This window comes from Marinobacter antarcticus (assembly GCF_900142385.1).
GTDB lineage: Bacteria > Pseudomonadota > Gammaproteobacteria > Pseudomonadales > Oleiphilaceae > Marinobacter > Marinobacter antarcticus.
This window is the reverse complement of record NZ_FRAQ01000002.1, coordinates 517,242-569,418: the sequence shown is the minus strand read 5'-3', so window position 1 is coordinate 569,418 and position 52,177 is coordinate 517,242. Positions and strand designations below refer to the sequence as shown.

General features: G+C 52.6%; 46 protein-coding genes (1 of these 46 running past the window's edge). 19 read left to right on the top strand and 27 right to left on the bottom strand.

What is annotated here, in order from left to right:
- Positions 1 to 103: 103 nt before the first annotated feature.
- The 4 genes from BUA49_RS13990 to BUA49_RS13975 all read right to left on the bottom strand — a co-directional run bounded on the left by BUA49_RS13990 (position 104) and on the right by BUA49_RS13975 (position 2,630).
- Complete coding sequence (locus tag BUA49_RS13990) at positions 104 to 331, bottom strand: hypothetical protein (RefSeq protein ID WP_072798638.1); 228 nt, start codon at positions 329 to 331, stop codon at positions 104 to 106.
- Between the two features lie 3 nt (positions 332 to 334).
- A complete protein-coding gene (locus BUA49_RS18085) occupies positions 335 to 595 on the bottom strand; it encodes a helix-turn-helix transcriptional regulator (protein WP_228704499.1) in 261 nt (86 codons plus the stop codon).
- A gap of 95 nt (positions 596 to 690) precedes the next feature.
- Entirely contained in the window at positions 691 to 1,329 is a 639-nt protein-coding gene (locus BUA49_RS13980; protein WP_072798636.1) for a hypothetical protein, read from the bottom strand.
- Positions 1,326 to 2,630, bottom strand: coding sequence for an integrase family protein (locus BUA49_RS13975; protein ID WP_072798635.1), 1,305 nt, complete (start codon positions 2,628 to 2,630; stop codon positions 1,326 to 1,328). Before BUA49_RS13975 ends, BUA49_RS13980 begins: the two co-directional genes overlap by 4 nt.
- A gap of 766 nt (positions 2,631 to 3,396) precedes the next feature.
- Between BUA49_RS13975 and BUA49_RS13970 the strand changes: the two genes are divergently transcribed.
- The 3 genes from BUA49_RS13970 to BUA49_RS13960 all read left to right on the top strand — a co-directional run bounded on the left by BUA49_RS13970 (position 3,397) and on the right by BUA49_RS13960 (position 6,248).
- The gene (locus tag BUA49_RS13970) at positions 3,397 to 3,693 is read left to right on the top strand and encodes a hypothetical protein (protein ID WP_139248790.1); all 297 of its coding nucleotides are present in this window, start codon (positions 3,397 to 3,399) and stop codon (positions 3,691 to 3,693) included.
- 130 nt (positions 3,694 to 3,823) lie between these two features.
- On the top strand, positions 3,824 to 5,002 hold the full coding sequence (locus tag BUA49_RS13965; RefSeq protein WP_072798631.1) for an HNH endonuclease: 1,179 nt from the start codon (positions 3,824 to 3,826) through the stop codon (positions 5,000 to 5,002).
- A gap of 40 nt (positions 5,003 to 5,042) precedes the next feature.
- A complete protein-coding gene (locus BUA49_RS13960) occupies positions 5,043 to 6,248 on the top strand; it encodes a DNA cytosine methyltransferase (RefSeq protein WP_072798629.1) in 1,206 nt (401 codons plus the stop codon).
- 267 nt (positions 6,249 to 6,515) lie between these two features.
- On the opposite strand, the gene BUA49_RS13955 is transcribed toward BUA49_RS13960, so the two are convergent.
- Both BUA49_RS13955 and BUA49_RS13950 read right to left on the bottom strand, forming a co-directional pair.
- The gene (locus tag BUA49_RS13955) at positions 6,516 to 8,315 is read right to left on the bottom strand and encodes a hypothetical protein (protein ID WP_072798627.1); all 1,800 of its coding nucleotides are present in this window, start codon (positions 8,313 to 8,315) and stop codon (positions 6,516 to 6,518) included.
- A gap of 336 nt (positions 8,316 to 8,651) precedes the next feature.
- Positions 8,652 to 8,855, bottom strand: a complete 204-nt coding sequence (locus tag BUA49_RS13950; protein WP_072798625.1) for a helix-turn-helix transcriptional regulator — start codon at positions 8,853 to 8,855, stop codon at positions 8,652 to 8,654.
- Positions 8,856 to 9,002: 147 nt separating this feature from the next.
- Here BUA49_RS13950 and BUA49_RS13945 point away from each other — a divergent pair, with 147 nt between their 5' ends.
- Positions 9,003 to 9,911, top strand: a complete 909-nt coding sequence (locus BUA49_RS13945; protein ID WP_072798623.1) for a hypothetical protein — start codon at positions 9,003 to 9,005, stop codon at positions 9,909 to 9,911.
- On the opposite strand, the gene BUA49_RS13940 is transcribed toward BUA49_RS13945, so the two are convergent.
- The 5 genes from BUA49_RS13940 to BUA49_RS17810 all read right to left on the bottom strand — a co-directional run bounded on the left by BUA49_RS13940 (position 9,905) and on the right by BUA49_RS17810 (position 14,080).
- The gene (locus tag BUA49_RS13940) at positions 9,905 to 10,681 is read right to left on the bottom strand and encodes a hypothetical protein (protein ID WP_072798621.1); all 777 of its coding nucleotides are present in this window, start codon (positions 10,679 to 10,681) and stop codon (positions 9,905 to 9,907) included. The two genes, BUA49_RS13945 and BUA49_RS13940, sit on opposite strands and share 7 nt — an antisense overlap.
- 57 nt (positions 10,682 to 10,738) lie before the next feature.
- Entirely contained in the window at positions 10,739 to 11,923 is a 1,185-nt protein-coding gene (locus tag BUA49_RS13935) for a tyrosine-type recombinase/integrase (protein WP_072798620.1), read from the bottom strand.
- A 250-nt stretch (positions 11,924 to 12,173) separates the two neighbouring features.
- Entirely contained in the window at positions 12,174 to 12,977 is an 804-nt protein-coding gene (locus BUA49_RS13930; protein WP_072798618.1) for an enoyl-CoA hydratase-related protein, read from the bottom strand.
- 52 nt (positions 12,978 to 13,029) lie between these two features.
- On the bottom strand, positions 13,030 to 13,908 hold the full coding sequence (locus BUA49_RS13925) for a DMT family transporter (protein WP_072798617.1): 879 nt from the start codon (positions 13,906 to 13,908) through the stop codon (positions 13,030 to 13,032).
- Between the two features lie 28 nt (positions 13,909 to 13,936).
- Positions 13,937 to 14,080, bottom strand: a complete 144-nt coding sequence (locus tag BUA49_RS17810) for a hypothetical protein (protein WP_175547592.1) — start codon at positions 14,078 to 14,080, stop codon at positions 13,937 to 13,939.
- A gap of 294 nt (positions 14,081 to 14,374) precedes the next feature.
- On the opposite strand from BUA49_RS17810, the gene BUA49_RS13920 reads away from it, so the two are divergent.
- On the top strand, positions 14,375 to 15,166 hold the full coding sequence (locus BUA49_RS13920; protein WP_072798615.1) for an enoyl-CoA hydratase: 792 nt from the start codon (positions 14,375 to 14,377) through the stop codon (positions 15,164 to 15,166).
- Here the strand turns inward: BUA49_RS13920 and BUA49_RS13915 are convergent.
- The 3 genes from BUA49_RS13915 to BUA49_RS13905 are packed head-to-tail and all read right to left on the bottom strand — an operon-like array spanning position 15,163 to position 17,366.
- Positions 15,163 to 15,696, bottom strand: a complete 534-nt coding sequence (locus BUA49_RS13915) for a DUF192 domain-containing protein (protein WP_228704498.1) — start codon at positions 15,694 to 15,696, stop codon at positions 15,163 to 15,165. The genes BUA49_RS13920 and BUA49_RS13915 overlap by 4 nt on opposite strands.
- Positions 15,660 to 16,421, bottom strand: a complete 762-nt coding sequence (locus BUA49_RS13910; protein WP_072798611.1) for an ABC transporter permease — start codon at positions 16,419 to 16,421, stop codon at positions 15,660 to 15,662. Before BUA49_RS13910 ends, BUA49_RS13915 begins: the two co-directional genes overlap by 37 nt.
- A gap of 12 nt (positions 16,422 to 16,433) precedes the next feature.
- Positions 16,434 to 17,366: an ABC transporter ATP-binding protein gene (locus BUA49_RS13905; protein ID WP_072798609.1), complete on the bottom strand. Its 933-nt coding sequence runs from the start codon at positions 17,364 to 17,366 to the stop codon at positions 16,434 to 16,436.
- A 104-nt stretch (positions 17,367 to 17,470) separates the two neighbouring features.
- Between BUA49_RS13905 and BUA49_RS13900 the strand changes: the two genes are divergently transcribed.
- The 3 genes from BUA49_RS13900 (at position 17,471) to cls (ending at position 19,816) form a co-directional block, all read left to right on the top strand.
- The gene (locus BUA49_RS13900; RefSeq protein WP_228704497.1) at positions 17,471 to 17,974 is read left to right on the top strand and encodes a hypothetical protein; all 504 of its coding nucleotides are present in this window, start codon (positions 17,471 to 17,473) and stop codon (positions 17,972 to 17,974) included.
- Between the two features lie 27 nt (positions 17,975 to 18,001).
- Positions 18,002 to 18,304, top strand: a complete 303-nt coding sequence (locus BUA49_RS13895; RefSeq protein WP_072798608.1) for a hypothetical protein — start codon at positions 18,002 to 18,004, stop codon at positions 18,302 to 18,304.
- An 81-nt stretch (positions 18,305 to 18,385) separates the two neighbouring features.
- Positions 18,386 to 19,816: a cardiolipin synthase gene (cls, locus tag BUA49_RS13890; RefSeq protein ID WP_072798606.1), complete on the top strand. Its 1,431-nt coding sequence runs from the start codon at positions 18,386 to 18,388 to the stop codon at positions 19,814 to 19,816.
- 31 nt (positions 19,817 to 19,847) lie between these two features.
- On the opposite strand, the gene BUA49_RS13885 is transcribed toward cls, so the two are convergent.
- The 3 genes from BUA49_RS13885 to BUA49_RS13875 are packed head-to-tail and all read right to left on the bottom strand — an operon-like array spanning position 19,848 to position 22,857.
- Complete coding sequence (locus BUA49_RS13885; protein WP_072798604.1) at positions 19,848 to 21,314, bottom strand: PhnE/PtxC family ABC transporter permease; 1,467 nt, start codon at positions 21,312 to 21,314, stop codon at positions 19,848 to 19,850.
- A 17-nt stretch (positions 21,315 to 21,331) separates the two neighbouring features.
- Positions 21,332 to 21,982, bottom strand: a complete 651-nt coding sequence (locus BUA49_RS13880; RefSeq protein WP_072798602.1) for a phosphonate ABC transporter ATP-binding protein — start codon at positions 21,980 to 21,982, stop codon at positions 21,332 to 21,334.
- On the bottom strand, positions 21,982 to 22,857 hold the full coding sequence (locus BUA49_RS13875; protein ID WP_072798600.1) for a putative selenate ABC transporter substrate-binding protein: 876 nt from the start codon (positions 22,855 to 22,857) through the stop codon (positions 21,982 to 21,984). Before BUA49_RS13875 ends, BUA49_RS13880 begins: the two co-directional genes overlap by 1 nt.
- Positions 22,858 to 23,100: 243 nt before the next feature.
- On the opposite strand from BUA49_RS13875, the gene senB reads away from it, so the two are divergent.
- The gene (gene senB, locus BUA49_RS13870; RefSeq protein ID WP_267283717.1) at positions 23,101 to 24,084 is read left to right on the top strand and encodes a selenoneine biosynthesis selenosugar synthase SenB; all 984 of its coding nucleotides are present in this window, start codon (positions 23,101 to 23,103) and stop codon (positions 24,082 to 24,084) included.
- On the opposite strand, the gene selD is transcribed toward senB, so the two are convergent.
- The 4 genes from selD to BUA49_RS13850 all read right to left on the bottom strand — a co-directional run bounded on the left by selD (position 24,073) and on the right by BUA49_RS13850 (position 29,082).
- Complete coding sequence (selD, locus tag BUA49_RS13865; protein ID WP_072798597.1) at positions 24,073 to 26,349, bottom strand: selenide, water dikinase SelD; 2,277 nt, start codon at positions 26,347 to 26,349, stop codon at positions 24,073 to 24,075. The two genes, senB and selD, sit on opposite strands and share 12 nt — an antisense overlap.
- On the bottom strand, positions 26,349 to 27,005 hold the full coding sequence (locus BUA49_RS13860; RefSeq protein ID WP_072798595.1) for a helix-hairpin-helix domain-containing protein: 657 nt from the start codon (positions 27,003 to 27,005) through the stop codon (positions 26,349 to 26,351). The genes selD and BUA49_RS13860 overlap by 1 nt, the downstream gene beginning before the upstream one ends.
- Before the next feature lie 41 nt (positions 27,006 to 27,046).
- Positions 27,047 to 27,445: a hypothetical protein gene (locus tag BUA49_RS13855; protein ID WP_072798593.1), complete on the bottom strand. Its 399-nt coding sequence runs from the start codon at positions 27,443 to 27,445 to the stop codon at positions 27,047 to 27,049.
- A gap of 116 nt (positions 27,446 to 27,561) precedes the next feature.
- Complete coding sequence (locus BUA49_RS13850; protein ID WP_072798592.1) at positions 27,562 to 29,082, bottom strand: bifunctional GNAT family N-acetyltransferase/carbon-nitrogen hydrolase family protein; 1,521 nt, start codon at positions 29,080 to 29,082, stop codon at positions 27,562 to 27,564.
- Between the two features lie 115 nt (positions 29,083 to 29,197).
- Between BUA49_RS13850 and BUA49_RS13845 the strand changes: the two genes are divergently transcribed.
- Positions 29,198 to 30,985 (top strand): methyl-accepting chemotaxis protein, encoded by a 1,788-nt coding sequence (locus BUA49_RS13845; RefSeq protein WP_072798706.1) that lies wholly within the window; start codon positions 29,198 to 29,200, stop codon positions 30,983 to 30,985.
- 1 nt (position 30,986) lies between these two features.
- Here the strand turns inward: BUA49_RS13845 and BUA49_RS13840 are convergent, their stop codons facing one another.
- The gene (locus BUA49_RS13840; RefSeq protein WP_072798705.1) at positions 30,987 to 31,892 is read right to left on the bottom strand and encodes a hypothetical protein; all 906 of its coding nucleotides are present in this window, start codon (positions 31,890 to 31,892) and stop codon (positions 30,987 to 30,989) included.
- Between the two features lie 246 nt (positions 31,893 to 32,138).
- Here BUA49_RS13840 and BUA49_RS13835 point away from each other — a divergent pair, with 246 nt between their 5' ends.
- Positions 32,139 to 32,693: a DUF4442 domain-containing protein gene (locus BUA49_RS13835; protein ID WP_072798590.1), complete on the top strand. Its 555-nt coding sequence runs from the start codon at positions 32,139 to 32,141 to the stop codon at positions 32,691 to 32,693.
- 21 nt (positions 32,694 to 32,714) lie between these two features.
- Here the strand turns inward: BUA49_RS13835 and recQ are convergent, their stop codons facing one another.
- A complete protein-coding gene (gene recQ, locus BUA49_RS13830; protein ID WP_072798588.1) occupies positions 32,715 to 34,583 on the bottom strand; it encodes a DNA helicase RecQ in 1,869 nt (622 codons plus the stop codon).
- Between the two features lie 187 nt (positions 34,584 to 34,770).
- Here recQ and BUA49_RS13825 point away from each other — a divergent pair, with 187 nt between their 5' ends.
- Both BUA49_RS13825 and BUA49_RS13820 read left to right on the top strand, forming a co-directional pair.
- Positions 34,771 to 35,964, top strand: coding sequence for a lysophospholipid acyltransferase family protein (locus tag BUA49_RS13825; RefSeq protein ID WP_072798586.1), 1,194 nt, complete (start codon positions 34,771 to 34,773; stop codon positions 35,962 to 35,964).
- A 35-nt stretch (positions 35,965 to 35,999) separates the two neighbouring features.
- Entirely contained in the window at positions 36,000 to 36,659 is a 660-nt protein-coding gene (locus BUA49_RS13820; protein WP_072798584.1) for an alpha/beta hydrolase, read from the top strand.
- Between the two features lie 17 nt (positions 36,660 to 36,676).
- On the opposite strand, the gene glgP (BUA49_RS13815) is transcribed toward BUA49_RS13820, so the two are convergent.
- From glgP (BUA49_RS13815) to glgB, 3 genes are read right to left on the bottom strand one after another with little or no spacing between them, the layout of a single operon-like run.
- Entirely contained in the window at positions 36,677 to 39,229 is a 2,553-nt protein-coding gene (gene glgP, locus BUA49_RS13815; protein WP_072798583.1) for an alpha-glucan family phosphorylase, read from the bottom strand.
- 45 nt (positions 39,230 to 39,274) lie between these two features.
- Entirely contained in the window at positions 39,275 to 40,738 is a 1,464-nt protein-coding gene (glgA, locus tag BUA49_RS13810) for a glycogen synthase GlgA (RefSeq protein ID WP_072798581.1), read from the bottom strand.
- The gene (glgB, locus tag BUA49_RS13805; RefSeq protein WP_072798579.1) at positions 40,735 to 42,648 is read right to left on the bottom strand and encodes a 1,4-alpha-glucan branching protein GlgB; all 1,914 of its coding nucleotides are present in this window, start codon (positions 42,646 to 42,648) and stop codon (positions 40,735 to 40,737) included. Before glgB ends, glgA begins: the two co-directional genes overlap by 4 nt.
- Positions 42,649 to 42,839: 191 nt before the next feature.
- On the opposite strand from glgB, the gene glgC reads away from it, so the two are divergent.
- The 5 genes from glgC (at position 42,840) to glgP (BUA49_RS13780) (ending at position 50,360) form a co-directional block, all read left to right on the top strand.
- On the top strand, positions 42,840 to 44,108 hold the full coding sequence (gene glgC / locus BUA49_RS13800) for a glucose-1-phosphate adenylyltransferase (RefSeq protein WP_072798578.1): 1,269 nt from the start codon (positions 42,840 to 42,842) through the stop codon (positions 44,106 to 44,108).
- Entirely contained in the window at positions 44,098 to 45,837 is a 1,740-nt protein-coding gene (locus BUA49_RS13795) for a glycoside hydrolase family 57 protein (RefSeq protein ID WP_072798576.1), read from the top strand. Before glgC ends, BUA49_RS13795 begins: the two co-directional genes overlap by 11 nt.
- The gene (gene malQ, locus BUA49_RS13790; protein ID WP_072798574.1) at positions 45,834 to 47,321 is read left to right on the top strand and encodes a 4-alpha-glucanotransferase; all 1,488 of its coding nucleotides are present in this window, start codon (positions 45,834 to 45,836) and stop codon (positions 47,319 to 47,321) included. Before BUA49_RS13795 ends, malQ begins: the two co-directional genes overlap by 4 nt.
- 105 nt (positions 47,322 to 47,426) lie before the next feature.
- Positions 47,427 to 47,783: a PilZ domain-containing protein gene (locus BUA49_RS13785; protein ID WP_072798573.1), complete on the top strand. Its 357-nt coding sequence runs from the start codon at positions 47,427 to 47,429 to the stop codon at positions 47,781 to 47,783.
- A 36-nt stretch (positions 47,784 to 47,819) separates the two neighbouring features.
- Positions 47,820 to 50,360 (top strand): alpha-glucan family phosphorylase, encoded by a 2,541-nt coding sequence (glgP, locus tag BUA49_RS13780; RefSeq protein ID WP_072798571.1) that lies wholly within the window; start codon positions 47,820 to 47,822, stop codon positions 50,358 to 50,360.
- Positions 50,361 to 50,384: 24 nt separating this feature from the next.
- On the opposite strand, the gene BUA49_RS13775 is transcribed toward glgP (BUA49_RS13780), so the two are convergent.
- Positions 50,385 to 51,797, bottom strand: coding sequence for a TrkH family potassium uptake protein (locus BUA49_RS13775; RefSeq protein ID WP_072798570.1), 1,413 nt, complete (start codon positions 51,795 to 51,797; stop codon positions 50,385 to 50,387).
- Positions 51,798 to 52,046: 249 nt separating this feature from the next.
- Between BUA49_RS13775 and BUA49_RS13770 the strand changes: the two genes are divergently transcribed.
- A protein-coding gene (locus BUA49_RS13770) for an acyl carrier protein phosphodiesterase (protein ID WP_072798568.1) crosses the window boundary here: on the top strand, positions 52,047 to 52,177 show its beginning. The gene runs 445 nt beyond the window's last position; the window shows 131 of its 576 coding nt (coding positions 1-131); it begins with the start codon at positions 52,047 to 52,049; its stop codon lies off the right edge, out of view.

Sequence of the window (52,177 nt, the reverse complement as noted above, 5' to 3'; positions counted from 1 at the left end):
ATACCCTTGCCCTCTAGGTACGGGTGCTGAGTAGTGTTATCATCACCCCGTACCTCATCGAATGCGCCCCCGCTTGCCTGCCCAGCTTCGGGGGTTTTTCGTTTTACGCCATCCATGATTTCCCCTCCCGCGTCATCAGCCGATGAATCAAATCTGTGTCCATTCCTACGCGCTGTGCAATTAGCGTCGTGGCCCTTCGTTGGTCGAACCAATGCGGCAAGGCGTTGGCTATCTTTGCCACATGGGTGATTTCTTCAACGGTGCTGAGCGGGCGTAACTCGACTACACCAGCGCGGGCTACAAAGTCTGGATAGCTGATAATTTGGCTCATGTTTCACGCCTCCCCTGAACAGGTGCGGGCGCTTTCTTCGATCCATGCCAGCACATCATCGGCGCGGTAACGAACATGACGGCCTAGCTTTACAAAACGGGGGCCATCACCAGCCCAGCGGGCGCGTTCACACCATGCGGTAGACTTGCCAAGGTATCCGGCCAGAACTTTCTGATCCCAGAGTTGGGGGAGCGTGACGGTGTGTGAAGCGGGTAGGGTGCCGCCGTTATGCTGAGCGGTTTGTAAGTACGTGGTGTTTTGCATGATATGGCCTCATTCGGGTTTGAATAAGACCATTTCAACCTATAAGTACCTGACTAATAAGGGAAAAAAAGAAATCCAAAATTTCCCCTAGCAAGCTAACGCCTTGCCCCTTGCTGCCATTCAGGCGCGTCAGGCAGTCGCTGAATTATCTCTAGCCATGTCTGTTGGGTTGTTTTGTCTTGCCACTTGTCCCAGCTTTCAAAATGCTGTTTTTCAATGTCAGTCTTTCTGACCTCTGCGGTGTACTGCTTTTCTAAACTTGAGACCTGTCTATAGTTGGTGCTGCCCTGATCTTTCATCCATCGCGCTGCTTTGCTGGCTGCCTTTGGGAGCGATAGCCCGTGATAAATAAGGTTCATCATTAGCGTATAGGTTTGCCACTTTTCGGACTCTTTTTTGATCTTGCCTGCGGTGCCTTTTGTTTCGCCGTTAAACCTTTCGCTTGCGGCCTCGCCCATAGCCTTCACCAGTGCAGGGGGTGGGGTGACGTTAGCTTCAACGCATAACATTGTAGCGAGATCCATATAATGCGGATTTCGGCTCGCCCGCCACTGGAATACTAGATTAGCTCCAGCCTTCGCTATCTCGTACGAGGCAACGAATTGAAGTTCTAGCTGTGCAGATTCGGCTAAATAAATGTCGTCATTCTCCATACCAGCATCGGTTGCCGCCTTATGCGCCCGATCTAGTAAATTGCGGTGACGTAGGTAATCTTCATCTTCCAGACCTTTCATGCGCTCGCCTCCCGGTTAAACGGGATAACCTTGGCTGTTGGCTCCGGCTGGCCTTCTACCATGCGTTGCAGCTTTTGCAGCGCGTCGAGTTTTTCCTCTAGGTAGTCGTCATGTTCATAATTTCGGGCCTGAACTCCACCTAATCCGTGACTGGCTAAATAGCCACGTATCCAGCGGGGGACTTTGTACGGATCTTTGCCCAGCCGGGTTTCAATGGTTGCCCGGATGGTGCCAGCGGTAAAGGTTCCTTTTTCCAGTTCCCCGGCCTTGTCCATATCTTTGCGGATTCGGTTCACCAGATCATTTAGGTAAAGATCATGGGCGGGCTTTATGCCACCGTCACAACTGAACACATATTCACCAGCGCCGGTTATGCGATCAATACAGGCGATCACCTCCGGCATTAGGGGGATTTTGTGCTGGTAAGGTGTGGTTCTGCGGCCCTTGTAGTCCTGTATGGTCATGGTCAAATCTTCCCGGTCTATGTCATTCAGGGTGACGCGGGATAGCTGCTTAATGCGTTGTCCGCCGGTCAGAACGTGAATCATGCCAAGGGAGCGGCCCGGCTCTGGCTGCTCTTTCAGGCGCTTCCAATACGCTTGGAACTCCGAAAGGGAAAGGGCGCGTGTTCTAGCCTGGCTGGAGCCTTCCACCTTCACCATATCGCGGGCGGGATTCATCTTGATATTCATATTCCGCAGCCTTTCCGGGGCGCGCACGTTACCGCGCGCTTTGATTGCCTCGGTAAAGGCTGAACGGATATAAGAGCGGATCTTGTCGGCTTGGCGTAGCTTGCCCTGGTCACTAATAGTCGCAACGATTTTTATACAGTCGTCTAGGTCTACGTCAGCAGCCCGCTTGTTCCAGATCTTCCGCTGCTTTTTCTCAACGTCTGCGGTTATCTGGTTTTGCACATTCCGGGCTGATTTCTTGCCTTTGGATTCCAGCAGATCCACATAGCCGGTCAGCATATCGCCAAACGTGGCGGCGTCTGCGGCCTTGCGTTCGGGGCGGGGGTCTATGCCGTTGGCTAAATCTGCGTTGATCTCTTTTGCACGTTTACGGCCTGCTTCGGCGCTGGCTGCTACGCCTGAATAGCGGCCAATGGTGACGCCGATAACTTCGCCCTTAAAACGGGCCTGAAAGAATAGGGTCTTTCCGCCGCCCGGCATGATGCGTACACCGTAGCCTTGTATTGCAGTGTCCCAGACAATGCGGCGCTTTCCGTCTGTAGCTTCCAGCTTGTCTAGGTTGGTTTTGTTCAGTGTGTATTTTTTGCCGGGCTTTTTTCTTTCGGTCATGTTATCCCCTCGTGCATCGCTGGTGCATCAGTGGTGCATCACTTCAATTCAAAATTACGTGATACACAATAGGGACTATTATGGCCTAAGCGATTGAAAATTCAAAGCTCTTAATGGTCAACGGGGATTGTTAAAACTCAAAAAAAAGGACTTAAAATCTCTCGATCTCACGGTCGTGCCGGTTCGATTCCGGCTCGGAGCACCATCAAAATCAATAGTTTACGAAATTTCTCTCGAAATCTCTCCACCGCCTTTTTTCTCATGTAGACGTTATGTAGACAGATGAATGTACAGCTTCTCTACGCAAAACTATATTCTCGATGCATAGTAGTCTTGGTCAGCAAATCAGCTCGCCATATATCACTTAAATGAAAAACCTTTCAGCATTAATCCTTCGGTCGTGGTTACCTGTCGCCCGTGATAGTTAGCACCTTCTTAAGCTTTAGCTACATACAGTCCTATTGTGCGTGCAAAAATGAGAGTTCAAGCGATCACCTGGCGACAGTGCACAGAATGAGCTTAACTGCTTTTAATGTTTGGATATTAGGCGTTGGGATAAAAAGGGAATTCGAATTTATATCGGGGGTACTTCTCCGCTGCAATGAAGTCGCTGGTGGAGAAAACTGGACGGAGATTGTCGGAAGATGCCTAACCGGACCAAGCAAACGACGACTTTTTCGTTGCGCCTCCGGCTCCACTACAATGCCGCGCGTTTTGGCGGCGTTATATGCACTAAAAAGAGGGTTGCTTACTCATGATCGCGAAGATGGAAGAAGTCGTATTTGTCAAAAATGGCGAAGAGTTTTCTGGCGAAGTTTTAGGTGTGGAGAAGGAATATTTTTGGCTGTTGGTCATAAGCCTTCGAGAGGTTTACCTTGGCCATCCGAGTCGGGTATTCGAGCGTTCGGGAAGGAAATATTTCGAAATTTTTGATAGGTGTCAGTCGATTGATAATATATTTGATAAACATGGACGGGTTGCCACGGATTTATTTTTTTATTCGCGCGATCCAGAAGAATTGACCAGGATGCTCAAAATGTACCGTTTAGTGAATATACTTTAGCATTACTAATATGTCGCTAAATGCTTATAAAGGCGTGTCAGCCGACACGCTAAAGCGCGCAATGTACTCGGTTTTGGACTTTCCTTGAAATCTGAGTGTATGAATTTTAAAGCAATTTAAGGGGTGTCGTATGTGGCGATGGGATCAAGGCAGGCTTCAATACTTTTCATTAGATCGTATTCGAAGAATTGCTGCATGCATTACTGAATTGGATGGTGTCTCTTTAAATGCTGACCCCGACCCACTTCGTACACTTCTACCGTTAACCGTAGGCCTGCCCTTTGCGCCGGAGCATTATAGGGTGTGGCGGAATTATGCACGTGTGTTTAAAATTCTTGGATTAGCTAGCACAATTAATGGTCGCCTGCGCCCTACAAGTCTTTGTCGGAGGCTGATCGCAACCGGAGAAGAATATCTAACATATGACGCGTACCTACAATTTTTGGTGAAGGTTTTCTATTACCCATCACCAGCTTTTAAGGGATATAATGTTAATGACACTCAATCCTATCCTTATTGCGCTATTCTTAAGTATTTGATAGCTAATGCACATAATTCAGGTGATCCATCATTGACTGTGGAAGATGTTTTTAGTCGGCTTATAGGGAATAACGTCACCGGCTTAGAAGGAATAAATAGTTATGCAAACTTGGGAGCATCGAATTTTATTGGGCAGAATGACCAAATACGACAAGTTAGAGAAATGCTAGTTTTCATTAGCCAACTCAGTTTTCTGTCCTGGAATGATAGCCGTCTTTTTATCGATATTCATGCACTTGAAAATTTGAGCTCCGCTCAAGTTGAGGGGCTTGTATCTCCGATGAACGGTTTAAGGCACGAGGATTCTGAGTTTGAGATTCAAAGAATGTTCGATATCTCTCCGAATGAGGAAAGTTTGTTAGAACTCAAAGAGCCGAATACACCCGAGGATCTGGTTTTCACTGAAGGGCGGAAGATCAGAGTCTCACATCTCCGAACTGAGCGAAATCGTAAGGTCATCAAGCACTATTTCCAGCATGCAGAAAATTCAAAGTTATGCGATATTTGCCGAGTCGAGGTCGCAGGACGCTACCCATGGTTAAATAATTTAATCGAGGTGCATCATATTCTGCCTCTCGCTTCGCCACTGCACGTCGATCGCGCCGGGACTTCACTGAATGACTTGGTGGGGCTCTGTCCAAACTGTCATCGCGCGACCCATTCTTTCTACAAGATTGAGCTATCTAACGAAAATTTGGCTGATTTTGTGTCAGAGGAACATGCTAAAGAAACCTACTATCAGGTAAAATCGCAGTTCTTAAATATTTAGCATATACTGTATTGATATACAGTAATTCAGGTGAGCAACGATGGTACCCGTAGAACTCCTATCCGCAATTCCTATTCGACTATCAAAGCTGATTGAACGGGCTCTTGATACGGGCGTTGAGCTTGAGCAGCTATTAGAAGCTGAAGGGCTAACTTATGACGACCTTCGCTACAATCTCCCACCAGAACCCGTTGCCCTTCAGGGAGAGGCATATAAGGAACTGGACTGTTTTCGGCAGCCATTCCACGGCACCCCAGTGGTGAGTTTTTTTTCTGGGGCTGGCGGACTCGATCTCGGGTTCGAAGCAGCAGGCTTTGAGCACCTAGCTGTCATCGAACATAATGAAATATTTTGCGATACGTTGAGGGCGAATCGCGACTGGGATGTTATCGGCCCGCCATACAGCGATGGAGATGTATCACAAAGAACCCTATTATCAAGAGAGCTCGATGAAAAAGGAGTAAAAAAGCCATTTAACGGTGTTTTCATCGGAGGGCCACCGTGCCAGCCATTTTCCATTGCGGCAAATCAACGATTTTCTAAAAATGGCGATAACTTTAAGCGAACCGGATTCGCTCATGAGAAAAATGGAAACTTACTTTTTGACTATATTTGGTTCATTGAAAAGTATCTTCCTAAAGTGTTTGTTATTGAAAATGTACCGGGCTTAATTGATGTTGATGGGGGAGAACAGTTATCTAAAGTGTATAAATATCTCGAGGATAAGGGGTATAAAATACACGACCCTCTTAAGTTAAATGCAGCGCATTATTCAGTTCCGCAAAAGCGTGAGCGACTTTTTATTATTGGATATCGTGGCAAGAAAGACTTCACTCCGCCGAAAAAGGCTGAATCAATAATCGGTTGTATGCGGGCGTTATTGAATATTCGAAAAGACTGTCCTAACCACATAACTCGCAAGCACAAAGCTAGCTCGGTTAAACGTTATATCAATCTAGACGTTGGAAAGCGAGATCAGTTAGGTAGAGTCGATCGGCTAAATCCCAGCATGCCGTCGAAAACTGTTATTGCAGGTGGGTCTGCTGGTGGCGGAAGGTCTCACCTGCACCCGTTTATTCCCAGAACGCTTAGTGTTCGAGAGTGTGCTCGTCTTCAGACCTTTCCCGATAACTATATTTTTACGGGCTCGTCTGCGCGTCAGTTTACACAAGTTGGAAATGCTGTGCCGCCTGTCTTGGGCGCACAGATCGCACTAGCAATTTACAATTCTTTCTTCAAAGTTTAATGAAGCGTTGCTCACCGAAAATTTTTTCGTTGCGTTCCAAAATTGTCGGTGAGCGCGATATTAGACCTCTGGTTTAAAAGCTATGGCCACTAACCATTTATCTACACATACACCGCCCGGGCGGCGAGCGCCAACTGAACTAAATATATTCGCTCGGAGTCCTCTCGCCTTCATGTGGAATATAGTTGTTAACAGAACTCCTAGGAGGAGAGCGTGGATAAGACTGGTTTTTGCTTCAGGAGTAGCCGACGAAATACTGCTATTCGGTCACTCATCGGCGGGCTCCCATCCTCTGTAGTCACCTTCAAGGGCGAATTCGCCTGAATCAGCTTGCTGATACCATGCAGCAAAATCTTCAGCGCTAGCATTGAGGCGCGACCTGTTCCTCCGAAACAACTGATTATGCCGCCATTGTTTCAGCCAAAGACTTTCCTGCGGTCGCTCTGACCACCCTTGGCGGTGGGCCCAGGTCATGAACCGATCTAGCTGTTCCTGGCTTTTAAACACGGCTCCATATTTGCTGACTCTTGGTAAAGCTTCGATCGCACGTCGTACCTTCTCAAGCGCATTGCCGATGGCTTTGCGCTCGTGAGGTTGTGCTGCGAGGATCTGGACTACCTTTCCGGCCCTTACGCTAATATCACCAGTTAGCTTCTTTTTCAGGTAATCACGACGCGCTATTTTAGGGCCGTGTTTGGTATTCCATTTTTCGTGTGCTTCCGCCAGGAGCCATCCCATGAGGCCAACCTGGTGCCGTTCGCATTCAATCCATCCGGGGGCCCTGGCTCTGGCGCTTATGCCGTAACGGTTGCCCCTTATATCGCCCTGATCAGTTTTGCCTTGAGCTTTGCTTAGGTAACCAGCCGCCTTGGCAACATAGCTCCCGGCTTTCTGCGGGTCTTTGATTTTCTCCAAATGCGCAAACCCGTGACCCCATAGTTTCTCGAGACGGGCGGCCCAAGCTTCGAAGTGACGGTGGTCTACACGCCATTTCATCATTATATGCAAATGCGGGTTCTCGCCCATGTATTCGCCGGTTTCCGTGTCGATCCGGTCGGGGTTCTCAGCTACCCATAAATAAGCCAAGGGCTCAGGTTCAAATTTGATCGGCGTTGCAACTGCGTCGAACTGATCACCCTTCGATGCTGGGCGTTTTTTGGCGACGCACTTTCGCGAGCCTGCAACCTTTACTGCTTCGCCCTGGTCATTCTGATACTGCCACCCGCGTTGATACATTTTATTCGCGGCTTCAAAAAAACGGCTCGCCTCTTTTTGCACGGACCACTTCCATCCCATTTTCAGGGGCGTATACAGCGCGCCACTTTTCTCGTGCCGTATTTCTCCGGCCTGGTAGTTTATTTCTGCGACGTTATATCGCGGGGTTTCACTTTCCAAATCATAACGTACCCCCAGCGGGCCCTGTTTCGCCCTGGCGGACTCTAGTGGTATTACCGGGAAACCGGATTCGTTTGCGGGAAACATGGGAACCATGATGCGACGCCCAAGTTTTTCACGTGCCTCTTGGCTCAATGTGAGTGTTGCGAACGTTGAAAACCCGCCACGTTGGCAAGCCATGTAATAACAGGATTCCGATATTTTCCGTGCACCACGCTCTGTGAGCATCGCGGTAACACGGTCTCCTGCGTTGTCCGGAGTCTGTGCACCGGCACCTGGTCTGGTGTCCATTCTGATCCGGTATTCATCAGCCCACTTTCGATATTCAATAACGGTCCACGTGCCTGCCTGATCGAGGTTATGTGCGTATCCTGGTTTCGCCATTTCCAACTGTATTGGCACCGGCTTGCGCCGGGGTGCTGGCCGGTTGAAATATGCTCCAGTCGAACCTGGGAATCGGTCTGTCGGACTTTTCGACGCCTTGACTAGCCTATTAGCTTCAGCTCGCCTTTGGCTCACTTCCGCCTCACGAGCAGCCCGCTGCTCCTGAACTTTGAGCTTCAGCTCCGGGTGCACCCGATCAATAAATGGTCCATAAGATCCATCAAAAAACCGGGCCGCAGATGCCTGCGCCCGGTTTAGGGTTTCTTTACTGGTATAGCTGGGTTTCATGTCACACCGCCACCGGTTTATATGCCTTGTTAAACAACGGCTCTCCGAATAACGGCGTACCTGAACCTAGTAGGGTTAGGGTCGTGTACGAGGAAGGTAAGGGGACCCGCTCTCCAGCCCCTATTAGGTACAAAGCAAGTGAGGGCAGCGAGGTACCCACCCACCGGGTACCCCTTGCGGCGCGTGGGGTCGAACCTATCCAGACAGGTACAGCTGCATCTGAAGCAATTGCTGAAGAGGCTGTCGCGGCAAGTGACACTTCATGTTCGCTTCGGATTAGCAGTTCAATGGACACACACATGAAAATCGCCAGCATGCAGCCCGGCAGCAAGCGGCTCACAACGCCACCGTTTGGGAGGTTGAAAACCGAACTTGTTTCTCGATGTAGTCGTTGAGATCGCTCAGTCGATATCGAACTGCGCGGCTACCTACCTTGATAAAGGGAACGCGCGCACCGGCCCAACGATCGCGTTCAAGGAACGCCTTGCTTATGCCCAGGTATTGAGCGGCTTCTTTCGTATTCAAAAGTTGTTTCAACATGGTTTGCCCTCGATCGTTTAATCACTGGGCAAATTCTTATTGAAAACGTTTGAGGATAGAAGGCGTGTGCTAAGTAGAGGTATGCTTGTGCTTAGCAGAGTCACACCAAAACGTTTACAGGACTTTTTTTCAGGACAAGGATGATTTATGCGAAAGGCCGAATATTTGACACCGAAACTTGAGGTGACCGACTTTCCATCAGCTATTGAATGGTCTTTTGCTAAGGATGCGCATGTGGAGGAGGGCGGAATTTGCCTCTCCTATGACGACCTAGAAAGTCGAGACGAAGGTGACACTCATCGCTGGCTGAGGAGGGTAGCTAAAGAGTCACTTGAGGAATTGGAATATCTTGTGTACGACGCAGGCGTAGGTATTCGGGGACATAATAGTTTTTGCGACGGAGCTGCAAAGAGAGATAGCAAATTTGTGCTCTACGAAGCACTTCGGCGCTGGGCTCTATTGGATGATGATCAACTCTTTAAAAAACTGGAGTTTGCGAGACATTGCAATCTCTTGTTAGTGACCACTTTCCGAGACAGAAAAGTTTTGAAGATGCGTGTAGATCGACTGGCCGCTGACTATAACTTCCCCATTGTCTTCTCATACCCGGTGAAAGGCTCTGATGGAAGATGGCGACTCCACTGTGTGCCTAATAGGCAAATATCTGCGGTTGCAATGTTCCACGAATCATCAAGCTACAAGCTAGAAATTGACGAGAAAACCACTTGGGCCGATTTCAAATTCAGGCCCTCAGGTCCATCGGAGGACTATTTTTTCCTCTACCATGTGAAGAGTCTTTTCTTCGAGTTTTTTGGTCAAAAAGGGGGAACAGCGAACCCACGGTCGAAATGTCCGGGTGAGTTCATCATTCGAAACGATGCCAAGGAGGTTGCTAGATTCAGAGTATCAATGCCTATGGGCCAAGTTGAAGCTATGATTAGCGGTCGCCTAAGGCGAACTGAATTACCTGCATTTATTGACTTGATTAAAAATGAAGCAGCGAAAGGAGAAGTCACCTTGGAAATTGGAGCTGCCTCAGGTTCCAAGTGCTATTGAGGTATATCACCTTTGGAGAATGCTCCAATCCATTTTGCTACAGTTGTTTCTGGGTCAGCAGGGTTCAGGATCGACTTCCCGGTATAATCGCAGTTTATTTCAGCGGGCAATGACTGCCAAATGCGCCGGGCAGCATCTCTATTCGATCGACCTTGATGCTGGTCTAGCCATTTCCCATAAATAGCCTTTTTTAGTGGTAAATATTTTTGACTCTTTCCTTTCCCTCCTTTCGATGCCACTGTCTTTCGGTATTGATCAACCGGAACTTTTAGTTCCGGGTTTAGATTGAGAACTTTCGCAGCGTAAGCAAGCTTTGACCCTTCAATCGCATAGCGCCCAAACCGCCAATAGAGTTCTTCAACGTCGCCAGACCGGTCTAGCCTAGCTTCTTCTCGGACTGCGACCGCAATAATGGCAAGGGCCGCCATTGCATAAGCTTCATACATTTTGAGAGAACACCCAAAAGCTTCGCTCGGATCTATTCCTTTGTTGGTTAAGCTGTTGAGGCACATTGTTTGCGCTCCTCCACAATAATCCCCATCGAGATCGCCATTTAACCAGTCTTCTGAAGAAGGGTTGAAGTCTGGCGACCTAGCGTGTAGGAAGTCATCGAAGGATTTGACCGCCTGAGCTATCTCGGAAGGCGAGAATCGCCCCAATAACTCCGAGGCAGTGGCTTCAATATCGTAAAAATCGGGGTCGAAATAGCTTGGTGTAACCCCGCTCTTCGCTTCATATTGATCGAAGATATAGTTGTCATTTGATTGCATAAAATATGATGTCCTTTAGATCGCTGTATTCGATGACCGGTTTTATCCCGCGGTGGCTTACTGCGTATGACTCAGAAAAAAGCTGGTAATTTTCTGCATTGGAGCTCGCAATCGCTCAACGTCGAAAATGATGTAACCGTCGGTCACATCGTTCGGATCTTTGTGGTTCATGAGTCGCTTCAGAGCATAAGCCGGTATGTCGAGACGTTCAGCAGCGGTAATAAACGTGCGTCGCAGGTCGTGCAGAGTGAATGTGACCCCAGAAAGTTTAGAGACACGTTTGATCGCTGTGCGGGGCTCAGAGAGATGTCCTCGCTCTGCGTCACTGGGAAATACATACGGGCTTTCCTGCTCCTCAGAACGACGCTTTAACAACGCTTCGATGGCGTCACTGAAGGGCAGGCGATGCGCTCGGCCATTTTTGGTGTCAGTGATGATCAGGGTCTTCTCTTTGAAGTCGATTTGTTTCCAGGTAAGCGTTGCCGCCTCAGTTCGGCGCAACCCGGTAAGCAGCACCAGGTGAAGATAATCCCGCGTGGTTTGCGTGTTCAGTTGCATGGTGGCGTCATACCACGCCTTAAGCTGATGATCTTTGATCAGGCTTTGTCGGCGTTCCACCTTGTACCAGGCGCGTTGATGGCTCAGTACGTCAACCGGGTTTGCCACCAGGAAGGGTTTGCCGGCGGCGTCTTGGTATCGCTGCAAGGCGTGATTGAACACGGCCCGTAAGATGCGCATTCCGTTGTCAGCTCGTGCGGGGCTGCGTTGCCCGTATTCCGCATGGCGATTCAGCACCATATCCCGGTTAATGTCTTTTAAGGCTTTGCTCTGCCAGTCCTTAAACATTTCCCGCATGGAGCGGTTGTAGTCGTTGAGCGTATTTGGCTTTAGGGTTTTGCGAGTGACCAGGTAATCTTCAAAGGCGTCGTTTAGCGTGACGCGTTGCGCCCGCTGCTCCTGGGCTTCCCGAATCGGGTTTATACCGGTTGCAACTTTGCCCAAATATTTCTGTGCTTCTTTGCGGGCCTGCTCAAGCGTCAGGTTGCCATATCGGCCAAGCGTCTTTCGCGTAACCCGGCCATCCACTCGTTTTTCTACGATGAACGATTTGGCTCCGCCACTGGTGACGCGTAAACCAAAACCGGCGATGACCGAATCCCGATAAAACGCCTGGCTGGATTTACCACCCGGACCAATCTGGGGCAGGGGAACTTTGTCGATAAAGCTCTTGGTAATTCTCAAGGGTAGGGCTCCACTCGCATTCGTCGGAAAGTCTCTTGCGTCCTTATGTAGACACTATGTAGACAGAATCGATCAAATAATAGCGGATTTCTTCAAACAACTGCAAATTTCAATTTTTTGTCAAGGCTCGTAAACTGCTGTTTTATATTGCTTATTAAAACAATTTCCAACTTATTCAAAAAAGGACGCTAATAACTTAAAATCTCTCGACCCCTGGGTCGTGCCGGTTCGATTCCGGCCCGGAGCACCATTACTTTTTCGCCATAGCCTCCAGCATCCGGTTCACCGCTTCCAGATGCTCCGGCTCGTTATGGCACATGCCCTGGAAATTCGCACACACATCCAGAAAATCCTTCAGCTCCATCCGAGGGGCCATTTTCATCAGGCGCTTGGTGAGCCGTGTGGCTTTCGGGGGCTGGCTAGCGATGCGGTTGGCCATGGCATTTGCTGCGGTGAGCAGTTCGTCCGGCGCTACCACGTCCAGAACAATACCGAGTTCCTTGGCTTCCGTAGCATCAATCACGCGGCCAGTCAGTGTCAGCTCAAAGGCTCGCTGGTAGCCGATCAAACGCTGCATAAACCAGGCACCGCCGTCGCCGGGGATGATGCCGAGGTTCAGGAAGGTTTCGCCGAATTTTGCGCTTTCCGAGGCAATGCGGATATCGGCCATGTTGGCCAGGTCGAAGCCTGCGCCGATGGCGGGGCCGTTTACGGCGGCGATGATGGGGGCTTCCACGTTCTGCAGAGCCAGGGGGATTCGCTGGATGCCTTTGCGGTAGCGGTCTGCGCATTCGGCCACGTCGCCGGCAAAATCACCACTGCGGTTGGCCATGTCGCGGATATTGCCGCCGGCGCTGAAGGCGGAACCGGCGCCGGTAATCACCAGTACTGAAACGTCGTCGCACTGGTTCACCCATTCTGCGGTGGTCACGATGTCTTCGATCAGGTTGGAGCCCGTGAGGGCGTTGCGCAGGTCGTGGCGGTTCAGGGTGAGGGTGGCTACCCGGTTTTCCAGGGTCAGCAGTGCATCGGTGAGTTGGGGTACGTTGATCATTTGGTGGTTCCTTGTTGTCGTTCAGCGCGTATCTTCGCGTGCGGGAACCGGGTTAATCAACTGCCAGCCGCGCCTTTCGATACCGGTTCACCTCAGTCCAGCCATGAACGGCGAGGGCCGAGAACACGATTGCCCCACCGATCAGACTGAGTTTCGGAGGCACTTCACCGAGAAACAGCCACACCAGGAAGGAGCCCAAGACAGTTTCCAGCAACAGCATAAGGCTGACTTCCGCCGCCGGAATGTAGCGGGGGCCGATCTGGATAAGGATGCAGGCAGTGGGCAGAAAAACCAGGCAGAGCAGGGCAATAAAGAAAAAGTCCCGGGAAGAAGGCATCTGAACACCGCCTAGCAGGGCAGCCACGCCAGCCAGCGCCACCGCGCCGAACATAAGCATCACGCTCATATCGCTTTCAGGTTTGGAGCGGGCCACGTTGAGATTTGAGGCAAGAGCTGTCGCGGCAACCACGGCCATCATCAGGCCCAGGGGATCGCCTTTGCCGAATTCACCGACGGCCATCAGGGTAGCGCCCGAAACGCACACCAGAATGATGACCCAGGTTCTGAGGGGCAGTGTTTCTTTCCATACCGCCCATGCGATTACCGCAGCAATCACCGGTGCGGTGTTCAGGATGACCAGTACGTTGCCGGCGGCGGTGTTTTTCATGCCCACCACAAATCCCAGGGTGCTGATGGCAAACGCACCGGCACAGAACAGCCCCTTGCGGCCGCATTTGCGGATTTCAGGGACCAGGCGTGAACGGTATCTGGCCCAGCTGATCACAAAAAAGCTGATGGCCAGCAACAGGCCCCGCCAGAACAGGAAGACCACGGGGTCCACGGAGGTGATCTTCACCAGCAGCGCATCCGGGACGATAAAAAGCACGCCCAGGGCTGCGATGGTTAGTCCTTTGATTCGGGTTGTCTGCAAATCAGGTTCGCCTGTTCAATGGGCTGGGTCAGGGGTTGTCCTGCTTTGGCAGCGGCTGGATGCTGTTGATGTCGCCGGATGGTACGGCCGGATCGTCTTTAATGATCACAAAGATACCGCCCCCAATGATTGCGATGGCGACAATGGCTTTGAGGATTGTTAATTTCGACATGAACGGCTCCTCTCTGCAATATTTGGCTTCCGGTTAGAGCCTATGGGCAGCGGGCGTCTATAACAACCTCAATGGCGAAAAACTGAGCATCCTACAAAAGTCGCTTCGACAGTATAGGCGGTCTCGGCAATACTTTGACTAAGTTAGTGAAGAGGGTGGTTCGGCAGGTCTTCCCAAAATCGTGCGGAGCCAGGGATGGCGGAGCCGAGCGTACAAGGACGTATTTACAGCGTATGTTGGGAAGACCTGCCGGACCGCCCCAGGCACCGAAGCCGAATCAAATGGAGTATTTTTATGACCGAGCAATCAGGACCACTGGTCCAGAAACACAGTGAAAACGGAATCACCACGCTTACACTGAATCAGCCTGACCGGCGCAATAGCCTTTCCATGGGAATGCTTGATGCTTTGGCTGACGCACTTGCGGATATCGCAACGGACGACGCTACACGAGTGGTGGTTCTTGCGGCTGCGGGCAAGGTCTTTTGTGCAGGGCACGATCTCAAGGAAATCCGCGATCAGCTTGATAGCCATGAATTCCAATTGGCGCTGTTTAACCGGTGCAGTGAGGTGATGCAGCAAATTGTGAATCTGCCAAAGCCGGTGATTGCTCGAGTGGCCGGTGTCGCAACCGCGGCGGGATGTCAGTTGGTCGCCAGCTGTGATCTGGCTGTGGCGGCGGATTCGGCACGTTTTGCCACGCCAGGTGTAAACATCGGGCTGTTCTGTTCAACGCCTATGGTGGCGCTGTCCCGTAACGTTTCACGCAAGCATGCTATGGAGATGCTGCTTACAGGGGAGCTGATCAGTGCAGTTCGTGCAGAGCAGTTGGGGCTGGTAAACCGGATTGTTGATGAGTCGCTGCTGGATGAGACGGTATACACCATGGCCCGCACAATTGCTGAAAAATCCGGGCATACGTTGAAGATTGGCAAGGGCGCTTTCTACAAGCAGCTGGAGATGCCACTGGCGGACGCTTATGAATATACGGCCAAGGTGATGGCAGAAAACATGCGTGCTGACGACGCGAGGGAGGGTATCTGTGCGTTCCTGGATAAGCGCAAGCCGGAATGGAAGGACAGTTAACGGGTTTTGCAGTTCTGTTTTCCCAGCTTGAGGCGATCTCCGGAAGCAATTCCATTCGCCTCAAAAAAACCAACGTTCATTTCTACGGCAACTATAAACCCAACGCCTGCAGGGTAGCTCGGGCATCTCGCACCGTTGGTCGATTTACACGGCTCCATCTGCTGAATGTTGCCGATAACGCCGTTCTCATCCAGATAAGCAATATCCAGAGGAATGAGCGTCTGGTACATCCAGAAGCCATGATCCGGGCTCTGCTGTTCCTGGTACTGAAACAGCATGCCCGAATTGGCTGCGAGGGATTCGCGCCCCATGAGGCCTTTGTGGCGCTCCTGCGGCGCCTGTGCCAGTTCCAGGCTGACGTTTACCATTCCAGAGTCTGTCGTAAAACAGCCTTCAACGACCGGCAAGCCGGCTGAAGGCTCTTGAGCATCTGAGCCGGCAGAACAGCCTGCCAGAATGGCTGCAAAACAGAGCAGGGCGCAGCGGGACCGCATCAGGAGCGTAACCGATAGCCGGTTTTGAAAATCCACCAGATCCCCGCCATACATGCCGCCAGGAACAGCAGGGTCATACCCACGCTTATTCCAACGTGCACATCCGAGACACCGTAAAATGCCCAGCGAAAACCGCTGATCAGGTATACCACCGGGTTAAACAGGCTGATGGTCTGCCAGATTTCCGGCAGCATATCGATGGAATAAAAGGTGCCGCCAAGAAAGGTCAGCGGGGTCACAATCATCATGGGAACTATCTGAAGTTTTTCAAACCCGTCAGCCCATATGCCGATGATGAACCCGAACATGCTGAAGGTTACGGCCGTCAGTGCCAGGAAAGAAAGCATCCAGAAGGGGTGCAGAACGCTGTAGTCTACAAATAACCTGGCAGTCAGCAGTATGATCAGCCCAAGTATTACTGATTTAGTGGCTGCAGCGCCCACATAGCCCAGCACTATTTCGACGTAGGACACAGGTGCAGAAAGCACCTCATAAATAGTACCGGAGAATTTTGGCATGTAGATGCCGAAAGAGGCGTTGGAGATGCTTTGCATCAACAGGGAAAGCATGACGAGACCGGGAATGATGTACGCGGCGTATTCGATGTTATCGATATTGCCCATGCGCGAACCAATTGCTGACCCGAAAACAACAAAATACAGGCAGGTGGATATGACTGGCGAGAGCACGCTCTGCATCAGGGTGCGACGCATGCGGGACATTTCAAAATTGTAGATGGCTTTAACACCGTAAAAATTCATGCCTTTCTCCCGTTAGCCCGCATCTTTTTCATGCACCAGGCCTACAAAAATCTCTTCCAGGGAACTCTCCCGGGTGCGCAGGTCGCGGTAATCAATGCCGATATCCCCGAGGGTGCGTAGCAAGCGCGCCACGCCGGCCTGTTCTTGCTGCGAATCGAAGGTGTAAATCAGTTCGTAACCATCGTCTGACAACTCCACAGGCTCCAGAGTGAGCTCTCCGGGTACTTTGTCGAGCTTCGACTGCAATTGCAGACGCAACTCTTTCTTGCCCAGCTTGCTCATCAGCCGGCTCTTCTCTTCCACCAGAATGATCTCGCCCTGGCGAATAACCCCGATACGATCGGCCATTTCTTCGGCTTCTTCGATGTAGTGGGTCGTAAGAATGATGGTTACACCGTCTTCCCGGAGTTTACGGACCATCTCCCACATATCACGACGCAGCTCTACGTCGACGCCTGCCGTGGGCTCATCCAGGAACAGTATCCGAGGCTCATGAGAGAGCGCCTTGGCGATCATCAGCCGGCGCTTCATGCCACCGGAGAGGGTCATAATGCGACTATTGCGCTTGTCCCACAGCGATAGATCCCTGAGCACCTTTTCAATGTGCTCAGGCTTGGGCGCTTTACCGAACAGGCCGCGGCTGAAGGATACGGCCTTCCATACGGTTTCGAACGAATCGGTACTGAGTTCCTGGGGCACCAGGCCAATGGATTCACGAGCTTTACGGTAATCCTTGACGATGTTGTGGCCACCGGCAGTGATTTCACCGGAAGACATGTTGGCAATGCCGCAAATGATGCTGATCATTGTGGTTTTGCCTGCCCCGTTGGGACCGAGCAGGGCAAAAATTTCGCCCCGGTTTATGTCCAGATTGATATTCTTAAGGGCCTGGAAACCGCCCTCATAAACCTTGTTGAGGTTCTTAACGGAAATATCCGGCTGCACGGGTGTATCCTGTTCCAGAAAGTGGGTCCGAAATGAAAGCGCGGCATTTTCTCATGTCTGGCGCCGGTTTAGAAATTTTTGCCTTGAGGCAGATAGTGTCCATAATGCCTCATCGGTTTCAACTGGGTGAGGGTATGGTACGAGCGATTGTGGCTATGGGTTTCATTGTGGCCCTGGTTTTAGTGGTTATCTTTGGTTCCCTATGGCTAAAAGCCCCAGATAGCGACGCTCCCGGTAGTGAGCAGCCTGTCTGTGACTTGCTGGCTGGGCCCTGTGAGTGGGAGGTGAAATCCGGGCTCTGGCAAGTGGAACTGGGCGTTATGGGTGACGAGGGCCAGGGCACAGAATATCAGCTTACCGTTTATTCGCCGACTACACCGGAGCGGTTCCTTGCAGTATTACGCGGCGAATCCATGTATATGGGTGAGTACCCGGTACCGCTGCGAAGTGAAGGCGATGGCAGTTACTCTGCCCGTTTCACTGCACCACTCTGTACCACGGGTTCCGAAATGGTCTGGCGTATTGATCTGCAACAAGGCCAGAATGCACTTCCAGAGCCTGCTCCATTGAAACTGGTTTTTCAAACCCAAGATAAACAGATTCGGTAAATTGATGTTAACTTCAGAGAAAGCGTGATGGATTACGGCGAAAGTGTACAAAAAGTGCTGTTACGGAAAATTCGTAAAGCCGAACAGGACCTGATGCAGCTGAAGCTGGACTACTGCCGCTTTGTTTTCGGCCTGGCTCAGCGGGCGAGGGTTGTTTCAGGTGGTGTCACCTACCTGGTTCTCTCTGTCGATGTCGATTCCATGGTTTCCACGGAGGAGGGCGCGTTTACCCGCCCGGCGGTCGAGGGAGTGCCCGCGGACAAACCGGAACAGGCAGAGACCGTTCAGCTAGGAATTGACTGGGTTCTCGAGCAACGCAGCAAAAATTGATAACGGTTATATCAGCGTGTTCGCAGTAATGTCAGGGGTTAATGAAAGCACTATGGATTCTGAATCCTTAAAGGGAGCCTGATGACCGTTATCCTGATGCTCCACACACTTCTGGTTATTACGTTTACTATCCGGATTCTCCTACGTGATGACCTGTCGCCTCCCGTGCGCCTGGCCTGGTTTATCGTGCTTAACGTTCTGCCTTATTTTGGCAGCGTTATTTACTTCCTGTTCGGTGAAACAGATCTGGGAAACCGCGCGGATAAACGACACAGAGAGATATTTGCGGAAATACGAGCCAAAGCTTCCTGGTTTATGGGGGAGGCAGCCAATACAGAGAAACTGATTGAGCCGGTCTACCGGCCTGCATTCCGCTATGCGGGCTCGATTAACGGTTTCCATCCATCAGCAGGTAACACCGCCGAGTTGATGAGTGATGGCGATGAAACGCTTAGCCGCATGGTTGCAGACATTGATGCGGCCAAAGATCACGTTCACGTGCTGTATTACATCTGGATTGATGACAACACCGGCCATGCCATTGCTGAGGCACTGATACGCGCAGCCCGCAGAGGGGTAACATGCCGAGCCATGGCTGATGGGCTGGGGTCTCGCGCGATGATTAATTCCGCGCTCTGGCAGCGCATGAAAGAGGCGGGCGTTCATCTGGCTGTCGCGCTGTCGCTGAAGCACCCCATCCGCACCATTCTCACCAGCCGGCTGGATCTTCGGAACCACCGCAAGATAACCGTGATTGACTCACGGATCACTTATTGCGGCAGCCGTAATTCCGCTGATCCGGAGTTTCTGGTTAAAGCCAAGTACGCGCCTTGGGTGGATATCATGCTCCGGTTTACCGGGCCGGTTGTGGTTCAGAATCAGTTGCTGTTTGCCAGCGACTGGATGCAGGCCACCAATCAATCTCTGGATTGCATTGTGCTGTCCTCGCAGCCCGTTGAAGGCGGTTTTCCGGCGAAGGTTATGGGCGTTGGGCCAACCGAGCGCCACGGGGCCACGCCGCAGCTCTTTGCCAACCTGATTGCCTGCGCCCAGAGCGAGCTGACACTCTCTACACCGTATTTCGTTCCAGATGCGACGGTTCTGGAAGCCCTGTGCGCGGCCGCCCATCGGGGCGTTGCGGTTTCGCTGATATTTCCCAAGGTGAATGACAGCTGGATCGTGGCTGCGGCCAGCCGCAGTTACTATCACCGACTGCTTGATGCGGGATGCATCATCCATGAGTTCAAAGGCGGGCTTCTTCACGCCAAAACCCTCACAATCGACGGCAAGATAAGCCTGATTGGCTCCTCGAACCTGGATCTGCGCAGTTTTGACCTGAACTATGAAAACAACATTCTTCTGCAGGACGAAGCCACGACCCTGGCAATCACAGAACGCCAACAAAGTTACATCAACCGCTCTGAGGTCGTTGACTTACCCACGGTTCTTGCATGGCATTACCATCAGAGGATCTGGCACAACGTTATTGCAACCATCGGCCCAGTCCTTTAACACCAAGGCCTAAGCAACAAACTCTGGATATTCAGCAGGTCGGCATGGTTTTCAGGGCAAGCTTGCGGCGAACATAACGCCCGAGGGTATCAACGCCGATGTTGAGCAGGGCAGTTACCAGAATCAGCACCATGGCGCGGTCAAACCGGATATTCTGAATAGCGCTATCTACGTAAAACCCGAGCGTGTAGATGCCTAAAATCCCCAGAATGGCCGTTTCCCGCATAATGATCTCCCAACGGTAGAACAGAAATGCCAGAAAAGAACGATACACCCGTGGCACCAGCTCCCAGCTGTACCGGTTAAGTCCGATAGGTGCGTCCGCACGGAGCTTGATGGAATTGGTTTGCTTGCCAATCAAGTGCCCGATAATTCCGCCGTTGTGCAGCGCCAAGGCAACCACCGCAGGCAACATCGAAGGGCCCCATAGTTGCAGCAGGATATAAGCCAGAATGTACTCCGGCGTGGACCGTGCGATCACCAGAACCACATGGCCGGCGCTACGGCGTATGGGGCCGCCAAAATGGTTGGAGATCAGAGGGAATGCCAGCAGCGAGAGAATACCCGTAGCCACCAGTGCAATCTGGGTGAGCACAATGGTATTCCAGATGCCCGGGATGGCTTCGTTGATCATCAGATCACTCAGCCAGGGCATCAGGCCCGTCAAACCCTCCCCGTTACGCAGCGGTGCCGGCACAATGTCTTCGGTGAAGAAGCGCTGCACATTGCCCCATACAATCGGCAAGCCCTCGCCAAGAAAGAAGGGTGCGCCAAGCACGTACACGGGCAATAGCTTTGGCCTTACCCACAGGGGCATGGTGGCTATCAGGACATAGAACAGAATCAGCATTGCGCCGGCGTCGGAGTAAAGCCCCTGAGAAAACGACGCTTCCAGGTAAAAGCCCAGTGTGGGCAGGCCAACAAAACCAAGTATCGCGCTGGAACGCAAACCACATTCCAGCCGGTAAGCCGTATAGGTGCGCATCTTCACCCAGCAATCCGGGATGCGGGTATAAAGAAAGGCCGTAATATTTCCGGTGCCCGGAGGCAGAACACGGCCGGGTTCCGGATCGGCTTCTTCGAGAATTTCGGAATATACTTTGGCGAATATTCCGGCGTAGGGGATCGCGATGGCCAGTACACCGGTGAGCGGATGGAACCCGAAGAACTGCAGAAAGATCAGCGCCCAGAAAAGCTCGTGAATGGCGCGAATAAAAGCACAGAAAATGCGTACGGGCAGCGACCGGTATACCAGTGCCAGCAGGAAGCCACAGACACCGCCAAGAGCAACGCCGACAAAGGCAAAGGCGACCGTTCTCAACAGCGCGGTCATCAACCCTTCGCTACTGAAAAAGTTGGGAGTTAAGATCCCCAGGAAGAAGTTGCCCAGATCACGCCAGGGATTGGATGCGGTGATGGCGATATCCGCAAACATTAACCCCACCAAAGCAATAGCAAGGAAAATAAGGCTGGTACGAACCGTTGGGGAAGAGAGCATGGAACGGGCCGAGTTACCTAGTAAAGAGACATGATGTCTGAGGCTGCAAGATTCTCGCTAGGCTGGTCCAAGGCGATCTGTCCGTCATAAATGCCAACGATCCTGGTGCAGTAATTCAGAGCCAGCTCCACATCGTGCAGCGCAATAATGCTGGTTGAAAAGCGATCGCGGAGATACGTCATTACCGAGTTAGCCATGGGGCCATCGAGCGCCGAAACCGGCTCGTCTGCCAGCAGCACAGGGGCGTTTCGGTAGAGCGCCCGCGCAATGGCGACACGCTGGCGTTGCCCGCCGGAAAGAGAGGCTGCAGGCGTCCAGAGTTTTTCTGTCATACCAAGTGACTGCAACAGCGTGTGTACCTCAGCACGGTCTTTCGAGAACGGCCGGGCGAGCGTTACCGTGTTATACCAGGTCGAGTGCCTATCCAGCTGCCCCATAAACACGTTGTGGAACACTGAAAGTGCATTCACCAGGCCCAAGTCCTGAGGAATCAAGGAAGAGTTACGGTTAACACGTTCGTGAATCAGCCGAATAAGAGTGGATTTACCAGCACCGCTTTTACCCACGAGTGCAATTTTGTCGCCCGGGTTAACATGCAGCGACAGCGGACCGATGACCCGCTTGCCGCTGAATGAAGCCGTAAGGCCAGAAAGATCGAAGCCTGACATCAGTCGAGGATTCCGATCTCTTCTGCAGTTTTACGAATCGGCTCATAGTCGTCGTTGGAGGCAGGAATAAAGCCTGAACGCGGGAAGCTTTCAAGCAGTTCCGGGTTATCGAGGTTCAGAAGTGCTTCGGTAACGCGCTGTTTGAAGCCTTCACCAAAGCGCTCGTCCACATCTCCACGAATAGTCCACTGATAATCAGGGTAGGTGGGTGTTTTCCAGATAACCTGAACCGCATCGGTATCAACGTTTCCATCAGCCAGCTCTTTTTCCCAAACCTGGAAGTTAAGCGCGCCTATATCATAGGTGCCGGCCTCAACCAGGCGAAGGGTGCGTGTGTGGTTGCCACTGAAGCCAACGCGTGAGAAAAAATCCTCAGGCTTTGAATCAAAGGTGTCGCGCACATAGAACTCGGGCATGAGCCGGCCAGACGTTGAGCCTTTGGAGCCGAAGGTAAAGGTTTTACCCTGCAGCTGATCTTTCAGGTCTGCAAGCTCTTCGGCTGGTTCGATCCCCGTGTTGGTATTGGCAATAAAATAGGTCTGGAATGCTTCGTCCTCAACACCTTGAGCAACAGCTTCGGAACCAGGTACCAGCCTGCGCGCCTGTACACCGGAAAGGCCGCCGAACCATGCCAACTGAACCTGGTTGTTACGGAACGCCGAAATGGCAGCCGCGTAGGACTTTACCGGAATGTAGCGTACATCAACATTCAGCTGCTCAGAGAGGTAATCGGCGACACCGCGAAAACGTTCTACCAGCTTTGTTTCGTCTTCATCAGGGATCGCAGTGAACACAAATGTTTGCGCCGAAACCGTGGCTGCGGCGAAAATTAAAAAACTTGAAAGCGTCAACTTCCTTATAAGATTCAAAGCCATTTGAAATCCTTCATCGGGTATCTGATTGTTAAAGCAGAAATATCGCTCCTGTCTAAAACCAGTTGCGTCTGCGAGCGGGAGGATACTCTGATTCTTTTTAACACTGAACATATATACGGATTATAGGTATAAATAGGTCAGGCATCAGGGCACTATTCTCTTAAAATTCTATTCAAGTCTATCAAAATTTTATCCGGACCTTTAAAGGGTCTTCTTATATCGAAGAGCACTATGGATATCATCATGATCACGCCGGCTGGGCCGGGCTCGAAAGCTGGCAACAGGGCAACCGCAGAGCGCTGGCAAACGCTGCTGGAACAAGCGGGGCACAAGGTATCTATTGTTACAGCGTATCACGGTGAGCCTTGTGATCTCTTCATTGCTCTCCATGCCTGGCGCAGCCATGAGGCAATTCGCCTGTTCCGAAATTCATGCCCGGGCAAACCGTTAGTCGTGGCATTAACGGGAACAGATATCTACCGACACCAATACGAATACCCTGAGCAAACCCTTTGTTCCATGCAGGCAGCCGATGCACTGATCGGCTTGCATGCGCAGGTTGGGGACGATATTCCAGAGCGTTTCAGGATCAAACTGGTTACGCTTTTTCAGTCTGCGGACCGGCCCACTGTGCATAAAAGAAAGGCGGCTTCTACATCGCTTTATTTTGATGTGTGCGTCATCGGCCACCTGCGGGATGAAAAAGACTCCCTTCGGGCCCCCCAGGCGGCCAGGCTTTTGCCCGCGAACTCCCGCATTCGCGTTTCCTGTGCAGGCAACGCCCACGATGCACATTGGGAACAGCTGGCAAAACAGGAAGTGCAGGAGAATCCAAGATTCAAATGGCTCGGCGCGCTCGAAAAAAATGGCATCGCCGGGCTGATGGCCAATAGCCAGTTGCTGGTGATGAGTTCGGTCATGGAGGGTGGTGCAAATGTAGTGTCGGAAGCCTGCCGCGCCGGCCTGCCTGTCATTGCATCTGATATCTCCGGGAATACCGGGCTGCTTGGTAAGGATTACGCCGGGTACTACCCCGTGGGTGATACCGGGGCACTTGCTGATGTGCTCGAACATGCGGAGAGCGATGCGGAGTTTCTGGAGCAATTGCGAGAGCAGGTTGACCAACTCGCTAGCCAGTTTACGCCGGAAAAAGAGCAGGAATCCCTGGAGCAGGCGCTTTCACTTGCAGTGCAGCGCCGCTCCGGGGCACTCGATTCACTCTCTTAACGTAATCGGCTCAATTGGCCCGCTATCATCCTGGGGCAGAACCCGCCCGATGATGGCGGTGTGCGGATAACCCAGGGCTTTGAGCTCCCGAACGCAGTCTTCCGCCTTATCGGCCGAAACACTTGCCAGCAAGCCGCCGGCAGTTTGCGGATCAAAAATCAGGGGGTAGCGTGGGTGCTTCACCCACTTATCCTGATCCCGGATACCACGGCGCAGGCGAATATTGGCCGGCTGCAGAGAACTAAGAATGCCTGCTGCTGCCGTTTCTTCCGCACCGGGCAGGATAGGAATCGCGGAGAGATCCAGCTCGGCATCGACACCTGAAGGTCGCGTCATCTCAACCAGATGGCCCAGCAAGCCAAAGCCGGTCACGTCCGTACAGGCTTTGGATCCGAAGCTCCGGAGACAGTCTGCTGCCTTCTTGTTGGACTGCACCATCGAGGCCAAGGCGGAATCAATCCAGCGGCCTTTAGCAGCCAAGCGGGCGTGCGCCGCAAACAGCGTTCCGGTACCAATGGGTTTGGTGAGGATCAGTACATCGCCGGCCCGCAAGCCACCTTTGCTCATCACCTTATCAGGATCGATCAGACCATTCACTGCGAAGCCAAGGGCAAGCTCACGACCTTCGCCCGTGTGGCCACCGACCAGGGCACAACCTGCTTCATTCAATACATCCACGGCACCAGACATCATCTGATAGACCACATCTTCCACTTTGGATTCGATACCGTAGGGAACCGTGGCCACCGCAGTCGCACTCTGAGCTTCGGCGCCCATCGCAAAGACATCACCAAGGCTGTGGTTTGCAGCAACGCGGCCAAATGTATAAGGGTCATCAATGAATGCCCGGAAGAAATCGACAGTGTGTACCACGGCTTTCCCGGGTGGGACCCGCAAAACGGCGGCATCATCCGGCGCATGCAGGCCGATAATAATATCGTCCCGGTCAATGGGCCTGAGTTCACCCAAAGCTCGTGAAAGCACCGTACTGCCAACCTTGGCGCCACAACCACCGCAGCGCATGGCAACGGCAGAAATCGCCTGAGAGGCTTCCTCAGGGTTCTGCGCTGCAGATGTATCGGGCAGGGCCGCCCCTTCGTCCATGGGCAGGAGGTCGGTGAATTTTTCCATAAACCGGCGGTCGATCCAGTCCTTCCAGCGCCACACCATGGCACCGTCAAGTTGCATATCGCCGCGGGAGGCGACGGCGTATTTGTCGCCAGTACTGATCAATGCCAGCCATTTTTTCTGGGGATGAAAATCGTTGGGTGCTTTGCCCAGAGCCATGCGCTTGAGGTTCTCCGCCAGAGGTGGTCCCTGGCGCACCGCAAATACACCGGCTTTTTCCCGAGGATGATTGACCACGTTGGCAATGTCGCCTGCAGCAAAAACGCTGTCGTCGTTTTCAGCCTGCAGAGTGTCCCGCACGCGCAGGAACAGCCCTTCATCCAAAGCCAGGCCGGTTTCCTCCAGCCACGCTGGCCCACCGGCTCTTGTTACCCAGAGGACTTCGTCTGTCTGCAAGGTTTCGCCAGCGGCGGTGCGCAACAGCCCTTCACCGACTTTTTCCACCGGCGAGCCAAGATGAAGCTTTACACCGCGTTCAGAAAGCGTTTTCCGGAAGACTTCCCGTACTTTTGCGTTGTGCGTGGGAAGAATTTCTTCGGCTGCATCAAACAAGTGGAAATGCAGTTGGCCGGAATCCCGCCCGCGCTGCTCCAGCTCGTTTTTAAGGCGATACTGCATTGCCAGTGTCAGCTCCACACCTCCAGCGCCTGCGCCTACAACGCCTACCGTGAGTGGCCCTTCGTGGTTTTCAATACGTGAGAGGAGGGCAAGCCAGCGGTTGTTGAAACCAGTGATTGGCTTTACCGGCACCGCGTACTGGGAGGCACCCTCTACCTCATTCGTCCTGGGCGACGAACCGATATTGATCGACAGTATGTCGTAAGGAACATCCGGCCGGCCTTTGCAGATCACACGCTTGCTGTCGCGATCAATACCTCTGGCTTCGGCCCGATAAAAGCGTGCCCCTGCAAACTCTGCCAGGCGGCTCAGGTCGATGTGTACATCGTCGTAACTGTAGTGTCCTGCCACGTAGCCAGGCAGCATTCCGGAGTAGGGTGTGTGCGTGTCACGGCAAATGAGGGTCAGCCGGACGCCGGGAACCGGTTTCATTGCAAACCGTTTGAGTACCCCGACGTGGCTGTGCCCGCCGCCAATCAGGACAATGTCCCGTAAAACAGGCTGGTCAGGCGTTCGCATCAGTTGATTTTCTTGGCTTCAACTGTAAATTGATCAAATCCCTTGATGTGTGAGAAGCCATTCAGCTTTTCCTGATCGGCTGCCGATGGGTTGGCAATCTGATCAATGGACGTGATCCCGGCAGCTTTCAACTTTTGGGCCGTAGCCGGCCCGATGCCTTTCACGAGCGTCAGATTGCTTTTATCAACCGGCTTCTTGGCCGTGGCAGTTGGCGCTTTCTTTGCCGCAGGCTTTTTAGGGGCTGCTTTCTTCACTGCAGGTTTCTTTGCTGCGGGTTTCTTTGCTGCGGGTTTCTTGGCAGCGGTGCTTGCTGCCGATGCAGGCGCTTTTTTGAGTTCTTTTTTGCTCTCTTTTTCGGCTTTACGGATGTCTTCTTTAGAAGCGACACCCAAGCGTTCGAGTATGTTGGATTGCAGTTCGTGGAACTCGTCCAGGCGACGTTCAAACTCGTCGCTAAAACGCTTCATTTCACGTTCGCGCAGTTCATCGACTTCTTTCAGAACCTTGCGAACCGGATCCTGAACCTGATGTTGCAGGCTATCGAGCTGTTTCCTCGCATCGCTGACCAGACCTTCAATCTGGGATGACGTTTTCTCAAATTCCTTGTTGACCTTCTTTACGATCTTATCAACGCTTTCTTTGGCTTTCTTCGCCATAAGATTATCTCCTTGCAGACAGATAGAACGGACAATAGTGATCAGGCCATTTGCCGGAAACCGGGCACAGAACCTGAGGAACGACGTGATTTTAACGACTGTTTTTTGGAAAGAACTTCCCTGATGCGACGCAACTTTTCCTCTAGACCTGTGCCTCCATCAGACTTCAAGTCAACAAAATCAATCGAGTAGAAGAAGTTGCTACAGTGCTTTCTGCGTTCGGTAATTAACCCTGTCACACTTTCCGCACGGATTTTATCAAACGGCATGTCCATAATCAGATCGAGCACGACTGTATCGCCGGGATTGAACATCTTGTCCGTTTTCATAACGCAACCGTAAGCGTCCAGCTCAAAAAGCTCGGCCTCGACCCGTTCCTTGCGGAACAGGCCTTGCCGGATTCTGAAACGGGCGACTAGATCGGGCAACGCTTCCTTCATGAATACTGAATCTCTGCAGAGGCTGACTTGATATTGATTAAACAATAGACACTGACCAAAGGTTTTGCAACGCAACCAGTGCCATACGATAAACTTTTGAGGCAGTTGTTCAACACCTACCGGGTGATAATTTCGTACATATCAACTCTGCGGTCTTTAATGTTGGTTACTGACCCTTCGTTGCGTACCAATGTTAGTTTTTCCAGATCCATATCAGAGAACATGATCATCTCGGTATTAGGCGTTGTTTCAGCCATGACAGCATCGTGAGGGAAGGCAAAGTCAGACGGCGAGAACACCGACGATTGAGCGTACTGCACGTCGAGGTTTTGTACTTTCGGCAGGTTCCCTACGCTACCTGTTATCGCTACATAACACTCGTTTTCGATCGCCCGGGCCTGGGCACAATGACGAACCCGCAAATAGCCATTTTTGGTGTCTGTCCAGAAGGGCACGCAGATAATATCGACTTCCTTGCTGGCCGCAATTCGCCCCAGTTCGGGGAATTCGATGTCATAACAGATCATAATCGCAACACGCCCGGCATCTGTATCGAACACTTCAAATTCGCTTCCACCTTCTATAACCCAGTCACGACGCTCGTGGGGCGTAATGTGGACCTTGCGCTGCTCGTCCACCCGGCCATCGCGGTGGCAAAGGTAGGACACATTGTAGACGCGATCGTTCTCCAGCAAAGGCATGGAACCGGTAATGATGTTGATGTTATAGCTTACTGCCATATCAGACATGCGATCCCGGAACTGCTCGGTGAACCCGGCAAGAAAACGGATAGCGCGGGTCTGGTCTACCTGATCGGTCAGCCCCATCAGTGGCGCGTTGAAAAACTCCGGGAACAGCGCAAAGTCACTCTTGTAATCAGACAGCGCATCTACGAAATATTCAACCTGTTCAAGCACCTCTTCAACTGATAAAAACTCTCGCATCTGCCACTGAACGGCGCCCATGCGAACCTGGGTTTTCTTTTCGTTCAGGACTGAGGAGGGCGGGGTGTAAAGAATGTTCCGCCATTCCAGCAACGTTGCGTACCCCTGGGATTTTTCATCCTCCGGGAGGTATTTGTGCATCAGCCGGGTAACCTGAAAGTCGTTCGACAGTTGAAAGCTCAGAATCGGATCGTAAATATCTCTGCGGTCAACCCGGTCAATGTACTCAGCAGGTGAATACTGATCCGAATACTTGAAATAGCCAGGTATGCGCCCCCCCGCAAGGATCGCACGCAAGTTCATGGATCGGCAGAGCTCTTTGCGAGCTTCATACAACCGCCGCCCAAGGCGATAACCACGATATTCCGGGTGAATGAACACATCCAACCCGTAAAGGGAGTCGCCTTTTGGGTCATGCCTGATTTGTTCGTTTCGCTTAATCAGATCGTCATAGGTATGGGGGTTGCTGAACCGCTCATATTTAACCGATACGGTGAGAGCTACAGCAACCAACTGACCTTTGTCCTCAATGCAGATCTGTCCATCCGGGAACTGGTCCACCAGCGCTTTGATGGTGTCCTTTGGCCAGGCGCCACCAATATCGTCATAGACACGATCCATAAGCACCTGAAGCTGTTCGTAATCATCAAGTGTCAGGTTGCGGAGATTGAGATGCAGTTCTTCATGGGCCATTCAGCGTAGCTCCTGTATGGCATTGATATGGATTTATCGGGCAATTCTATCAGAAGGCATTAAAGAGTTCGCACAGGCAGCCGAAAAACGATTAAATCAAAATCAGGAGTACAGCGTGCATCTTTCATTCGGTCAAAAGCTGTTGGTTACCTTCAGTATCCTGCTTATTCTAGTAATGGCCGCCTTCACCATTTCCGGCAATCTCCGCCTGCAGCACACGACGGAAACCTATGTCGATGCTTTGATTGAAAATACAGCGGAGCAGAATACGTCGAGCATTGCCGATTGGCTCAATACACGGCTGATGATGACTGAAGCCACAGCCAAGGCGCTGGAAACGTCTACGACAGATCAGCAGGCCCGAAACCTGCTTCAGGCGATTGCGACCGGTGGGAATTTCAAGGATGTGTATGTGGGCCGCAACAATGGCTACATGCTCATGAAGACCGAGGCTGACGAAGCTTCCCTGCCATCTGACTACGATCCCAGAGTCCGCCCCTGGTATAAAAAAGCCATAGAGCTCGGCCGTTCATCGTTTACCGAGCCCTATCTCGATGCTGCCACCGGCGAAATCATCATTTCCACTCTTGCGCCCGTTACGCGCGGAGAGAATAGAGGTGTCGCAGCAGCTGATATCACGTTGAAAGCCGTCGATGATATTCTGTCTGTTATAAATCTGGCCGGTACGGGCTACGCGGCGCTTATCAGTCAAGAGGGCACGGTGCTTTATCACCCGGACCGAAATCTCATCGGAAAGAACATCAGCTCATTGCTCGGCGAAGCCCCGAAACTGGACGGGGGTGATCATACCTATCAGAAAGATGACGTGCCCTGGAGCGCCAGCTTCCACTCCATTAGCCAGGCTCGCGGTGTGGACTGGTATCTGGGAACTTTCGTCAATAAAGACAAAATAAACGCCCCGGTTCGCCGGCTGAATGCGGCGATGGCGGATATTGGGTCAAACGATGCGGACTTGACCCAGCGCCTGGACGACAGTGCCCGTGATGAGTTCGGTCAGCTCGCGGGAAGCTTTAACCAGTTTGTGGAGAAAATCCACGAAGTTGTCCGTGAGGTACAGCAGGGCAGTACCGAACTGGCCACCAACGTAACCGCGCTGAGGAATACCGCAAAAGCGAGCCGCAACAGCGTTGAAAGCCAGCAGGCTGAAGTGGATATGGTTGCGACAGCGATTAACGAGATGTCCGCAGCAGCCGGAGAAATTGCCCAGAACGCCCAGCAAACAGCCGATGCGGCAAACACGGCAGATGGGGACAGCCGCGCATCGCTGGAAACTGTATCCGCGTCGCGGGATGCCGTGCAGAAACTATCCCGCGAAGTCAGTGCCGCAGCAGAAGTGATTGACGCACTGGGCCGGGACGTTACGTCTATCACATCGGTGCTGGAAGTTATCCAGGGTATTGCGGCACAGACCAACCTGCTCGCATTGAACGCGGCTATTGAAGCTGCGCGTGCTGGCGACGCCGGACGCGGTTTTGCGGTTGTAGCCGATGAGGTAAGAAACCTTGCTCAGCGCACCCAGACCAGCACAGAAGAGATCAATAACATGATCGAGCGTCTGCAAAAAGGCGCCAACGATGCTGTCGACGTAATGAAAGCTTCCACAGCGGTCTCCAACGTCAGCATGGAGAAGGCACAGGATGCGATGGACTCCCTTAACAGGATTGCCGATGCCATCACCTCCATAAGCCAAATGACAACACAGATTGCGACCGCCTCGGAAGAGCAGACCTCGGTTACCGAAGAGCTGAACGCTTCGATTACGCGTATTGCAGATCAGGGCCAGGAAGCTGCAACAGCGGCAAATGAGAACGACGTCTATAGCGGCCGCATCGATGAGATTGGCCAGGCTCTCGACGCAAATGCCTCCCGCTTCCGGACCTGACTCAGCGGCTAAGCAACTCGAGGCGCCAGCGCAAATTATTCAGTGTCTGGCGACCGACATTATTCGACTCACCGCTCAGAAACGGATTATTCAGAACAATCATTGTGCGCTTATCCAGGTTGAGAGCCGAGACCGAAGAACCGTAATGCCGCTGGAGAAAAACACCGAAACTGCCATCCCGGATGGCGCGCTCCATTCCCAGTTGTAGCCGGTGAGCCGTTGAAAGATCATTTGGTCCCACAAAGAGGTACGAGGGCATGGGATAAGCCAGCACCAGGTTTGGTTCTATCGTCAGCTCCGGATCGTTCTCAATCGCAAGATCATTTATAACCTCACTGACGCCTCTGGCAAAACAGTCAAAACGATTTTTCCTCAACATGCCGAACAGAATTTCGTAGCGGGAATGGGTGATCACCGGGATATCGTTTTCCCTGAGTATAGGCGTATCGGGCCAGTGGGTTCCCTGGCCGATCCGTATGCCACTTTTCCGAAGATCAGAAAGAGAGTGAATATTTCTGAATAGTGGAAGGCTTTCAGGCGTAACCACACACACGCGAAAACCAAGCAACCCGCCATCCACAGGAACCGGAACCGGTGTCAGAAACCGCTCCCGCTCTGCCGATGTGGCCACATTGGCAATATCCACCATGCGGTGATCACCTCGCTCCAGCTCACGCAAAGCTCGCCCCTTGCTCAGTTCCCGGCTTCTGAGAATTCGAAACTCTCCATATTCGGGTGTTTTCTCCAGCGCAAGGGCCACCAGGGCGTAAATCGCCGGGCTGTCGTAGTTTCGGTACCAGAGTACATAATCTTGTTGAGGGGGATTTATCGAACCAACATCGCCCCACAGCGGCGTTGATAGAAGCCCAAACAAAAGCCCCGCAGAGGCGACGATCCTTGTACTCACGCGGACACAAGCCGAAGAGCCGTGGGCATATCTCAATTTACGAATCCTTTTGCGTATTTTTATGAATCCATTCCTGCGACATGAAAAGCTGGCCGCATGGGCACCTCCATTTTTTCCCACACATCCATACTTTAGATCAGAATGAATTAAGGAAATGTTAATCCGTCAAAAATATGGAAAAAGAGTGTTGCCAACTACCCAGGGCATTGTAATGATCCGCTTTAACCAAAACTCAGGAGCTGAACGATGGCCTTAATTGACAGCATTATCGGGGCAACCGAGCAATGGATTTCCACCACGGATCCCAAAGCAACTCTGGCGCAACCCTTGGAGTGGTTGAAGAAAACCGGAGGCTATGCCGCCGTTAATCGCATCATAGGGCTGTCGATTCCGTTCGCGCCCCGGAACCGGTTCAGTGTTGAAGAAGTTCGCCCTGGCTACGTACGCGCACGCATTCAGTTAAAAGGCAACAAAAACCACTTTGGCAGCCTGTATGCAGGTGCGTACTTTCTCGTGGCAGAAATTCCTGGTGGGGTGTTAACGCTGTTTGATCTGGGACCTTCCTATACGCCGATCCTGAAGGAAATGACCCTTAAATTTCTGCAGCCCGCCAATTCCGATGTCACCGTAGAGTTCGCCCTGTCACCGGAAGACGTTGCTGCGATTCTCTCGGATGCCGATGCCACCGGTCGCGCGAAGTTCACCCTCGAAGGGGAGCTGCGCGACATGGAGGGCAACCACGTTGCTACATCTATCGCACAGTACCGGGTTCGCAAGAAGGGCTTTCAACCAGCTGAATAAGGAAGAGCCTGAGGCATCTCCTCAGGCCGGATTCAACTGGGCGATGGCGGCGAGGAAAATCTCACCGTACTTCTCCAGCTTGGCTGCTCCCACACCGCTCACGCCCGCAAGCTCATCCAGCGTTTGCGGCTTGCGCTCAAGCATGCCAAACAGGGTGGTGTCGTGGAAAATAACGTAGGGCGGCACACCCTGTTTATCCGCAAGCTCCTTGCGGCAGGCCCGCAGGGCTTCCCAGCCAGTATGGTCTGTAACCTGATCTTTGACCGCGCCACCGGATCTTCCAGCTGAAGAACGGCCAGCCGATTTTTTAATGACCGGGTCTTTACGCAACTCTACCTTATGTTCGCCTTTCAGCAGCGGCCGGCATTGCTCCGTCAATTGCAGAGCGCCGTAGCCTTCCGGGTCTGCCCGCAGGTAACCGTTGGCAACCAGTTGCCGGAACACAGACTTCCACTCGGTAACAGAAAGCTCAGTCCCGATACCGTAGGTTGATATCTGGTGGTGCCCAGATTGCATAACCCGCTCGTTTTCCGAGCCACGTAATACATCAATCAAGTAGGTGACGCCAAAGCGCTGACCGGTACGAAAGACACAGGATAGCGCCTTTTGAACGGCAACCGTACCGTCCCAGGTTTCGGGTGGGTTTAGACACGTATCGCAGTTACCGCAGGGTGTCTCAAGCTCGTCGCCAAAATAATTCAGCAGGACTTGCCGGCGGCATTTTGTGACTTCACAAAGGCCCAGCATGGCATCCAGCTTCTGTCGTTCTACCCGCTTGAAGTGATCATTACCCTGGGAGCCTTCCAGCATCTGTCGCAGCTTGATGACATCCTGCAGGCCGTAAACCATCCAGGCGGTTGAAGGCTTGCCATCGCGGCCTGCGCGGCCAGTTTCCTGATAATAGGCTTCCAGACTCTTGGGCAGATCAAGGTGCGCTACAAAACGCACATCGGGCTTATCAATGCCCATGCCAAATGCGATAGTGGCAACGATAATCACCCCGTCTTCCCGCAAAAAACGCTCCTGATTGTGAGCCCGGTCTTTGGCGGGAAGCCCTGCATGGTAGGGCAGTGCGGTATAGCCCTTCTGCGCCAACATCTTTGCTGTGGCATCAACCTTGTTACGAGACAGGCAGTAAACGATTCCGCAGTCGTCTTCATGTTCTGCTTTTATAAAGTCAAGCAACTGCTTGTTGGCATTCGTTTTAGGCGCTATCCGGTACTGAATATTCGGGCGATCAAAACCGCTTATGAAGTGCCGTGCTTCTGTCAACGAGAGCCTTTCGGCAATTTCCTTTCGGGTACGCTCGTCGGCGGTCGCCGTCAGCGCAATCCGTGGAATAGTTGGGAATTCGTTAGCCAGTACTGCGAGCTGTAGGTAATCGGAACGGAAGTCGTGCCCCCACTGGGAAACACAGTGCGCCTCATCAATAGCAAACAACGAGATGGAAGCATCATGCAGGAGCTCAAGGGTGCGGGGCTGAATCAATCGCTCTGGCGCGCAATACAAGAGATCAAGCTCACCTGTGCTCAGCGCATATTCCGTAGCGCGGGCCTGCTCAAAATCCATGGTAGAGTTCAGAAATGCCGCCCGCACACCCAGCTCACGAAGTGCCGCAACCTGGTCCTGCATCAGTGCGATCAATGGCGAAATAACGATGGCTGTACCCGAGCGAACAAGTGCAGGAACCTGGTAGCAAAGTGATTTACCACCGCCCGTGGGCATCAGCACCAGAGCATCCCCGCCTGAGACTACCTCGTGGATAATCTCCCCCTGCAGCAGGCGGAAGGTTTCATACCCAAACACCTCGTGCAAAACTTGCTCGGGGCTCCTACCTGAGGTAGTTGGCCGCTGGGCAGAAAGCTGTTCAAAGTTCTGGTCGGGATACATAGAATAACCGGTTGATCGCGATGCTGAGGTGGAATCTGGTAGCGGATCATACCAGATTCAGCGCAAGGAATGGCCGGACAGACTGCCTTTTGGGAGGCAAAGCGAAAGAAGAAACGATACAATACCGCGGTTTCAAACTACCGTTTCACGGCTCACCATAATCGTTACTGACAACAACAGGGCATCCATGCAGGAATTTGACGCCATCCGTCCCTATTCGGACGAAGAAACCGGCCCCGCTATTAAACGGTTGGTCAACGACCAGGAGTTTCTGGACATGGTGGGGCGCTTCAAGTCGCCTACATTGGCGCGCTGGGCGCCGGCAGTTCTGCGTTTTTTCACCCGTCGCTGGCTAGTCAGCCGTTTTGGACATTTCACTCACGTGGATGATCTGCAGGCGGGATTATCCGGGTATATCGGTGATCTGATTGAAGGCACTACCACCCGTGTAACAACAAGCGGCGTAGAAAACCTCAGTAAGCAGGGCGCTTACCTGTTTATATCCAACCATCGGGATATTGTGTTTGACCCCATGGTGGTCAATTACCTGCTGTTCAAAAACGGCCTGCGTACCACGCGGATAGCCATTGGCGATAACCTGCTCGCAAACCGGGTATTTGCTGAAATGATGCGGCTTAACAAGAGCTTTATTGTTCGCCGCGATATGACCAGCCCCCGTGAAATGCGTGACGCTTATATTACGCTTTCCGGCTTTATCAACCACAGCATCGCAAATAACGAGAATATCTGGATAGCGCAGCGCGAGGGGCGTGCCAAAGATGGTCTGGATTTCACCGACCCCGCGATCATCAAGATGTTCTACATGAGCTGCAAGAAAAGCGGCCTGAGCTTTGCCGAGGCGATGAACAAACTCCGCATCGTTCCGGTTTCCATATCCTATGAGTACGATCCGTGCGACGGCGACAAAGCCCGCGAACTGGAAACCAAGGCACGTGCTGGCAGCTACAAAAAAGCAGAAGGTGAAGATACAGAGCAGATCATGAAGGGCCTGACCGAGTTCAAGGGCCATGTGCACGTGCACTTTGGCACCCCCATCACCGATGCGCCGGAAAACGCCAAAGAGTTTGCTGCACTGGTCGACCGTGAAATACACGCCAATTACCATCTGCACGCATCTAACCTGGTGGCCTACGAGAAACGCGGGCTTCACCCCCAGGGTGTTAAGGATCTGAAAATTGTCCGGGATTCTGTAGTAACCGCTGGGAACTGGTCCGAAGAGGACATGCAGATCGCCCGCATGGAAATGGAAAAGAGGCTGGAGGCTTGTGATTCCGCTATTCGCCCCTACCTATTGGACATGTATGCCAACCCGGTTCAGACCGCGCTGGACGCGAACACCAGACAAAACTCTCCGGATTGATCCGGACAATCCCTTTCTGATAAACGAGGTACTGCGTGCAGGATCTTCAGTATATTGAGCTGGAAACCGGAGCTAACCCCACAGCTGCCGTCATTTGGTTACACGGTCTCGGTGCAAGTGGCCACGATTTTGAACCCGTAGTGCCTGAGCTGGGTTTACCGGACGACGCTGCCGTACGCTTTATATTTCCACACGCGCCCAACATGCCGGTCACCATCAATGGCGGTATGACCATGCCCGCCTGGTACGACATTAAAGCGATGGATATTGACAGAATTGTGGACACCGACCAGCTGATGGATTCGGCCCGTGCTGTAGGCAAACTGATCGATCAGCAAGTCGAGCGAGGCATACCCTCAGAAAATATCGTTATTGCAGGCTTTTCACAGGGTGGGGCGGTTGCCTATGAACTCGGCCTGACCTATCCAAAGCGGTTAGCCGGCATTCTGGCGCTTTCCACCTATTTCGCCACGGCGAAATCTGTGAAGCCTTCAGAGGCAAACGCCGGCATTCCGATCAATATCTATCACGGAACCGCTGACCCGATGGTTCCTGAAACGCTTGGCGTCCGCAGCGTGGAAACACTCAAGGGAATGGGCTACGAGCCAGCTTATATGACCTTCCCCATGGAGCACAGCGTGTGCCTTGAGGAAATTCAGGAGATCGGGCGCTTTATTCGCAAGCACGCTCTCTGACAGGCCAGCTTCCGGCATCAGATCCAGAGCATGGCACCCATTTCCAGTGGGTGGGTGAGCGCATTGTGGTAGGGGTACATTCTTAACCGCAATGTTTGCAGCCCGGGGTATGACGGGCGAAGCTGAGCGGCGAACACGGTTTTGCCCTCTTCGTCGCCTTCTTTTTCGAGCAGGAAACAGTTTCGCTCCAAACCGTTGTGTGTTCCTGTACATTCCGGTGTAATGAGGCACTCCACGCGCACATCGTCTGCCGTCAAACCATTGAGCACGGCCTCCACTCTCAGCTCAACTGTCTCATCATAAGCACACCGGCACTCGACACACCCCTGAACATTCAGGGTAACGCCTGGCCACGCCTCGCGCACCCGTGCCTTCCAGTCTGCCAGCTCCGATGCGAGTTTTCCGTTGTCCGCCATCAATTGCTGTCCCTGGCGAGATGCAGGATGGTAATAATTGTTTACATAATCCATCACCATTCGCTCACTGTTGAATCTTGGCGTAATGGTTTTCATAGACGCTTTGGAGCGCTTCACCCAGCCTGCAGAATAACCTTGTGATGCCCGTGCGTAGTAAAGCGGAACCACCTCGTATTCCAGAAGATCCAGAAGATCCCGTGCTTCTTCCTCGTTGCGGAATTCCGGATCCAGCTCCGTATTGCGGGGCGCTATTCCCCAGCCATTATTGCCATCGAATCCTTCGCCCCACCAGCCATCCAGAACGCTGAGGTTAAGTGCGCCGTTAAGTGCCGCTTTTTCACCCGATGTGCCGCTGGCCTCTTTCGGGTACTCCGGCGTATTCAGCCACACGTCTACGCCACTCAGGAGCCGGCGAGCCATCGCCTGATCGTAATCCTCCAGCAATATCAGGTGCCCTATCAGAGATGGTCGCATGGACAGGTCGTGCAAAACCTTTATCAGCTGCTGCCCCGGTTTGTCTTTTGGGTGGGCCTTGCCGGCAAAAACCAGAACAACCGGTTGATCGGAATCGGTCACAATTCTCTCCAGCCGCTCAAGGTCAGAAAAAATCAGGGTGGCGCGCTTATAAGTGGCAAAGCGACGGGCAAAACCGATAACCAGCGGATCTTTATCGGATGACGTCACCTGTTTGACCATCCGGTCTGTTACCGAGCGACCAATGCCGTTACGACGGTGCTGACGTTTTAGCCTGCGAACCACAAAGTCACTCATCTGCTCTTTCAGCGCCTTGTGCACACTCCAGTAATGATAATCAGGGATCCTCTCCACAAACTCCCAAAACTCGGGGTTTTTCAGCTCACTCTTCCAGTTTGGGGCCTGAATATCGAACAGGCTCGACCATTCTGGCGCAAGAAACGTAGCCACGTGGACGCCATTGGTAATGTAGCCAAGGGGGTTCTCATCAGGTGGAATCTGGGGCCAAATGTCACCTTCCATCTTCGCGGCAACATCGCCGTGGATACGACTCACTCCGTTGTGAAAACGCGAGCCGCGCAGGCCGAGGCTGGTCATACTGAAAGTATCCTGGCCAGGTTTGGCACCCATGGCGAAAACCTTGTCGAAATCAAGTCCGGACTCTTCCAGCCAGGCGCCCAGTGCGTGTTGAACCAACGCGCGGTGGAACACATCATGACCAGCGGCAACCGGCGTGTGAGTCGTGAACAGCGTTGCCCCGGCCACTGCTTCCAGCGCAGCCTCAAAGCTCAAGCCATCGGCCATCACCCGGCGGCATCGCTCCAGTATCTGAAATGCCGCGTGGCCTTCGTTGATATGCCAGGCGGTCGGCACGAGATCCAGAGCCTGGAGCACACGGGTTCCTCCGATACCCAGCAGCATTTCCTGAAAAATCCGTGTGGACTCATCACCGCCATAGAGCTGAAGCGTCAGATTGCGGTCGTCTGCATTATTCTCTTCCGTATCCGAGTCAAGGAGATAGAGACGGATATGTCCTACCCGCGCTTCCCATACTCGCGCAACAATTGTGCGGCCGGGGAAGGGGACAGAGACCTGGAGCGCCTTGCCGTCCTTCTCTGCCAGCGTAATCGGTAGTTCATCGCTCGAGTGGGACTGATATCTCGCGATTTGCTGGCCCTGAGCACCAATGCTCTGGATAAAGTATCCCTGCCGGTACAGCAAGCCAACCGCCACAAAAGGAAGGCCCAGATCACTGGCGGCTTTACAGTGATCGCCCGCTAAAATTCCGAGGCCGCCGGAATAGATGGGGAAGCTCTCGTGAAACCCGAACTCAGCACAAAAATAAGCAACCAGAGACGTTTCCGGATTAAGCTTTTCAGTTACATCGGGTCCGGGCTCTGCGGCCAGATAAGCGTCGTAACTACTCAGAACCCGACGGTACTCTGCAAGAAACGCCCGATTCTCAATGGTTTCGTTGAGTCGTTCCTGAGCAACCCGGCGGAGAAACAGTTTCGGGTTGTGTTCCACCTTTTGCCAAAGACTGAGATCAATTCGGGCGAACAGGCCCCGAACGCCATGGTTCCAGCTGTAAAAAAGGTCATTTGCCAGTTCCTCCAGACGATCCAGTACTTCGGGAATTCTGGGCCGGGCTTCGAGACGGAATTCGGTTGCCTTATGCATACTGGTGATTACCTTGCAGACAATTGCACTCGTTAAGGAGGCTCGTTAATACGGCTGTTGATCGTCTCGTTCAGCCAGAATTTGCTGATAGAGATCACCATAACTTTTTGCTCTCAGCTGCCAGGAGTATTCACCAGACATGGCATTATGCTGCAGCCGCCGCCAAGCCTTCTGGTTTTTCCTGTAGCCAAGAGCTCTCTCAATAGCACTCAGAAATGATGTCGCAGTTGGCTCCTGAAAACAGAATCCATTTGCCTCATCGAGACCCGCATCAACAGGATCAAAAATCGTATCTCTAAGACCGCCAATCGAATGGACGATCGGCAAGGTGCCATAACGCAGGCTATACATCTGATTAAGGCCGCAGGGCTCGAATCTCGATGGCATCATGAAGAGATCACAACCTGCGGTAATGCGATGAGACAACACTTCGTCGTAGCCCAGAGTCAGAGAGACCTGATCAGGCCATTGGTTTGCCAGAGCTTTTAAGGGCTCTTCGTAGCGGCTTTCGCCAGAGCCCAGAAGCGCAAACTGACAACCCCGCTCCAGCAATGGACGCATAACGGCAACTAACCAGTCCAGCCCTTTCTGTTCCACCATGCGCCCGATAAAGCCCAACAGGGGTGCGTCACCTGTCTTCAGGGCCAATTGATCCTGTAGCCGGGCCTTGCAGAGCAATTTGTTTTCAAGGTGACCTGAGCCGTAGTGGAACTCAAGATATGGATCGTCTTCAGGATTCCATACGCCCGTATCAATTCCGTTAAGAATTCCAGACAATCGCTCGCGGCGGTGCCTGAGCAGTCCATCCAGACCATATCCATAATCTGGTGTCTGAATCTCGCGAGCATAGCGCGGGCTCACCGTGGTAATTCTGTCACTGAACACCAGACCACCTTTGATAAACGAAAGCTGGCCGTGAAATTCAAGTTCGTGCATATTCCAGAGCGAATCCGGCAAGCCCAGAGCACGGAATATTTCGTGGGGGAACAGACCCTGGTAGGCAAGATTGTGGACGGTGAATACCGTGCCTGGCCGGCTTCGATGATGCTCCAGAAAAACCGGAATCAGTCCCGTTTGCCAATCATTGCAATGCACGATATCAGGCACCCACTGGATGCCTGCCTGGCCAAGTGCAATCTGCGCTGCAACCCGGCAAAACAATTCGTAGCGCTGAGCGTTGTCCCACCAGTCTTCCCCCCTGCCGTTCTGATAAGGGTTCCCCGGGCGATCAAACAGAGCAGGGCAGTCAACCAGCCATAAGGTGACAGCACTTCCGGGCGGCCGGGTTTGCCAGAGACTCACGCTGTAGTCATCAACCTGAATGCGAGCTTTGCGCAACGCACTTCCTTTGCGTGCCGCTTCCATGGCTGCAGGGTAACCAGGCAGAAGGATATGCACATCGTATTCGAGACGACAAAGCGCTTCTGGCAGACTCGCCGACACATCGGCAAGCCCACCGGTTTTTACCAGAGGATAAAGTTCACTTGTGGCGAAAAGTATCCGAATCACTCGTCTGGTTCCTTTGCTACCGGATCCGCCCCCTTACTCAGCACAATCGCGCCCAGGGGAGGCAAAGTAAGCTCAACCGACCAGTCCCGTGTCATCCAGGGCTGATCGCAGGCTTGAACCGGAAAGGGGTTGCCAAGATTGCTGCCTCCGTAGTACTCGGAATCGGAGTTGAATATCTCACACCAAAGGCCACCGGATGGCACTCCAATCCGGTAATGATGGCGGGGAATGGGGGTAAAGTTCACCACAATAACCGTGGTCTCGCCCTCGGATTTGCGTACAAAACTGATCACCGACTGGGGCGAATCGTGGCAATCAATCCATTCAAAACCATGGGATTTATGGCTTTGCCCATAGAGAGATATTTCCCGGCGGTAAAGGCCATTCAGATCCTGCACCAGCCGCTTAAGCCCCTGGTGCTCTGGATATTGCAGCAGGCTCCAGTCAAGCTCCCGGGATTCGCTCCATTCGCGGCGCTGGCCAAACTCCCCCCCCATAAACAGCAGCTTTGCTCCCGGGTACGTGAACAGATAAGTAAAAAGCAGCCGTAACGAGGCTCGTTGCTGCCATTCATCACCAGGCATTTTGTTGATCAGGCTGCCCTTGCCATGCACAACCTCATCATGAGAAAGCGGCAGAAGGAAGTTTTCAGAAAAAGCATAGATCAGCCCGAACGTGAGCTTATCGTGATGGTATTGGCGGTAAACCGGATCCTGTTGCAGGTAATCCAGCGTGTCGTGCATCCAGCCCATGTTCCATTTCAGATTAAAACCGAGCCCGCCGGTTTCCGGTGGTCGGGTCACACCGGGCCAGGATGTAGATTCTTCTGCGCAGATCAAGGTTCCCGGAAACCGACTCTGGCAAACCTGGTTCAGCTCCCGTAGAAAATCAATAGCCTCCAGGTTTTCGTGACCACCATAGGCATTTGGTATCCACTCGCCATCTTTGCGGGAGTAATTGAGGTAAAGCATGGAGGCTACTGCGTCTACACGCAGCCCGTCGATATGGAAGGCATCCAGCCAGAAAAGGGCGCTGCCAATGAGGAAGTTCTTTACCTCGTTGCGCCCATAATTGTAGATCAGCGTACCCCAGTCCTGATGCCGGCCCTTGCGTGGATCTTCATGCTCGTAAAGTGCTGTACCGTCGAAAAGAGCGAGTGCGTGATCATCGGTAGGGAAGTGGCCGGGCACCCAGTCCAGAATGACACCTATGCTGTGACGGTGGCAGAGATCGATCAGATAGCGAAGGTCATCGGGGTTCCCGAACCGGCTCGTGGGGGCAAAGTATCCTGTGGTCTGGTAACCCCAGGATTCATCAAGCGGATGTTCCGTTACAGGCAATAACTCAACGTGTGTGAAGCCCATTTCCAGAACGTAGGGCACAAGTTGATCCGCAAATTCCCGATAGTTCAGCCACCGCCCGGAACCATGGTGACGCCAGGATGCGATATGAACTTCGTAAATCGAGATCGGCGAATGTTGCCAGCTCCAAAGCGCTCTGCGAGAGAGCCAGTCGCCATCAGTCCAGTCGAAATCCCCTGATTGTGTGACAACAGAAGCAGTCGAAGGCCGCAACTCAAACGCCTGGCCATAAGGATCGGTTTTGAGCAGATGCTGACCTGAAACGCTAGAAATAGAAAACTTGTAGAGAGCGCCAACCGCAACGTCGGGCACAAAAAGCGACCAGACCCCGGTGCCTTCGTGGAGCTCCATTGGATGAACACCGGGTTGCCAGTGGTTGAAATCGCCCACCACATCCACGCTTCTCGCGTTCGGAGCCCAGACCGCAAAGCCAACGCCATAACAATTTCCCTGCTGGCACAAATGAGCACCCAGCACGTTATAAATATGCCAATGACGGCCTTCCGAGAAGCTCCGGAGGTCAGAGTTGCTGAGGATAGGGCTTTGCATAACCACAAAGACTCCGTATGAAAGAGGCTTTGCCAGGAGCCATATACACAGCCCGCAGGCTTGTGCGAAATTTGCGCTAGGAATTCCTGACTGTGAACTACTATTATCAGAGTAGTCAAAATTGTCCCGGAATTCTTGGAATTCCACTGCACACAGCTAAACAAACATCTGAATATTTCAGGGTAACAGCAATGCAAACGGCCAAGCGCTACGTCAGTCGTCTGACCCGACACACCCTCGCCCTGGTTCTTGCCGGTGGACGGGGCTCCCGCCTTTATGACCTCACCAAATGGCGAGCAAAGCCCGCGGTTCCATTTGGTGGCAAATTCAGGATCATCGATTTTCCCCTTTCCAACTGCATTAACTCGGGAATCGGCCAGGTAGGAGTGATCACGCAGTACAAATCACACTCGCTGATGCGCCATATTCAGCGGGGGTGGGGGTTTATGCGCAGTGAGCTGGATGAGTTTGTCGAGCTGCTGCCGGCCCAGCAACGGATTGAGACATCCTGGTATGAGGGTACGGCTGACGCAGTATTGCAAAACCTAGACATCATTCGTGGCCACAAGCCCGAATATGTTCTGATCCTTGCCGGCGACCATGTCTATAAAATGGACTATGCCACCATGCTTGCAGCGCATGTTGAAAGCGGCGCTGATATCACCGTTGGCTGTATCGAGGTGCCCATCGACGAAGCTTGTGCATTCGGGGTGATGTCTGTTGACGACGAACTGCGCATCACTGAATTTGTCGAAAAACCCGAGCATCCGCGGCCAATGCCTGGGAGCCCGGGCAAGGCTCTGGCATCCATGGGTATCTATGTATTCAGCGCCGAGATTCTGTTTGATGAACTGACCACAGACCACGAACTACTGGATGGCAGTTCGTCCCACGATTTCGGTAGGGATATCATTCCGTCGGTTATCAAACGTCTCCGCGTTATGGCTTTTCCGTTCCGGGATCCGATACATAATAAGCCTGCCTACTGGCGGGATGTCGGAACCATTGATGCTCTGTGGCAGGCCAATCTTGAGCTGATCGGTGTGAGCCCTGAACTCAACCTTTATGACTCACACTGGCCGATCTGGACCTATCAGGAGCAGTTGCCCCCGGCAAAATTTGTTTTTGACGATGATGATCGCCGTGGAATGGCTGTTGATTCGATGGTCGCCGGTGGCTCTATTATATCCGGTTCCACAGTTCGTCATTCCCTTATTTTTTCGCAGGTTACCGTGCATTCTTACAGTGAGGTCTCATATTCTGTCATCTTCCCGGACGTGGAAATTGGCCGTCACTGTCATATTCGCAATGCCGTAATTGACCGAGGTTGCCGAATTCCGGATAACAGCCGGATCGGGTTTGATGAAACAGAAGACCGTAGCCGCTTCCACGTCTCTCCTAAAGGTATTGTTCTGGTGACCCCCGAAATGCTCGGACAGGATTATCCCCATGGTCTCTGACATCAGAATCCCCGTAGTTCTGTGCTGGCATATGCACCAACCCTGTTATCAGGACCTGAGTACCGGCGAGTTTCTGTTTCCCTGGGTGTATCTGCATAGCATCAAAGACTACAGCGACATGGCGGCCCACATTGAAAGCCAGCCAGCCGCCCGAGCTGTTGTGAACTTTGCACCGACACTGCTGGAACAGATCGAGACGTATTTACTACAGATTGAGCAATGGCGGTATGGGATAGGAGAGATTGGGGACCCTTTGCTGGCCGCACTGGTTTCCCAGGCACTGCCCGAAGCCGGTACGCCAGCCTTTATCGATCTTATGGAGAAATGCCTTAGAGCTAACCCAGAGCGCATTATCCAGCGCTATCCCGCATTCGCCAGGCTGGCCGAACTGGCAAGGCTCTATCGCAAAAAAACCGAGCTACAAGGCTATATGTCAGAGGCTTTTCTGGCCGATCTGCTGGTCTGGTATCATCTCGGTTGGATGGGTGAAACCATTCGCCTTGAAAATCAGTGCATAAAGAGCCTTCAGGAAAAAGGGCAAAAATTTACGCTTGAAGACCGCAGAGCGTTGCTGAATGTTATCTTCGAAGTGCTTGCCGGCATCGGGCCAAGGTACCGAAAACTCGCACACAATGGGCAGGTGGAGCTCTCTGTAAGCCCATACAGCCACCCGATGATCCCCTTACTTCTTGATCCGGAATCTGCAAGGGAAGCCTTGCCTGAGGTCATTTTGCCTATCCACGCCCGATACCCCGGTGGTGAACAAAGGGTTGACTGGCAACTCCAGCAAGCAAGAACCGTTTTCCAGCGTTTCTTCGGTATTGAACCGGTCGGATGCTGGGCCTCAGAGGGGGGCGTGAGCCAGAGCACTCTGAACTTTCTCGAGCGTCATGATTTCCGCTGGACCGCCAGCGGGGATTCCGTTCTTCAAAACAGCCTCGAGCGCGCAGCAAACCATTCGCCAGAAGTGAAGTGGCTTGAAGATTGTGGCATCCATCAGCCTTATACCTTCGGAGACTCCGGTACGACCGTTTTCTTCCGGGATGACGCACTTTCCGACCTGATCGGTTTCACCTATTCAGACTGGCACGCAAAAGACGCCGTCGCGGACCTGGTTTATCACATGGAAAACATCGCCAGTTCCGGCAAGCCAGAGACCGTCATTTCGATCATTATGGATGGTGAAAACGCCTGGGAATACTATCCCGAGAATGGATTTCATTTTCTCAGCGAACTCTATCGGGTTTTGGCGAATCATCCCCGGCTTAAACTCACTACCTTTCAAGACCTGACAGACGAGCCACCCGCCAAACCTTCCAACCTTCCATATCTGGTTGCCGGAAGCTGGATCTACGGCACGTTTTCAACGTGGATTGGCGATCCGGCCAAGAACCGTGCCTGGGATCTTCTTTGTGAGGCAAAAACCCATTACGATCAGGTGATGGCAGAAGGGGGACTTGGCACCGAACAAACAGAAACCGCGCAGAAGCAATTGGCTATTTGCGAAGGGTCTGACTGGTTCTGGTGGTTCGGAGATTACAATCCGACGCAGGTTGTCCGCGATTTTGAAGATCTCTACCGCCGACACCTGGTGAATCTGTATGAGCTCATTGGTTATCCTGCCCCCGCTTCGGTTTTCCTGCCATTCAGTCAAAACAGCCGCCTTAATGATCAGCAGGTCGAACGAAGCACTATGCGGCGAGGGCACGAGAAGGGCGGAGCTGCATGACACAACTGATCATGGATGATCTATTCAGTACCCGCCGGGCCGGGGTTTTGTTGCACCCCACTTGCCTGCAAAGCAGGTGGGGTGTGCTCGGTTCAAGTGCACGTCAATTTTTGGATTTTCTCGCCGACAGCGGTATGCATGTATGGCAAACATTGCCCATAGGCCCGACACACGGCGACTTGTCCCCGTATCAGTCTCTGAGTGCCCACGCAGGAAACACGCATTTTATCGATCTTGAAGAATTGATTCCTGATGGTCTGATTGCTGCTGATGAGCTCTCGGGCTCCGGAGATACGCAAACACGCGAGCAGATGCTCGGCATTGCCAGTCAACGGTTTTTTGAGCGCAAAAACAACGAGACCGAGCTGAACCAGGCGGACTACTTGCAATTCTGCCAGGCCAACGAGCATTGGCTTGGGGAATTTTCTCTGTTTTGCGCCATCAGAGAAGCACACCCCGGATCAGTCTGGCTTGAGTGGCCACAGGCACTTCGGGACAGGGCCCCACAGTCATTACGGCACTTTGCCGGGGAAAATCCGGAAACACTTCGCCGGATAAGGTTTGAGCAGTATTTGTTCCATCATCAGTGGCACAAAATACGTGAGTACGCGCGTGAGCGAGACATACTTCTGTTTGGAGATATTCCCATTTTCGTAGCCCAAGACAGCGCAGATGTCTGGGCAAACCGTGATCTGTTCAAACTCGACAGAGAGGGCAAGCCAACCGTTGTTGCCGGTGTCCCGCCGGACTATTTTTGCTCGGAGGGGCAACACTGGGGAAATCCGCTCTATGACTGGGACGTCATGTCTGAGAATGGGTTCCAGTGGTGGCTCGAAAGACTGAACAGCCAGAGCCAACTGTTTGATCTGATACGCATTGATCACTTCCGGGGGCTGCAGGCATATTGGGAAATTCCTGCCGACCGGCCGGAACCCCGGAATGGCTATTGGGTGCCTGGCCCCGCAGATCGCTTTCTTGAAGCCTGCTTCAACCGGTTCCCGGGCTTGCCACTGGTGGCGGAAAACCTGGGAGTCATCGGCGAAGATGTCGAACAATTGAGGAAACGGTTCGATATGCCTGGCATGACGGTTATGCAGTTCGGATTTGATGGCAGCCCGGACAACCCCCACCTTCTGCGCAATCATCAGCTCCGGAATCTGGTTTATACCGGCACCCATGATAACGACACAACCCTCGGCTGGTATCAAAGCCTGGACGAACATACCCGCTATAACGTGGATCAAGGCCTGAAGGGCTATGGTGACGACATGCCCTGGCCAGTCATCCGGGCCGTCTTTGACTCAGCGAGCGCCCTGGCCATGATTCCGATGCAGGATCTTCTGGGGCTGGGAACCGATGCCCGGTTCAACACCCCTGGTACCATTATTAACAACTGGGTTTGGCAGCTGGATCAGAATTTGTGTTCGCCAAAGCTCGCAAACAAAATCCGGATGCTTGCCTCGCATTACAACCGTCTTGCCTGATGCATTGTTCATTTTTTGACCGCAATCAATTTGTAGCATCAGTTAGTGATAGATACTGAGAAAACAATTGCCCGTTCAGGCCTTCTTTGGGTTCAAGGGGAATACATGGAACACAGACTCAGTAAACGCATACCTAGCAAGCTTAAGCTCCTGATATATAGACGCGGGATACCCATTGCAACCGGGCAAATCTGCGATGTTTCAAAGCGCGGGCTATTCATTGCGACCGACTACCTGGACATTCAACTGAACCAGACGTTGGAAATTGAATTCCAGGTTCCAGAAAAGTCAGAGAAAAGGTATGTCCGCCTTAAAGCTTATGTCGTGCGCAAGATTGATAAGGGTTTAGGACTGGATTTTGGCGAAGCAAATGGCGACTCTTTTGCTATTTCGTCACTCATGCACTATCTCGATAAGCACCAGATGCCCGGCCCTCATTTTTCTGCTCTGAAGCAGGGTTAACAAAATTTCTTTCACGTCTCACACAGGATCAGCTCTGTGACTCTGGCAGCCTATACACCGAGATCTTTGCCAGAGTCACTGGCGGGTCTGTTTTCACTTGCACTCGATCTACGCTGGAGCTGGCATCACGGCAGTGATGTGCTTTGGCGTGCGCTGGAGGCCGAAACCTGGGACAGCACGAAAAATGCCTGGCTGGTGCTCAACAGTGTTTCCGGCGAACGCATGGCAGAACTTGCAGAAGATCCCGAATTCCTCAGGCAATACCAGCAGCAAATCCAGGCCCACGATGAATTTATCCACGCTGGAACCTGGTATTCAAACGAGTGCTCCGGAAGTCTTGAAAACGGTATAGCCTATTTCTGTATGGAGTACGGACTCAGTGAGTGTCTGCCGCTATATAGCGGCGGGCTCGGCGTTCTGGCAGGTGATTTTCTCAAGGCATCCAGTGATCTGGGGGTGCCCGTTATTGCCGTTGGCCTGCTTTATCAGCAAGGCTACTTTCGCCAGGCCCTAAATCCCGACGGCGATCAACTCGAATTTTATCCCTACAACGATCCAACCATGCTTCCCGTTTCACCACTGAGAGACGAGGATGGTCAATGGCAGCGGGTAACGGTACCTTTTCCCGGGAGGGACATTCGGCTGCGAGCCTGGAAAGCTCAGGTCGGGCGCTGTCAACTGCTTTTGCTGGATAGTAACGACCCTCGTAACGAACCCGGAGACCGTGGTATCACCAGCGAGCTCTATAGCGGTGACCCAGAGAAGCGCTTGCAGCAGGAAATGGTTCTTGGCATCGGGGGCTGGCGACTGCTCAGACAGATAAATATTCAACCGACCATCTGCCACCTTAACGAGGGCCATTGTGCATTTGCACTCATTGAACGCGCACTGAGCTGGCAAGTTGATCACCAAGCCGATTTTGAAACTGCCCGCACTGCCAACCGGCCAACGAATCTGTTTACCACGCACACATCCGTGGCAGCGGGGTTCGATGTGTTTCCGGAACCCCTTATAAAACTGTATGCAGAACCTTGGCTATCGGGCACTCAGTTGACACCCCAACGCCTCTTGGCACTGGGGGGCCGCAATGTCACCAGCTCCGAATCACAACACACAGGTTCGCTGAACATGGCTTGGCTGGCCCTCAACATGAGCGGGCGTGTAAACGGTGTCAGCAGGATTCATCAAAAGGTAACGCAAGCCATTTTTCAGCCATTCTTTCCGCGCTGGCCCGCTGAAGACATCCCCGCAGGATACGTAACCAACGGTGTTCACACGCCCAGTTGGGATTCGCCGGAATCCGACGCTATCTGGACGCGGGCCTGTGGCAAAGACCGTTGGTGTAAGCCGCTGCTGCAAAGCTGCCCGATGACGGACATCTCCGATCAGGATCTCTGGGCTATGCGACTGGCCCAACGCTCACGGCTCATTCATTATCTTCGGCAACGATTGACCAGTCAGCATTGTGAGCACGATGCAGCCGCTAATTCAGAAAAAGAGCAGACAGCAGCCTGCGGCTTACTTCTCGATAATGAAACGCTAACTCTCGGTTTTGCAAGGCGTTTTACAGAATATAAACGCCCGGACCTTCTCCTCAAAGACGAAGAGCGCCTCGTGCGGATGCTCACTGACCGGGACCGACCACTACAGATCGTTCTAGCCGGTAAAGCTCATCCCCATGACAGCCGTGGTAAACAACTGATCAAACGCTGGAAACAGTTTTCCCGCCGGCCAGAGGTTCAGGGCAAAATTGTTTTCGTCGAAGACTACGATCTTGGCGTTGCCAGCCAACTGGTGCAGGGCGTTGACGTGTGGCTGAACTGCCCCAGACACCCCTGGGAAGCCTGTGGCACCAGCGGCATGAAAGTACTGGTGAATGGCGGTCTGAATCTCTCTCAATACGATGGCTGGTGGGCTGAAGCCTGGACTGACGAGGTGGGCTGGGCTATTCGCCCTGAAGCTTCATTTGAAGAGCTCGAAAATTCCGACAAGCACGATGAGGATGACGCACGGGAACTCTATGGGATTTTGGAACAACAGGTTATTCCCGAGTTCTATGAGTTAGATCATGATGGATTACCCAAGGAATGGATGAAACGAATGCGCGCAAGTATGGACCAGTTAACGGCGACATATTCGGCGAACCGGATGGTTCGGGAGTATGTAGAGGCCTTCTATCAGCCAATGGTAGCTCTGGGGCACCAACGGCAACCCGAAGTGGCAGGCGGAATTGTCCAGGAGTATCGTGAGATCGAAAAACACTGGCCAAAATTACGCTTCAGTGCAGTCAACATGCAGGAGTCGGAAGGCCTACAAACGTATACCGTAGACGCGTATCTGGATGGCATTCCCGAACCCCGAATTGCGGTTGAGTTAGTGGCGGAAGCATCGGAATATGGCCCACGGACTCTGGCTAAAATGGAAATGAAATTCGCGCGCAGTGGATCTGGCCATGGATTTGTCTACGAGTGCACTGTGCCGGCCAGGCCGGACGGGCATTACACACCAAGGCTGCGCCTGAAAGATGAACGCCTGAACCTGCCGTTGGAAAACCCTTCAATACTCTGGCTCCAATAGCATTACAGTTTCGCTGGCGTTGAGCTAGCTGCGCCAGAAGGCCGGTGAGAGCACAATTACAACACTCAGAATTTCCAGCCGCCCCATAAGCATACCGACTGCCAGGATCCACTTGGCGGGATCGGGCAGGGGGCCAAAGTTCCCCGCAGGGCCGATGATGTCACCCAAGCCGGGCCCGACGTTGGTCAATGCGGTAAGCGCACCGGACAAAGATGTTATGAAGTCCAGCTGCATAGCGGCCAGAGATACGGTGATCAGTAACAAGCACAGCAGGAAAATAAAGGTATAGGCAATCATCGAAGCGATAATATCGTCACTCACTGCCCGGCCATTGTAGTTACGGGACAGCACAGCTCGCGGGTGTAGCAACCGGATCATCTGCTCACGAAGCACAATCAGCGAAAGCTGAAAGCGGAAAATCTTCATGCCGCCTGAGGTAGAGCCGGAACACCCGCCGATAAACATCAGGAAGAAAAACAGTACAAACGCCAGAGGTCCCCAGGCCGAATAGTCCTCTGAAGCGTAACCGGTTGTCGTAACCACAGACGTGACATTAAACAGCGTCGCAACGTAATTATGTAGAGGGTTGAAAGGTACCGGAGACACAGCCCATCGGTAAAGCGTGAGAAGAGCAGGCACCACAAGCAGTATGGTTATAAACATCCGGACCTGCTGATCCCTGAACAGCACCCAACGCTGGCCGTGTAACTCCCTCACAAAAAGAAAGAACGGCAAGCTGCCGATGATCATGAAAAGTGAAGCTTCCATCAGTATCAGATCATTGAACTTGCCCATGGACAGATCCGAGGTAGAAAACCCCCCGGTAGCAATACTCGTTAACCCGTGGTTAAACGCATCGAACAATGTCATGCCCGACAGCCAGTATGTGACTACGGCAATAGTCGAGAACCCCAGATAGACAAAAAGCAGTCCCCGACTGAGAGTTTTCATTCTGGGAAGGGCTTTGTCTGTCCATTCCGAGGATTCAGTGGCAAACAGCCGCATACCGCCAACACGCAGGAACGGCAGTACCGCCACGAACATGCCGATAATCCCGATACCACCTATCCACTGCAGAATAGAACGCCAGAGAAGCAGATCTCTGTCCATGGTGTCCAGGCCGCTGAACACAGTCGCACCTGTTGTGGTAATACCGGAAGCTCCCTCAAAAAATGCATCCGCAGCTGAGATGCCATAGTCACTGAGGTAAAAGGGAAGGGCAGAGAGCAGAGCTATGATGAACCAGGAGGACACCGTAAGTACGAACATGTACCGTGGCTTTAGATCGCGGGGGTGGCGATAAGTGGATGCAATACCCAGCAGGCCAATGCCGAAGACAATGACTGCAGATTCGACAAACGGTACCGCATTCGGCGCTTCAGAGCCGAGCAGCAAAAATACCGGTAGTGTCATGAATATGCTTAACAGCACAAACATAACGCTTACAATAAAAACGACAGGGTAGAGGTTTCTCAATGGATGCCCGAGCTAGCTGAACCTAGAGACGGCGTCAGAATACCTGTGGGGGAACTCATCCGCAAGGCAACTGGCGGCCAGCGGTTTATTAAGCGGGCATTAAAACACCGTCAGTAAACGCGTAATCGCGGTGCTCGATGTAGAAAATTCGTGCGGATTGATGCAGTCTCAGTAACTGATAGCAATCCGACCGACGCGGGAACCCAACGTTTGAACCACCTCGCCCATCTCTTCCTTGCACCGAACTCGCCCGAAGCGCGAGTAGGCAGCCTTCTTGGGGATTTCACCCGGGGAGTGGATCTGGCCGCGCTCCCAGATTCCGTAAGGCTGGGTGTTCGCCA

What these genes read in the sequence shown, in the direction of transcription:
- BUA49_RS13795 (WP_072798576.1), top strand. Translation starts at nt 44,098, where the DNA reads ATGGTCTCTGACATCAGAATCCCCGTAGTTCTGTGCTGGCATATGCAC.
- malQ (WP_072798574.1), top strand. Translation starts at nt 45,834, where the DNA reads ATGACACAACTGATCATGGATGATCTATTCAGTACCCGCCGGGCCGGG.
- BUA49_RS13860 (WP_072798595.1), bottom strand. Translation starts at nt 27,005, where the DNA reads ATGGCGAAGAAAGCCAAAGAAAGCGTTGATAAGATCGTAAAGAAGGTC.
- BUA49_RS13980 (WP_072798636.1), bottom strand. Translation starts at nt 1,329, where the DNA reads ATGAAAGGTCTGGAAGATGAAGATTACCTACGTCACCGCAATTTACTA.
- BUA49_RS13930 (WP_072798618.1), bottom strand. Translation starts at nt 12,977, where the DNA reads ATGATCAACGTACCCCAACTCACCGATGCACTGCTGACCCTGGAAAAC.
- BUA49_RS13855 (WP_072798593.1), bottom strand. Translation starts at nt 27,445, where the DNA reads ATGAAGGAAGCGTTGCCCGATCTAGTCGCCCGTTTCAGAATCCGGCAA.
- glgB (WP_072798579.1), bottom strand. Translation starts at nt 42,648, where the DNA reads ATGCAAAGCCCTATCCTCAGCAACTCTGACCTCCGGAGCTTCTCGGAA.
- BUA49_RS13970 (WP_139248790.1), top strand. Translation starts at nt 3,397, where the DNA reads ATGGAAGAAGTCGTATTTGTCAAAAATGGCGAAGAGTTTTCTGGCGAA.
- BUA49_RS13900 (WP_228704497.1), top strand. Translation starts at nt 17,471, where the DNA reads ATGCCTCATCGGTTTCAACTGGGTGAGGGTATGGTACGAGCGATTGTG.
- BUA49_RS13950 (WP_072798625.1), bottom strand. Translation starts at nt 8,855, where the DNA reads ATGTTGAAACAACTTTTGAATACGAAAGAAGCCGCTCAATACCTGGGC.
- BUA49_RS13850 (WP_072798592.1), bottom strand. Translation starts at nt 29,082, where the DNA reads ATGGCCCATGAAGAACTGCATCTCAATCTCCGCAACCTGACACTTGAT.
- BUA49_RS13895 (WP_072798608.1), top strand. Translation starts at nt 18,002, where the DNA reads ATGGATTACGGCGAAAGTGTACAAAAAGTGCTGTTACGGAAAATTCGT.
- BUA49_RS18085 (WP_228704499.1), bottom strand. Translation starts at nt 595, where the DNA reads ATGCAAAACACCACGTACTTACAAACCGCTCAGCATAACGGCGGCACC.
- BUA49_RS13825 (WP_072798586.1), top strand. Translation starts at nt 34,771, where the DNA reads ATGCAGGAATTTGACGCCATCCGTCCCTATTCGGACGAAGAAACCGGC.
- cls (WP_072798606.1), top strand. Translation starts at nt 18,386, where the DNA reads ATGACCGTTATCCTGATGCTCCACACACTTCTGGTTATTACGTTTACT.
- BUA49_RS13875 (WP_072798600.1), bottom strand. Translation starts at nt 22,857, where the DNA reads ATGGCTTTGAATCTTATAAGGAAGTTGACGCTTTCAAGTTTTTTAATT.
- selD (WP_072798597.1), bottom strand. Translation starts at nt 26,349, where the DNA reads ATGCGAACGCCTGACCAGCCTGTTTTACGGGACATTGTCCTGATTGGC.
- glgC (WP_072798578.1), top strand. Translation starts at nt 42,840, where the DNA reads ATGCAAACGGCCAAGCGCTACGTCAGTCGTCTGACCCGACACACCCTC.
- BUA49_RS13885 (WP_072798604.1), bottom strand. Translation starts at nt 21,314, where the DNA reads ATGCTCTCTTCCCCAACGGTTCGTACCAGCCTTATTTTCCTTGCTATT.
- BUA49_RS13955 (WP_072798627.1), bottom strand. Translation starts at nt 8,315, where the DNA reads ATGAAACCCAGCTATACCAGTAAAGAAACCCTAAACCGGGCGCAGGCA.
- BUA49_RS13990 (WP_072798638.1), bottom strand. Translation starts at nt 331, where the DNA reads ATGAGCCAAATTATCAGCTATCCAGACTTTGTAGCCCGCGCTGGTGTA.
- BUA49_RS17810 (WP_175547592.1), bottom strand. Translation starts at nt 14,080, where the DNA reads ATGTCGAAATTAACAATCCTCAAAGCCATTGTCGCCATCGCAATCATT.
- BUA49_RS13835 (WP_072798590.1), top strand. Translation starts at nt 32,139, where the DNA reads ATGGCCTTAATTGACAGCATTATCGGGGCAACCGAGCAATGGATTTCC.
- BUA49_RS13785 (WP_072798573.1), top strand. Translation starts at nt 47,427, where the DNA reads ATGGAACACAGACTCAGTAAACGCATACCTAGCAAGCTTAAGCTCCTG.
- recQ (WP_072798588.1), bottom strand. Translation starts at nt 34,583, where the DNA reads ATGTATCCCGACCAGAACTTTGAACAGCTTTCTGCCCAGCGGCCAACT.
- glgP (WP_072798583.1), bottom strand. Translation starts at nt 39,229, where the DNA reads ATGCATAAGGCAACCGAATTCCGTCTCGAAGCCCGGCCCAGAATTCCC.
- BUA49_RS13920 (WP_072798615.1), top strand. Translation starts at nt 14,375, where the DNA reads ATGACCGAGCAATCAGGACCACTGGTCCAGAAACACAGTGAAAACGGA.
- BUA49_RS13940 (WP_072798621.1), bottom strand. Translation starts at nt 10,681, where the DNA reads ATGCAATCAAATGACAACTATATCTTCGATCAATATGAAGCGAAGAGC.
- BUA49_RS13910 (WP_072798611.1), bottom strand. Translation starts at nt 16,421, where the DNA reads ATGAATTTTTACGGTGTTAAAGCCATCTACAATTTTGAAATGTCCCGC.
- BUA49_RS13965 (WP_072798631.1), top strand. Translation starts at nt 3,824, where the DNA reads ATGTGGCGATGGGATCAAGGCAGGCTTCAATACTTTTCATTAGATCGT.
- senB (WP_267283717.1), top strand. Translation starts at nt 23,101, where the DNA reads ATGATCACGCCGGCTGGGCCGGGCTCGAAAGCTGGCAACAGGGCAACC.
- BUA49_RS13880 (WP_072798602.1), bottom strand. Translation starts at nt 21,982, where the DNA reads ATGTCAGGCTTCGATCTTTCTGGCCTTACGGCTTCATTCAGCGGCAAG.
- BUA49_RS13945 (WP_072798623.1), top strand. Translation starts at nt 9,003, where the DNA reads ATGCGAAAGGCCGAATATTTGACACCGAAACTTGAGGTGACCGACTTT.
- BUA49_RS13775 (WP_072798570.1), bottom strand. Translation starts at nt 51,797, where the DNA reads ATGTTTGTGCTGTTAAGCATATTCATGACACTACCGGTATTTTTGCTG.
- BUA49_RS13975 (WP_072798635.1), bottom strand. Translation starts at nt 2,630, where the DNA reads ATGACCGAAAGAAAAAAGCCCGGCAAAAAATACACACTGAACAAAACC.
- BUA49_RS13960 (WP_072798629.1), top strand. Translation starts at nt 5,043, where the DNA reads ATGGTACCCGTAGAACTCCTATCCGCAATTCCTATTCGACTATCAAAG.